This window comes from Streptomyces sp. NPDC006476, assembly GCF_040612015.1.
GTDB classification, from domain to species: Bacteria; Actinomycetota; Actinomycetes; order Streptomycetales; family Streptomycetaceae; genus Streptomyces; species Streptomyces griseorubiginosus_B.
Map to the genome: position 1 here is coordinate 57,401 of NZ_JBEXPK010000023.1, position 55,578 is coordinate 112,978.

The 55,578-nt window shown below is 71.3% G+C and carries 53 protein-coding genes, 1 tRNA gene, 1 pseudogene and 1 riboswitch (2 of these 56 only partly in view); of the genes and pseudogenes, 22 read left to right on the forward strand and 33 right to left on the reverse strand.

Annotation, left to right across the window (positions count from 1 at the left end; genetic code table 11):
* On the forward strand, nt 1-1,448 hold the 3' portion of the coding sequence (locus ABZZ74_RS25700) for an RICIN domain-containing protein (protein WP_356768697.1). It extends 79 nt beyond the left edge of the window; only the last 1,448 of its 1,527 coding nucleotides appear in the window; its start codon lies off the left edge, out of view; its stop codon occupies nt 1,446-1,448.
* Here the strand turns inward: ABZZ74_RS25700 and hutI are convergent, their stop codons facing one another.
* The 4 genes from hutI to hutU are packed head-to-tail and all read right to left on the reverse strand — an operon-like array spanning nt 1,449 to nt 6,893.
* The gene (hutI, locus tag ABZZ74_RS25705; protein WP_356768699.1) at nt 1,449-2,633 is read right to left on the reverse strand and encodes an imidazolonepropionase; all 1,185 of its coding nucleotides are present in this window, start codon (nt 2,631-2,633) and stop codon (nt 1,449-1,451) included.
* Nucleotides 2,634-2,653: 20 nt separating this feature from the next.
* Complete coding sequence (locus tag ABZZ74_RS25710; protein WP_356768701.1) at nt 2,654-3,988, reverse strand: formimidoylglutamate deiminase; 1,335 nt, start codon at nt 3,986-3,988, stop codon at nt 2,654-2,656.
* On the reverse strand, nt 3,985-5,187 hold the full coding sequence (locus ABZZ74_RS25715) for an allantoate amidohydrolase (protein ID WP_356768841.1): 1,203 nt from the start codon (nt 5,185-5,187) through the stop codon (nt 3,985-3,987). The genes ABZZ74_RS25710 and ABZZ74_RS25715 overlap by 4 nt, the downstream gene beginning before the upstream one ends.
* A 41-nt stretch (nt 5,188-5,228) precedes the next feature.
* The gene (hutU, locus tag ABZZ74_RS25720) at nt 5,229-6,893 is read right to left on the reverse strand and encodes a urocanate hydratase (protein WP_356768703.1); all 1,665 of its coding nucleotides are present in this window, start codon (nt 6,891-6,893) and stop codon (nt 5,229-5,231) included.
* Nucleotides 6,894-7,056: 163 nt separating this feature from the next.
* Between hutU and ABZZ74_RS25725 the strand changes: the two genes are divergently transcribed.
* The 5 genes from ABZZ74_RS25725 (at nt 7,057) to ABZZ74_RS25745 (ending at nt 10,924) form a co-directional block, all read left to right on the forward strand.
* A complete protein-coding gene (locus tag ABZZ74_RS25725; RefSeq protein ID WP_356768705.1) occupies nt 7,057-8,427 on the forward strand; it encodes a diaminopimelate decarboxylase in 1,371 nt (456 codons plus the stop codon).
* A 169-nt stretch (nt 8,428-8,596) separates the two neighbouring features.
* On the forward strand, nt 8,597-9,004 hold the full coding sequence (locus ABZZ74_RS25730) for a hypothetical protein (RefSeq protein WP_208781072.1): 408 nt from the start codon (nt 8,597-8,599) through the stop codon (nt 9,002-9,004).
* Nucleotides 9,001-9,981: a transcriptional regulator gene (locus tag ABZZ74_RS25735; protein ID WP_356768708.1), complete on the forward strand. Its 981-nt coding sequence runs from the start codon at nt 9,001-9,003 to the stop codon at nt 9,979-9,981. The genes ABZZ74_RS25730 and ABZZ74_RS25735 overlap by 4 nt, the downstream gene beginning before the upstream one ends.
* Nucleotides 9,982-9,994: 13 nt before the next feature.
* On the forward strand, nt 9,995-10,495 hold the full coding sequence (locus tag ABZZ74_RS25740; protein ID WP_356768710.1) for a roadblock/LC7 domain-containing protein: 501 nt from the start codon (nt 9,995-9,997) through the stop codon (nt 10,493-10,495).
* Between the two features lie 54 nt (nt 10,496-10,549).
* Nucleotides 10,550-10,924 (forward strand): hypothetical protein, encoded by a 375-nt coding sequence (locus tag ABZZ74_RS25745; RefSeq protein WP_133045956.1) that lies wholly within the window; start codon nt 10,550-10,552, stop codon nt 10,922-10,924.
* A gap of 18 nt (nt 10,925-10,942) precedes the next feature.
* Here ABZZ74_RS25745 and ABZZ74_RS25750 read toward each other — a convergent pair whose 3' ends face one another.
* From ABZZ74_RS25750 to ABZZ74_RS25760, 3 genes are all read right to left on the reverse strand, one after another.
* Nucleotides 10,943-11,527, reverse strand: a complete 585-nt coding sequence (locus tag ABZZ74_RS25750; protein WP_356768712.1) for a hypothetical protein — start codon at nt 11,525-11,527, stop codon at nt 10,943-10,945.
* A gap of 83 nt (nt 11,528-11,610) precedes the next feature.
* Nucleotides 11,611-12,471, reverse strand: coding sequence for a MurR/RpiR family transcriptional regulator (locus ABZZ74_RS25755; protein WP_356768714.1), 861 nt, complete (start codon nt 12,469-12,471; stop codon nt 11,611-11,613).
* Nucleotides 12,471-14,375 carry an aromatic amino acid ammonia-lyase gene (locus ABZZ74_RS25760; protein ID WP_356768716.1) on the reverse strand — a complete coding sequence of 635 codons (1,905 nt, stop codon included), beginning with the start codon at nt 14,373-14,375 and terminating at the stop codon, nt 12,471-12,473. Before ABZZ74_RS25760 ends, ABZZ74_RS25755 begins: the two co-directional genes overlap by 1 nt.
* A 141-nt stretch (nt 14,376-14,516) precedes the next feature.
* Between ABZZ74_RS25760 and ABZZ74_RS25765 the strand changes: the two genes are divergently transcribed.
* From ABZZ74_RS25765 to ABZZ74_RS25785, 5 genes are all read left to right on the forward strand, one after another.
* Nucleotides 14,517-15,551 carry an ABC transporter ATP-binding protein gene (locus ABZZ74_RS25765; RefSeq protein ID WP_356768718.1) on the forward strand — a complete coding sequence of 345 codons (1,035 nt, stop codon included), beginning with the start codon at nt 14,517-14,519 and terminating at the stop codon, nt 15,549-15,551.
* Entirely contained in the window at nt 15,548-16,189 is a 642-nt protein-coding gene (locus ABZZ74_RS25770) for an ABC transporter permease (protein ID WP_133045951.1), read from the forward strand. Before ABZZ74_RS25765 ends, ABZZ74_RS25770 begins: the two co-directional genes overlap by 4 nt.
* A gap of 1 nt (nt 16,190) precedes the next feature.
* Nucleotides 16,191-16,853 carry an ABC transporter permease gene (locus ABZZ74_RS25775; RefSeq protein ID WP_356768720.1) on the forward strand — a complete coding sequence of 221 codons (663 nt, stop codon included), beginning with the start codon at nt 16,191-16,193 and terminating at the stop codon, nt 16,851-16,853.
* 12 nt (nt 16,854-16,865) lie between these two features.
* Nucleotides 16,866-17,795 carry an ABC transporter substrate-binding protein gene (locus tag ABZZ74_RS25780; protein WP_356768722.1) on the forward strand — a complete coding sequence of 310 codons (930 nt, stop codon included), beginning with the start codon at nt 16,866-16,868 and terminating at the stop codon, nt 17,793-17,795.
* Between the two features lie 88 nt (nt 17,796-17,883).
* Entirely contained in the window at nt 17,884-18,312 is a 429-nt protein-coding gene (locus ABZZ74_RS25785; protein WP_356768843.1) for a hypothetical protein, read from the forward strand.
* A gap of 352 nt (nt 18,313-18,664) precedes the next feature.
* Here ABZZ74_RS25785 and ABZZ74_RS25790 read toward each other — a convergent pair whose 3' ends face one another.
* Complete coding sequence (locus tag ABZZ74_RS25790) at nt 18,665-20,053, reverse strand: cystathionine beta-synthase (protein ID WP_356768724.1); 1,389 nt, start codon at nt 20,051-20,053, stop codon at nt 18,665-18,667.
* 161 nt (nt 20,054-20,214) lie between these two features.
* Between ABZZ74_RS25790 and ABZZ74_RS25795 the strand changes: the two genes are divergently transcribed.
* The 3 genes from ABZZ74_RS25795 to ABZZ74_RS25805 all read left to right on the forward strand — a co-directional run bounded on the left by ABZZ74_RS25795 (nt 20,215) and on the right by ABZZ74_RS25805 (nt 23,657).
* On the forward strand, nt 20,215-21,255 hold the full coding sequence (locus ABZZ74_RS25795; RefSeq protein ID WP_356768726.1) for an SGNH/GDSL hydrolase family protein: 1,041 nt from the start codon (nt 20,215-20,217) through the stop codon (nt 21,253-21,255).
* A gap of 126 nt (nt 21,256-21,381) precedes the next feature.
* Complete coding sequence (locus tag ABZZ74_RS25800) at nt 21,382-22,599, forward strand: acetyl-CoA C-acetyltransferase (RefSeq protein ID WP_356768728.1); 1,218 nt, start codon at nt 21,382-21,384, stop codon at nt 22,597-22,599.
* Nucleotides 22,600-22,880: 281 nt separating this feature from the next.
* Entirely contained in the window at nt 22,881-23,657 is a 777-nt protein-coding gene (locus tag ABZZ74_RS25805; RefSeq protein ID WP_356768730.1) for a hypothetical protein, read from the forward strand.
* A 23-nt stretch (nt 23,658-23,680) separates the two neighbouring features.
* Here ABZZ74_RS25805 and ABZZ74_RS25810 read toward each other — a convergent pair whose 3' ends face one another.
* A complete protein-coding gene (locus ABZZ74_RS25810; protein ID WP_165954953.1) occupies nt 23,681-23,992 on the reverse strand; it encodes a hypothetical protein in 312 nt (103 codons plus the stop codon).
* Nucleotides 23,993-24,096: 104 nt separating this feature from the next.
* Between ABZZ74_RS25810 and ABZZ74_RS25815 the strand changes: the two genes are divergently transcribed.
* Nucleotides 24,097-24,327 (forward strand): DUF4287 domain-containing protein, encoded by a 231-nt coding sequence (locus ABZZ74_RS25815; protein ID WP_133045944.1) that lies wholly within the window; start codon nt 24,097-24,099, stop codon nt 24,325-24,327.
* A gap of 82 nt (nt 24,328-24,409) precedes the next feature.
* Here the strand turns inward: ABZZ74_RS25815 and ABZZ74_RS25820 are convergent, their stop codons facing one another.
* The 6 genes from ABZZ74_RS25820 to ABZZ74_RS25845 form a co-directional block, all read right to left on the reverse strand.
* Entirely contained in the window at nt 24,410-25,297 is an 888-nt protein-coding gene (locus ABZZ74_RS25820) for a Bax inhibitor-1/YccA family protein (protein WP_356768733.1), read from the reverse strand.
* Nucleotides 25,298-25,454: 157 nt separating this feature from the next.
* Entirely contained in the window at nt 25,455-26,630 is a 1,176-nt protein-coding gene (locus ABZZ74_RS25825; protein ID WP_356768735.1) for a 4-hydroxybenzoate 3-monooxygenase, read from the reverse strand.
* Between the two features lie 159 nt (nt 26,631-26,789).
* Entirely contained in the window at nt 26,790-27,467 is a 678-nt protein-coding gene (locus ABZZ74_RS25830; protein WP_356768737.1) for a hypothetical protein, read from the reverse strand.
* A 476-nt stretch (nt 27,468-27,943) separates the two neighbouring features.
* A complete protein-coding gene (locus tag ABZZ74_RS25835; RefSeq protein WP_356768739.1) occupies nt 27,944-29,863 on the reverse strand; it encodes a hypothetical protein in 1,920 nt (639 codons plus the stop codon).
* 186 nt (nt 29,864-30,049) lie between these two features.
* Entirely contained in the window at nt 30,050-30,268 is a 219-nt protein-coding gene (locus tag ABZZ74_RS25840) for a hypothetical protein (RefSeq protein ID WP_133045939.1), read from the reverse strand.
* A gap of 54 nt (nt 30,269-30,322) precedes the next feature.
* A complete protein-coding gene (locus ABZZ74_RS25845) occupies nt 30,323-30,538 on the reverse strand; it encodes a hypothetical protein (RefSeq protein WP_356768741.1) in 216 nt (71 codons plus the stop codon).
* A gap of 233 nt (nt 30,539-30,771) precedes the next feature.
* Here ABZZ74_RS25845 and ABZZ74_RS25850 point away from each other — a divergent pair, with 233 nt between their 5' ends.
* On the forward strand, nt 30,772-31,170 hold the full coding sequence (locus ABZZ74_RS25850; protein WP_356768743.1) for a helix-turn-helix transcriptional regulator: 399 nt from the start codon (nt 30,772-30,774) through the stop codon (nt 31,168-31,170).
* A gap of 155 nt (nt 31,171-31,325) precedes the next feature.
* Complete coding sequence (locus ABZZ74_RS25855; RefSeq protein WP_356768745.1) at nt 31,326-31,577, forward strand: hypothetical protein; 252 nt, start codon at nt 31,326-31,328, stop codon at nt 31,575-31,577.
* Between the two features lie 123 nt (nt 31,578-31,700).
* Here ABZZ74_RS25855 and ABZZ74_RS25860 read toward each other — a convergent pair.
* Nucleotides 31,701-31,784 (reverse strand) — tRNA-Leu (locus ABZZ74_RS25860).
* Between the two features lie 427 nt (nt 31,785-32,211).
* Between ABZZ74_RS25860 and ABZZ74_RS25865 the strand changes: the two genes are divergently transcribed.
* Together ABZZ74_RS25865 and ABZZ74_RS25870 are read left to right on the forward strand one after the other, a co-directional pair.
* The gene (locus ABZZ74_RS25865; protein ID WP_356768747.1) at nt 32,212-32,985 is read left to right on the forward strand and encodes an ABC transporter ATP-binding protein; all 774 of its coding nucleotides are present in this window, start codon (nt 32,212-32,214) and stop codon (nt 32,983-32,985) included.
* Nucleotides 32,985-35,513 carry an FtsX-like permease family protein gene (locus ABZZ74_RS25870; RefSeq protein WP_356768749.1) on the forward strand — a complete coding sequence of 843 codons (2,529 nt, stop codon included), beginning with the start codon at nt 32,985-32,987 and terminating at the stop codon, nt 35,511-35,513. The genes ABZZ74_RS25865 and ABZZ74_RS25870 overlap by 1 nt, the downstream gene beginning before the upstream one ends.
* A 208-nt stretch (nt 35,514-35,721) precedes the next feature.
* Here the strand turns inward: ABZZ74_RS25870 and ABZZ74_RS25875 are convergent, their stop codons facing one another.
* The 14 genes from ABZZ74_RS25875 to ABZZ74_RS25940 all read right to left on the reverse strand — a co-directional run bounded on the left by ABZZ74_RS25875 (nt 35,722) and on the right by ABZZ74_RS25940 (nt 50,422).
* Entirely contained in the window at nt 35,722-37,017 is a 1,296-nt protein-coding gene (locus tag ABZZ74_RS25875; protein WP_356768751.1) for a cyclopropane-fatty-acyl-phospholipid synthase family protein, read from the reverse strand.
* A 167-nt stretch (nt 37,018-37,184) separates the two neighbouring features.
* Nucleotides 37,185-38,561 (reverse strand): NAD(P)/FAD-dependent oxidoreductase, encoded by a 1,377-nt coding sequence (locus tag ABZZ74_RS25880; RefSeq protein WP_356768753.1) that lies wholly within the window; start codon nt 38,559-38,561, stop codon nt 37,185-37,187.
* A gap of 444 nt (nt 38,562-39,005) precedes the next feature.
* A complete protein-coding gene (locus ABZZ74_RS25885; RefSeq protein WP_356768755.1) occupies nt 39,006-39,947 on the reverse strand; it encodes a Ppx/GppA phosphatase family protein in 942 nt (313 codons plus the stop codon).
* Nucleotides 39,944-40,474, reverse strand: coding sequence for a DUF501 domain-containing protein (locus tag ABZZ74_RS25890; RefSeq protein ID WP_356768757.1), 531 nt, complete (start codon nt 40,472-40,474; stop codon nt 39,944-39,946). The genes ABZZ74_RS25885 and ABZZ74_RS25890 overlap by 4 nt, the downstream gene beginning before the upstream one ends.
* Nucleotides 40,475-40,498: 24 nt before the next feature.
* Nucleotides 40,499-40,975, reverse strand: coding sequence for a septum formation initiator family protein (locus ABZZ74_RS25895; RefSeq protein WP_356768759.1), 477 nt, complete (start codon nt 40,973-40,975; stop codon nt 40,499-40,501).
* 144 nt (nt 40,976-41,119) lie between these two features.
* Complete coding sequence (gene eno / locus ABZZ74_RS25900; protein WP_133045929.1) at nt 41,120-42,406, reverse strand: phosphopyruvate hydratase; 1,287 nt, start codon at nt 42,404-42,406, stop codon at nt 41,120-41,122.
* 311 nt (nt 42,407-42,717) lie between these two features.
* Nucleotides 42,718-43,395, reverse strand: a complete 678-nt coding sequence (locus tag ABZZ74_RS25905) for a transglycosylase family protein (protein ID WP_356768761.1) — start codon at nt 43,393-43,395, stop codon at nt 42,718-42,720.
* Nucleotides 43,396-43,398: 3 nt separating this feature from the next.
* Nucleotides 43,399-43,569: riboswitch (cyclic di-AMP (ydaO/yuaA leader) on the reverse strand.
* Between the two features lie 206 nt (nt 43,570-43,775).
* Nucleotides 43,776-44,729 carry a transglycosylase family protein gene (locus ABZZ74_RS25910; protein ID WP_356768763.1) on the reverse strand — a complete coding sequence of 318 codons (954 nt, stop codon included), beginning with the start codon at nt 44,727-44,729 and terminating at the stop codon, nt 43,776-43,778.
* A gap of 189 nt (nt 44,730-44,918) precedes the next feature.
* Entirely contained in the window at nt 44,919-46,190 is a 1,272-nt protein-coding gene (locus ABZZ74_RS25915; RefSeq protein WP_356768765.1) for a cytochrome P450, read from the reverse strand.
* A gap of 337 nt (nt 46,191-46,527) precedes the next feature.
* Nucleotides 46,528-47,517: a nucleoside triphosphate pyrophosphohydrolase gene (locus ABZZ74_RS25920; RefSeq protein ID WP_356768767.1), complete on the reverse strand. Its 990-nt coding sequence runs from the start codon at nt 47,515-47,517 to the stop codon at nt 46,528-46,530.
* A gap of 107 nt (nt 47,518-47,624) precedes the next feature.
* Nucleotides 47,625-48,266, reverse strand: a complete 642-nt coding sequence (locus ABZZ74_RS25925; protein WP_356768769.1) for a SurA N-terminal domain-containing protein — start codon at nt 48,264-48,266, stop codon at nt 47,625-47,627.
* 168 nt (nt 48,267-48,434) lie between these two features.
* Nucleotides 48,435-49,076 carry a hypothetical protein gene (locus ABZZ74_RS25930; protein WP_356768771.1) on the reverse strand — a complete coding sequence of 214 codons (642 nt, stop codon included), beginning with the start codon at nt 49,074-49,076 and terminating at the stop codon, nt 48,435-48,437.
* A 6-nt stretch (nt 49,077-49,082) separates the two neighbouring features.
* Nucleotides 49,083-49,547: a hypothetical protein gene (locus ABZZ74_RS25935; RefSeq protein ID WP_356768773.1), complete on the reverse strand. Its 465-nt coding sequence runs from the start codon at nt 49,545-49,547 to the stop codon at nt 49,083-49,085.
* Nucleotides 49,548-49,597: 50 nt separating this feature from the next.
* The gene (locus ABZZ74_RS25940; protein WP_356768775.1) at nt 49,598-50,422 is read right to left on the reverse strand and encodes a glycoside hydrolase domain-containing protein; all 825 of its coding nucleotides are present in this window, start codon (nt 50,420-50,422) and stop codon (nt 49,598-49,600) included.
* A gap of 354 nt (nt 50,423-50,776) precedes the next feature.
* On the opposite strand from ABZZ74_RS25940, the gene ABZZ74_RS25945 reads away from it, so the two are divergent.
* Complete coding sequence (locus tag ABZZ74_RS25945) at nt 50,777-51,499, forward strand: hypothetical protein (protein ID WP_356768777.1); 723 nt, start codon at nt 50,777-50,779, stop codon at nt 51,497-51,499.
* A gap of 111 nt (nt 51,500-51,610) precedes the next feature.
* Nucleotides 51,611-51,979 carry a hypothetical protein gene (locus ABZZ74_RS25950; protein WP_356768779.1) on the forward strand — a complete coding sequence of 123 codons (369 nt, stop codon included), beginning with the start codon at nt 51,611-51,613 and terminating at the stop codon, nt 51,977-51,979.
* Nucleotide 51,980: 1 nt separating this feature from the next.
* Here the strand turns inward: ABZZ74_RS25950 and ABZZ74_RS25955 are convergent, their stop codons facing one another.
* A complete protein-coding gene (locus tag ABZZ74_RS25955; RefSeq protein ID WP_356768781.1) occupies nt 51,981-53,726 on the reverse strand; it encodes an insulinase family protein in 1,746 nt (581 codons plus the stop codon).
* Nucleotides 53,727-53,778: 52 nt separating this feature from the next.
* Nucleotides 53,779-54,741, reverse strand: coding sequence for a hypothetical protein (locus ABZZ74_RS25960; RefSeq protein ID WP_356768783.1), 963 nt, complete (start codon nt 54,739-54,741; stop codon nt 53,779-53,781).
* 249 nt (nt 54,742-54,990) lie between these two features.
* On the opposite strand from ABZZ74_RS25960, the gene ABZZ74_RS25965 reads away from it, so the two are divergent.
* Nucleotides 54,991-55,434 carry a hypothetical protein gene (locus tag ABZZ74_RS25965; protein WP_356768784.1) on the forward strand — a complete coding sequence of 148 codons (444 nt, stop codon included), beginning with the start codon at nt 54,991-54,993 and terminating at the stop codon, nt 55,432-55,434.
* 49 nt (nt 55,435-55,483) lie between these two features.
* Here the strand turns inward: ABZZ74_RS25965 and ABZZ74_RS25970 are convergent.
* Nucleotides 55,484-55,578, reverse strand: a pseudogene (locus ABZZ74_RS25970) (ATP-binding protein); its annotated part runs 7 nt beyond the window's last position; the annotation flags it as partial.

Here is a 55,578-nt window from a genome sequence, read left to right on the forward strand (position 1 = left end):
AGCTGCTGCGTGCCGACACCGCGAGCGCCTTCCAGGCGCTGCAGGAGCTGCGCGCCCGGCACCGTCCGCGGGTGCTGCGCTACGCCCGGCTGTGCACCACGAGCGAGTCGGCGGCCCGTCAGCTGGCGGCGCAGGCGTTCACCCTGGCCGCCCGGGAGACGGCCCGCGGCATCGACCCGGGCGGGCCCTGGCGCCACCAACTGCTGCTGCTGACCTCCCGGCTGGCAGCGGCCTGGGCGATGGACGACCGGGCGGGCGGCCTGGACGCAGGGCTCCTGCTGGTTCTGAACACGGCGGGCCCCGGCGGACCCGTACCGCCGATGCTGGCCGCCTTCCAGAGCCTGCCGTCCCGCACGCAGGGCCTGGTCTGGTACCGCGTGGTGGAGGAGCAGCCGGCGGCCGCGACGGCGGAGTTCCTCGGCATCACCCCCGAGGACGTCGCCTACGGTACCGACCCGGCGCTCCAGCAACTGGCCCAGACCTGTCTGCGCGCCCGGCTGGCGGCCTCAGACGACCCCCAGTGCGCCGACTTCCGCCGGCTGATCGAGGAGTCGGTACGGCCGGACAGCCCCCGCGACAGCGCCGACCTGCACGCCCACATGGCCCACTGCGCCCACTGCACGGCCGCCCACGAGGAGCTGTCGGCGCTGCGCGACTCCCCGCGCACCGCGCTGGCGGAGGGGCTGCTGCCGTGGGCGGGCACGGCGTACGCGACCGACGAGGACGCGCCCCGCCGTCCGGGCTCGCGCGCCGCCTCGCCTGCCTGGCCCCGGTCCCGGCGCTACCTGCTGGCCTCGGTCGCCCTGGGCGTGGCCCTCGCGCCGCTGCTGGTGTTCCTGCTGACCCGCGGTTCGCCCTCGACGCCCGCCCGGCAGTCGGCGGGGGCGGTGGGCACCCCGACGACCGCGCCGCAGGTCACGGTGACGGCGACGGTCTCGACGACGCCGTCGGTTTCGGCCTCGCCGAGCGCCAAGTCCCCGTCCCCCACGAAGAGTTCCGCGCCGCCTCCGTCACCGAGGCCGACCTCCTCCCCCGCCCACGCCCCGAACGGCACCTACGCCCAGGTCGTGAACGTCTCCACGGGCCGCTGCCTGGACATCCGCGACGGCGATCTGTCCAAGGGCACCGATGTGGTGACGGCACCCTGCTCCGGGTCCACCACCCAGCGCTGGCGGGTCGACACCGCCCGCGGGGTGGTGCAGTCGTTCGCCGACTCCGACCTCTGCCTGGACAGCCGGGGCGACGTGGACAAGGGCGTGGGCATCTGGGAGTGCGACTCGGTCGACGGCGACCGCGGCGACAACCTCCGCTTCACCGTCGACTCCGACGGCGTGATCCGCCCGGCCATCGCCATCGAGACGGGCCTCACCCCGGCCGGCGGGGACGGGGTGTCCCTGGCACCGCTGAACGGGGGCGCGGGGCAGCGGTGGCGGGCGGGGGCGTCCTGATCAGTCGGGCCGGGAGTACCGCCGGACGCCCTCGCGCCACACCTCGCTGACCAGCGGCACGCCCGGGCGGTAGGCGAGGTGGACATGGCTCGGGGCGTCGAGGACGAGCAGGTCCGCCCGGGCGCCGGGGGCCAGACGGCCGATGTCGTCCCGGCGCAGGGCCGCCGCGCCGCCCGCCGTGGCCGACCAGACGGCCTCGTCGGGGGTCATGCCCATGTCCCGTACGGCGAGGGCGATGCAGAACGGCACGGACGAGGTGAAGGACGAGCCCGGATTGCAGTCGGTGGAGAGGGCGACCGTGACGCCCGCGTCCAGCAGACGCCGGGCGTCCGGCCACTCGGCGCGCGTGGAGAACTCGGCGCCTGGCAGCAGCGTGGCGACCGTGTCGCCGTTCGCCAGGGCGTCCACGTCCGCGTCGGTGAGGTGGGTGCAGTGGTCGGCGCTGGCCGCGTCCAGTTCGACGGCGAGCTGGACGCCGGGGCCGTGGGAGAGCTGGTTGGCGTGGATGCGCGGGGTCAGGCCCCTGGCCCTGCCCGCGGTGAGGATCGCGCGGGCCTGGTCGCCGTCGAAGGCGCCCTTCTCGCAGAAGACGTCGATCCAACGGGCGTACGGGGCGCAGGCGTCGAGCATCTCGCCGGTGACCAGGGCGACATAGGCGGCCGGGTCGTCGGCGAAGTCCGGGGAGACGATGTGCGCGCCGAGATAGGTGACCTCGTCGGTGTGCGCGGCGGCGATGCGCAGGGCACGGGCCTCGTCGGCGACGGTCAGGCCGTAGCCGGACTTGGTCTCGAAGGTGGTGGTGCCCTGACGGAGGGCCTCGGCGAGATAGCGGGTGAGGTTGGCCTCCAGCTCCTCGTCCGTGGCGGCCCGGGTGGCGGCGACGGTGGTCCGGATGCCGCCGGCGGTGTAGCTCCGGCCGGACATGCGGGCGTTGAACTCCTGGGTGCGGTCGCCCGCGAAGACCAGGTGGGAGTGCGAGTCAACGAAGCCCGGGATCACCGCCCGGCCGCCGGCGTCGACCCGATTGTCAGTGGCGGGTGCTTTGCTTGACTCACCGGTCCACACGACCCGGTCGCCCTCGATGACGACGGCCGCGTCCTGGACCAGACCGAGGGAGGAACCGTCGCCCAGGGAGGGGGAGTTGGTGACCAGCGTGGCGATGTTGGTGATGACAGTGCTGCTCATGGCGTCCTCGTGGGTGGTCGTCAGGCGCGGAGGGCTTCGACCGCCCGCGCGAGGGCGTGCGGCACATCCGGTACGAGGGTGTGCGCCCCGTCGCGTACGACATGCCGTCCGCCCACGATCGTGTGCCGTACGTCCGCTGCCGTCGCCGCGAATACGGCCGTCTCGGCGCCGAGCCTGGGCAGCGGGCCCGCTGTCCTGACCGAGTCCAGCGCGACCGTCGTGAGGTCGGCGAGCGCGCCCTCCTCGATCGTCCCGGCCTCGTCCCAGCCGAGGGCCGCGTGACCGTCGGCGGAGGCGGCGCGCAGCAGGGCCGCGGCCGTCCAGTGGCCGCGGGCGCGGGTGCGCAGGCGCTCGTTCAGCTCCATCGCGCGTGCCTCTTCGAGCAGGTCGACGACGGCGTGGCTGTCGGAGCCGAGGGAGAGCGGGGAGCCCTGCTTCTGCAGTGCCACGGCCGGGCCGATGCCGTCGGCGAGGTCCCGCTCGGTGGTCGGGCACATGCAGGTGCCGGTGCCGCTGCCGCCGATCAGGGCGATGTCCTCATCGGTGAGGTGCGTGTTGTGGACACCGGTGGTGCGCGGGCCGAGGACTCCGTGGTCGGCGAGCAGCCGGGTCGGTGTGCAGCCGTGGGCGGCCTGGCAGGCGTCGTTCTCGGCGGTCTGCTCGGACAGGTGCACATGGAGCGGTGCCCGCCGCTCCTCGGCCCAGCGCGCCACCGTCGCCAACTGCCCGGCGGGCACGGCCCGTACGGAGTGGACGGCGGCCCCGATCCGTGCGTGATCCCGTTCCTTGAGAAGTGAACAGCGTTCGGCCCAGGCCTCCGCATGGCCGTCGGAGAAACGCAGCTGGTGCGTGTTGGGCGCCTCGCCGAAGCCGGAGGAGAGGTAGGCGGTGTCGAGGAGGGTGATGCGGATACCGGCCTCGGCGGCGGCCGCGACGAGCGCCTCGCCCATCGCGTTGGGGTCGGCGTAGGGGGTGCCGCCGGGGGCGTGGTGGACGTAGTGGAACTCGCCGACGGTGGTGATGCCGGCGAGGGCCATCTCGGCGTACACGGCGCGCGCGAGGGCGTGGTAGGTCTCCGGGGTCAGCCGGTCGGCGACGGAGTACATGACCTCGCGCCAGGTCCAGAAGGTGCCGGAGCCGACCTGGACGGTGCCGCGCAGGGCCCGGTGGAAGGCGTGCGAGTGGGCGTTGGCGAGGCCCGGGAGGGTCAGTCCGCGCAGGATCTCGGCTCCGGGGGGCGGACTCGGGACGTCCGTGCGGACGGTGGTGATGCGGCCGCCGTCGATGCCGAGGGCTACGCCCGGCTCGACGTGGGTGTCGAGCCAGGCGTGCTCCAGCCAGTACGTCTGCGTCACGTGCAGGCCAGTCCTTCCAGTACGTCGGCGAGTGCGAGCACACCGGCCACGCAGTCGTCCTCGGCCGCGTACTCGGCCGGGGAGTGCGAGACGCCGGTGGGGTTGCGCACGAACAGCATGGCGGTCGGGATGCGTCCGGAGAGGATCCCGGCGTCGTGTCCGGCACCGGTACCCAGGACGGGCACCCTCAGGTCCGTGTTCTTGCCGAGGATCCGGGCGAGTTCGTCGCGCAGCGCGTGGTCGAACTCGACGACGGGCGTGAAGGACTCCCGGACGACGTCGAGGTCGATGCCGTGCGCCTCGGCGTAGGAGCGGGCGGCCTTCTCGATGCCGCCAACGACGGTGTCGAGGGTGGCCTGGTCCTCGGCCCGGGAGTCGAGCCAGCCGCGCACCAGGGAGGGGATGGCGTTGACGCCGTTCGGCTCGACCGCGATCTTGCCGAAGGTGGCGACGGCACCGGCGAGTTCGGCCTCGCGCCGGGCGGCGAGCACGGTCTCGGCGTACGACAGCATCGGGTCGCGCCGGTCCACCAGCCGGGTCGTGCCGGCGTGGTTGGCCTCGCCCCGGAAGTCGAACCGCCAGCGTCCGTGCGGCCAGATGGCGCTGGCGATGCCGACCCGGTCGCCGGACAGGTCCAGCGCGCGGCCCTGCTCGACGTGCAGCTCGACGAACGCGCCGATGCGGCCGAGCCGCTCGGGGTCGGCGCCGAGGCCCTCAGGGTCGTACCCGGCGGCCTCCATGGCCCGGGGAAGGCTGATGCCGTCCCCGTCGGTCAGCCGGTGCGCCTGTTCGACGGTGAGCTCCCCGGCGGTGAGCCGGGACCCGACACAGGCCAGCCCGAACCGGGCGCCCTCCTCGTCACCGAAGTTGACGACGGCGAGGGGCCTGGTGAACTCCACTCCCCTGCGCCGGAGTTCGTCCAGGGCGGCGAGGGAGGACACGACCCCGAGAGGCCCGTCGAAGGCGCCGCCGTCGGGCACGGAGTCCAGATGGGAACCGGTGACGACGGCGTCCCCCGCGGTGGGGTCACCGAGCCAGGCCCATTGGTTCCCGTTCCGGTCGACCTCGTACGTCAGCCCGCGCGCCTCGACCTGCGCCCTGAACCACTCCCGGCACTCGAGGTCCGCCCCGCTCCAGGCGAACCGCCGGTAGCCGCGGGACTCGGGGTGCCGCCCGATGGGAAGCAGCTCGCGCCACATCTCCTGGAAGGAGGGTGCGCTGCCACTGGCGGAGCTCTCCGTCACGCGTCGTCACCCTCGCGCATCGGCACCCGCACGCCCCGCTCGTCCGCCGCCGACTCGGCGATGTCGTAGCCGGCGTCGACGTGCCGGATGACGCCCATGCCGGGGTCGTTGGTCAGTACGCGGCGGATCTTCTCGCCGCCGAGCTTCGTGCCGTCGGCCACCGTCACCTGGCCGGCGTGGATGGAGCGGCCCATGCCGACGCCGCCGCCGTGGTGGATGGAGACCCAGGACGCACCCGAGGCCACGTTGACCATGGCGTTCAGCAGCGGCCAGTCGGCGATCGCGTCGGAGCCGTCGAGCATGGCCTCGGTCTCCCGGTAGGGGGAAGCGACGGAGCCGGCGTCGAGGTGGTCGCGCCCGATCGCCAGCGGAGCCGCCAGCTCTCCGGAGGCGACCATGTCGTTGAACCGCTCGCCCGCCTTGTCCCGCTCGCCGTAGCCGAGCCAGCAGATGCGCGCGGGCAGGCCCTGGAAGTGGACCCGCTCGCCGGCCATCTTGATCCAGCGGGCCAGGGACTCGTTCTCCGGGAAGAGGTCCAGGATCGCCTTGTCGGTCTTGGCGATGTCGGCCGGGTCGCCGGACAGCGCGGCCCAGCGGAAGGGGCCCTTGCCCTCGCAGAACAGCGGGCGGATGTAGGCGGGGACGAAGCCCGGGAAGGCGAACGCGCGCTCGTATCCGGCGAGTTGGGCCTCGCCCCGGATGGAGTTGCCGTAGTCGAAGACCTCGGCGCCGGCGTCCATGAAGCCGACCATGGCCTCGACGTGTCGGGCCATGGACTCGCGGGCCCGGGTCGTGAAGCCGGCCGGGTCCTTGGCCGCCGCGTCTGCCATGTCCTCGAAGTCGGTGCCCAGCGGCAGGTACGACAGCGGGTCGTGGGCCGAGGTCTGGTCGGTGACGATGTCGATGGGGGCGCCCATGGCGAGCAGCTGCGGGACGAGTTCGGCCGCGTTGCCGAGAACGCCGATGGAGAGCGGACGGCGGGCGTCGCGGGCCTCGGTGGCCAGCTGGAGGGCGTGGTCGAGGGAGTCGGCCCGGACGTCGAGGTAGCGGTGCTCGATGCGGCGGTCGATGGCGCGCGGGTCGCAGTCGATGCAGATGGCGACGCCGTCGTTCATGGTGACCGCGAGGGGCTGGGCGCCGCCCATGCCGCCGAGGCCGGCGGTGAGGGTGATGGTCCCGGCGAGGGTGCCGCCGAACTTCTTCGCGGCGACGGCGGCGAAGGTCTCATAGGTGCCCTGGAGGATGCCCTGGGTGCCGATGTAGATCCAGGAACCGGCGGTCATCTGGCCGTACATGGTCAGGCCGAGGGCCTCGAGGCGGCGGAACTCCTCCCAGTTGGCCCAGTCGCCGACCAGGTTGGAGTTGGCGATGAGGACGCGCGGGGCCCACTCGTGGGTCTGCATCACGCCGACCGGGCGGCCGGACTGGACCAGCATGGTCTCGTCCTGCTTGAGCGTCCGCAGCGTGCGGACCATGGCGTCGAAGGAGCGCCAGTCGCGGGCGGCCTTGCCGGTGCCGCCGTAGACGACGAGCTTGTCGGGGTGCTCGGCGACCTCGGGGTCGAGGTTGTTCTGCAGCATCCGCAGGGCGGCCTCCTGCTGCCATCCCAGGGCGCTCAGTTCCGTACCGCGCGGCGCTCGTACGGGGCGGGGTCCCGACATGGTCTGCCTCCTAGCGGATTGCTCCCAGTGAACTGTTACTGCGGTTATTCACATCCTGACGCCCTGAATAGAACTAGTCAATACATTCGTGGGCCAGCATCGGCCCACCGGAGGTGTTTGGCTGGGACCACACGGACGAGGACGGCGGAGAGCGGGGGACGGCGTGGAGGACAGGGACGGAGTCGGGGCCGGGCGTGCGGCGCGGCGGGACGAGGCGGTGCGGGCCGCCGTGGAGCAGGGGCTGCTCGGGCCGGACGTCCCCATCGTCGGCCTGCTGGACGTCGAGGGCATCCGGGAGTCGGCCGCGGAACTGCGGGCGGCGTTCGACGCGGTCGTGGCGCCCGGCACGCCCGTGCTGCACGCCTTCGCGGTGAAGGCGACCCCGCTGGTGCCGGTGCTGCGGCTGCTGTACGAGGAGGGCCTGGGCGCCGAGGTGGCGAGCCCGGGCGAACTGGCGCTGGCGCGGGCCGCGGGAGTGCCGCCGAACCATACGGTCCTGGACTCGCCCGCGAAGACACCGGCCGAGCTGCGCGAGGCGCTGGCGCTGGGGATCGCCGTCAACGCCGACAACCCGCAGGAGCTCGGCCGCATCGACGCCCTCATGCGGTCGGCCGACAGCCGTTCCCCGCTCGGCATCCGGGTGAACCCGCAGGTCGGTGGCGGGTCGATCGCGGCGACCTCGACCGCGACGGCCACCTCGAAGTTCGGCGTGGCACTGCGCGACGAGGGGGCGCGGGAGTGGGTGGTGCGGGCGTACGCCGAGCGGCCGTGGCTGACGCGGCTGCACGCGCACACCGGCTCCCAGGGCATCCCGCTGTCGCTGATGGCGCAGGGGGTGGGCGAGGCGTACGCGCTCGCGGAGGAGATCAACCGGCGGCTCGGCCGGCGGCAGATCGACACCCTCGACATCGGCGGCGGACTGCCGGTCGACTTCGGTTCGGACGCGACGACGCCGACGTACGCCCAGTACGCGCGACTGCTGGACGAGACGGTGCCGGGGCTGTTCGACGGACGGTACGGGCTGGTGACCGAGTTCGGGCGGTCGCTGCTGGCCAAGCACGGGACGGTGGTGGCCCGCGTCGAGTACGCCAAGAGCGCGGGCGGGCGGCCGGTCGCGGTGACGCACGCGGGCGTGCAGGTGGCGACGCGGACGGTGTACGTACCGGGGTCGTGGCCGCTGCGGATCGCCGCCTACGACGCCAAGGGGCGGCCGAAGGAGGGGCCGCACGTGGTGCAGGACATCGCCGGACCGGCGTGCTTCGCGGGCGACCTGCTGGCCGAGGGGCGGGCGCTGCCGCTGCTGGAGCAGGGGGACTACGCGGCGGCGCTGGACACGGGCGCGTACTACTTCGCGCACCACTACGCGTACAACTCCCTCGCCCGGCCCGCCATTCACGGCTTCGCTCCGGACGGGTCCGGGGGCATCGGTTTCGCGGTCGTGCGCGAGGCGCAGACGCCGGCCGAGATCGTCGCCGAGTCGGGAGGGGCGCACGCCCGCGCGCTCACCACCCTGCGCCCTCAGGGCCGCCGTTGACACCGTACGGCGGACATGCAGGTCAACCCGTGTGAAAACAGGGTCAGTCGACCTACCTTAGCCGCCCGCAGCATGTTCCACCGGAAAATGCCCGATCGCTCACCCGTCGCGCACACGTTGCGTAGTTTCGGCGTCACTCAGCCGAACCCCAGGCGGGAGGGGAACCGCGGTGCCCGGAATCGACGAGTGTCTGCTGGAAGCCATGCGACTGCCCGGTGCCCGAGGCGCCGCGCTGATCGACTGGACGAGCGGGCTGGCCCTGGGCACCGTGGGCGAGTCCCCGGGCGGTGACCAGGAGACGGCCGCGGCGGAGGCCGCCGAGATCGCCCGGCTGGCCGCCGAGCAGCACGCCTTCGCGCCGGACGACGATCCGGAGGCACCGGCGGCGGCCGACACGGAGCTGCCGGTGGAGGACCTCATCGTCAGCAACCGGGACAGCTATCACGTGCTCAGGTTCGTGGGCTCGTCCTTCGACGGCAGCGTCTTTCTGCACCTGTGGCTGGCGCGCGCGGAGGGCAATCTGGCGCTGGCCCGTATCCGGCTGGGCGAGATGGCGGAACGGCTGGTGCTGGCATGACGGTCGTCCGGACCACCGAACCCCCGCGGCTGCCCGTGCGGGACAAGGCGGCCGCCCGCGCGCGGGGCTGGGGCGGGGTCTCGCCGATGCTGACCCGGCTCGCCGCCGAGCGGGCCACCGGCGTCCTGGTCCGCGAGCACGGCACGCTGCACCTCGCCGAGGGCCTGGTCGTCCAGGCCGAGAGCCGGCACGCGCCCGGGCTCGGCGCCCTGCTCACCGCGCACGGCACGCTCGCCCCGGAGGCCTGGCACCAGGCGGTCAACGAGGCCGCCGACCACCACCGCGTCGGCCGCCATCTGGTCGACGCCGGGCATCTCCCGCTCGGCGCCCTGGAGTTGTGCCATCTGGCGTCGCTGTACGACGCGGCGTACTTCGTCCTGGCCCCGAGCAGCACTCCGCCCCGCTTCCGTTACGGGCCCGTCCACTGGCTCGGTTCCGTCCGCCCGGTGCCGGTGGAGGCGCTGGAGCGCGAGACGCTGCGCCGCCGTGACGTCCTGCACCGCATCTGGCCCCACCCCGGCATGGACGGCATCCCGCTGGCCCGGACACACCTGCCGGGCACGCCCGCGCTCACCCGCCGACAGCTCGCGGTCCTGGAGCTGGTCGACGGCGTCCGCACGGCCACGGACATAGCGCGCGCGCTGGGCCACCTGGCCTTCCACACCCTGGTGGACGTACGGCGGCTGACGGCGGCCGGGGTCGTGACCACCGCCGCCCCGGCCCGCGTCCAGCCACCGCCGGGCGGCACCCGCGACGCCTCGGGCCGCGGGCAGCCGCCGCCACCCCCCGACCAGCCCCCGACGGGCCACGCCCAACTGCCCGGCCGGGGCCGGCCACCGCAGGGCCTTGGGCAGCCGCACCGGCCGGACCCGGCCGGGGCGGACGGCTACGCACCGCCCGTCCCCGCCGAACCGCTGCCGCCCGATCCCCACATCACCTTGCTGAAGAGGCTCAGAGATGCGCTGGAGGCCCTTTGAGAGGAGTCACCGGATGGCCGCCGACCCCCACATCCTGGACGAGCTGCGCCGGCTGAGGGCCCGGGTCCCGCAGCTCACCGGCGCGCTCGCGACCGGCCCCGACGGAGCCGTCCTCGCCCAGGACACCCCGGGCGTCGACCCCAGGGCCACGGCCGCGCTCACCGTCCAGGCGCACGCGGCCGCCTCCGAGCTCGCGGACGCCACGGGCCAGGGAGAGTTCCGCGAGCTGCTGGTGCGCGGTGTGTACGGCTACGCGGCGACCTTCGCGGCGGGCGGCGCCCCCACGGCCGTACTGACCCTGCTCGCCCAGGACCGGGTGAACGTGGGCCGGCTGCTGCTGGAGGGGCGCCGGGCGGCGGCCCGGGTCGCCGAGCTCCTCGACAGCCGTACGGCGGCGGCGAACCGGGCCGCACCGGCCAAGCAGCCGGCCAAACCGGCCGCCAGGACGGCGGCCGCACGAACCAGAACCCCGCGCGCGGCACGCACGACGACCAACGCGCGCACCACCGAATAGTCGACCCGAGTGGTCGACACAGTCGAGAAGACAAGGGAACGAGGAATCACAACCATGGCCAACACCGAGACCACGCTGAAAGAGTGCCTCGCCTCCATCGAGGGCGCGACCGGCGTCGCGCTCGTCGACTACACCAGCGGAATGGCGCTCGGCACGCTGGGCGGCGGCAAGACCTTCGACCTGAACGTGGCCGCCGCCGGCAACACCGATGTCGTCCGCGCCAAGATGCGCACGATGGAGCACCTGGGTCTGAAGGGCCAGATCGAGGACATCCTGATCACGCTGTCCGACCAGTACCACCTGATCCGCCTGATCAGCGGCCGGGGCGGCAACGGTCTGTTCATCTACCTGGTCCTGGACGGCAAACGGGCCAACCTGGCGATGGCCCGCCACCAGCTGCGGAAGATCGAGGAGGAGCTGGAGGTCTGACCCTCCCCGCCGATCCCGCTAGACGAGCGCCGCGGTGCGGCGACGCGCCCCGCCCGGGGCCGCGTCGCCGGCCGCGATGCCCGTGCTGCGGTAGGCCTTGACCGCCTTGCCGGCCGGGCGGCCGCCGTTGTCGGCGAGCCAGTCGACACGGACCCACAGCAGCGCGTCCTCGGCCCGCTCGCGCCGCCCCAGCCAGGCCGCCTTCAGCCGCAGCCCGGTGCCGGCACCGGCGAGCAGCATGCCGCCCGCGGCCGGCACGACGAACGAGGCCGCCAGCGCCACCACGAACGCCAGCAGCAGCCACCAGCGGTGCCCGCGCCGCCAGGTGCCCACACTCACCGCCCGGTCCTGCAGCACGTCGTGCTTGCCGGCGCGGACCGCCGAGCGGGCGAGGGCCGCGTAGCGCCTGCGGCGGGTGTACGACACCACGGCCGCCGCGACGAGGAACAGCGCCGCCCCCGCCATCACCCCGATCCGCCGCCCTGTGACGCCCGGCACCAGCACCCCGACACCGGCCGCGAACACCCCGGCCCACCACAGCGGCGCGGCTCCGGCCCGTACGACGACAGCCACCCGAGCCAGTCCCAGACCTCCGCGTGCCACGTTCCGCCTCCTCGTCGTCCTGGCACAGTCCTGTGGGGCCGGAGGCTAGCGAGCGAATCTGAGACGACTCTGAAAACGCGCTCCTACTCCACGAACAGCCCCCGCGCCGCCGCCCGGGCGTCGAACTCCTCCAGGCGGGACTGGGCGTCGGGCAGGTCGTCGCACATGGCCTCCAGCAGGACCCGGCCGAGCAGCATGGGCGCGCAGGCGGTGTCGAAGGCGAGGCCGGTGCCGACGGCGGCGGGCAGCAGGAGGTCGGAGACCTTGGCGACCGGCGCGAACGCGGAGTCGGCCACGGTCACCACCGTCAGCCCGGCCTCCTTGGCGAAGGCGAGGCTGTCGACCACCTCGCGCGGATGCCGGGGCAGCGCGAAGCAGAGCAGGGCGCTCGCGCCGGCCAGCACGGCTGCCTCGATGCGGTCCTGGATCATCGTGCCGCCCTCGTTGAGCAGCCGGACGTCCGGGTGGACCTTGGCGGCGAAGTACGCGAAGCCGTAGGCCTGGGAGGCGGCGGCACGCAGACCCAGGACGGGGAGGGGGCGGGAGGCGGCCAGCAGCCGCCCGGCCCGCTGCACGGGCCGCGGGTCGGCGAGCAGTTCGGCGAGGTGCCTGAGGTTCTCGATCTCGGCCTCGACGGCCTGCTGGTACTCGTTGTAGGAACCGGGGCGGTCCGTCGGCTCGGCGGGCGCGACCTCGCGCAGGTGCTTGCGCAGGGCCGGGTAGCCGTCGAAGCCGAGGGCGACGGCGAAACGCGTCACGGACGGCTGGCTGACCCCGGCCAGCTCGGCCAGCTCAACGCTGGACAGGAACGGCACGTCGGCCGCCCGCCGCACCATGCTGTGCGCGATGCGCCGCTGGGTCGGCGTCAGACGGTGCCCCTCGAAGAGCGCCTGCAGCCGCCCCGCGGGACTGTCCGTCACACCCGTCTCCCTCTCCGCGCCCATCACTCGCTCCCCCTCCAGATCTCCGTGAACCGGTCGAGCAGTGCGGCCGCCGCCGTCACGTCGTCCGTGAGCGGCCGGTCGGCCTGGTCCTCCCGCAGTACGGACTCGGCGAGCCGGAACGCTCGGCCCACCGGAAGGTCCGGCTCGGGCCTGAGGTCGCGCTGGCGCAGCGCCCGTACGGCGGCGACGAGTTCGCAGCCGACGACGAGCCGGTACGCGCGGCAGGCGCGCCCGGTCTGACGTGCGGCGAGCGAGGCGAAGCTGGCCTGTTCCTCGACGCCCCGGGAGAGTACAGCGTGCCCGAGCGAGGCGGGAGCGGAGAACGCGCGCAGATCGCCGAGGGCGGCCCCGGCGGCGTACTCGAGGATCATCACACCGGAGGAGGCCGGCTCGTGGTCGGCGAGGAAGGGGCGCAGCCGGGTGTAGGCGGGCTCGTTGAGGGTGGACAGCCGGGACGTCGACAGACGGGCCACCTGGGTCAGGGCCAGCCGGAAGTGGTCCAGGGCGAGGGCGAGTTGGGCCTGGTAGAAGCCGCCGTGGTGGTAGGCGGCCATGTCCTCGGGCGAGATGAGGGGGTTCTCGGCGGCCGCGTTGATCTCTATCGCCAGCACCTCCTCCAGGGCGTCGGCGGCGTCGTGCGCCGGGCCGTGGATCTGCGGCAGGCAGCGGAAGCCGTAGGGATCCTGGATCCGGCCGAGCGGCGGGGTGGGCCGGTCGGCGGCGCCGATCAGCTCCCTCATCCGCGCGGCGACCCGGGCGCTCCCCCGGTGCGGGCGGGCGGCGTGCACGGGGGCGGCGTACGCCTCGTGCGAGCCGTCGACGGCGAGCAGCGACAGCGCGGCGACGACCTGCGTGGCCTCGATCAGCCCGCGCAGTTCGTACAGGGCGAGCGCCGACTGCCCGAGGGTGAGGGCGTTACTGCTGATGAACGCCAACGCGTCGTTGTTGTCGAGGGGTTGGGCCTCGGGAGCGCCACGCACACTGACCCCGGGAGCGCCGGTCGCACCGGCCCCCGGGGCACCGGTCGCGCCGGGTCCCGGAGTACCGACCGCACCGGCCCCCAGAACGCCCGCCACACCGGACCCCGGAGCACCACCCACACGGGACCCCGGACCGCCCGCCACACCGGACCCCGGAGCACCACCCACACCGGCCCTCAGAGCGCCTGACGAACCGGCCCCCGGAGCGCCGGCCGCACCCGACCCCAGAGCGACCGCCGCACCGGCCCCCGGATTGCCGGCCGCACCGACCCCGGGAAAGCCGACCGCCTGGGCCCCCGGAGCACCCGCCCCGCCGACCCCCCGAGCACCCGCCCCGCCGATCCCCGGAGCACCCGGCCCGCCGGACCCCGGAATGCCGGCCCCCGGGGCGCCCGGCTCCCGCCACGGATGCTCTCCCGCGAGCGCCAGTCCGACCTGTGCCAGGGCCGCGATGTCCCCGGTGCCGACCGAGCCGAACTCGTTGACGACCGGGTGGACCCCGTTCTCCAGCGCCTCGCACAGCGCCGTCACCACCGTCGGCCGCAGGCCCGCCCCGCCGGCGAGCAGCTGGTTGGCCCGTACGGCGAGCATGGCGCGCACCTGCCGGGAGGGCAGTTCGTCACCGATCGCGCCGGCGTGGCTGCGCAGCAGCCTCAAGCCGTGCTCGGCGGCCGCCTCGGTGGGCACGTCCTCGTTCCGGTTGGCGCCGACGCCGGTCGACCGGCCGTAGACGCGACCGGTCGCGGCGATCTGCCGGGCCGCGTCCCAGGACTCGGTCACCCGCTTCATCGCGTCGGTCCCGGGCACCGGCCGTGCGGTGCCGTCGGCGAGGCGCACGACGTCCGCGACGCCCAGCCCGATCCCGTCGAGGACCACGAGCCCCGTGTGCACGGCTTCCGGCGTGTCCACGATCCGAGACGACATCAAGCCCAAATCCTTCCCAATACGGACACCTGATCTTGCTGTGCGGTCATCCGTTACCTCGGATTAACACCAAACCGTTGACAAGCTATTCAGCTACCAAGAACTCTGCATGACGTTATACAGCCGGGCAAGGGACAACTCATGATCCAGTTCGACGCGGTGCACAAGCGCTTCCCCAACGGCACGACAGCAGTACACGACCTCTCCCTGGAGATGCCGGAAGGCGGCGTGACCGTCCTCGTCGGATCTTCCGGTTGCGGCAAGACGACCACCCTGCGGATGATCAACCGGATGATAGAGCCGACCTCGGGCACCATCCGGGTCGGCGGCAAGGACGTGACCCGGCAGGACGCCGCCGAGCTGCGGCGCTCCATCGGGTACGTCATCCAGCAGTCGGGCCTCTTCCCGCACCGCACGGTGCTGGACAACGTCGCCACCGTGCCGCTCCTGCTCGGCTGGAACCGGAAGAAGGCCCGCGCCCGCGCCGCCGAGCTGCTGGAGACCGTGGGTCTGGCCGCCGACGCCGGCAAGCGCTACCCGCACCAGCTCTCCGGCGGCCAGCAGCAGCGCGTCGGCGTCGCCCGCGCCCTGGCCGCCGACCCGCCGGTCCTGCTCATGGACGAGCCCTTCGGCGCCGTCGACCCGGTGGTGCGCACCCAGCTCCAGGACGAACTGCTGCGGCTGCAGAAGGAGTTGAACAAGACCATCGTCTTCGTCACCCACGACGTGGACGAGGCCGTACGCCTCGGCGACCAGATCGCGATCTTCCGCACCGGCGGCCACCTGGTCCAGTGCGCCACCCCCGCCGAGCTTCTCGCCCGCCCCGCCGACGACTTCGTGGCCGGCTTCCTCGGCGCCGAGCGCGGTCTGAAGCTGCTGTCGCTGAAGACCCTCGCCGACGTCCCGCAGGGCCCGGCGCCGGAGGGCGGCACCTGGACCCTCGTCCTCGACGAGCAGCGCAGGCCCCGGCACTGGGCGTCGAAGGAGGCCGAACTCCCCGTACGGCCGCTGCGCGACACCGACTCGCTGCTGTCCGCGCTCGACGAGTCGCTCGCCTCCCCCACCGGTCTGGTCGCGCGCGTCGACGCGGACGGCGTCCTGACCGGGGTCTCCTCCCGCGACGACATCCACGAGCGCGCGGGCCGGGCGCACACGGAAGCTCGGGTGGCCGCATGACCATCGACTGGTCGTGGATAGGCGACCACACCGACGACCTGACCTCCCTGACGCTCTCCCACCTCCAGGCCGCCATGACCGCCGTCTTCTTCGGCGTGCTCATCTCGCTGCCGCTCGCGGTGATCGCCCACCGGATCCGCCCGCTGCGCGGCTTCCTGCTCGGCGTCTCGAACGTCCTCTTCACGATCCCGTCGATCGCGATCTTCGTGCTGCTGCTGCCGGTCAGCGGACTGACCCGCACCACCACCGTCATCGGCCTGACCGTCTACACCCTGGTCGTGCTGCTGCGGAACACCGTCGAGGGCCTGGACTCGGTCCCCGCGAAGACCAAGGAGGCGGCCAAGGCCATGGGCACGCGCCCGCTGCGCACGCTCCTCACGGTCGAGTTCCCGCTCGCCCTCCCCGTGATCATGGCGGGCGTCCGCATCGCGACCGTCATGTCGATCTCGCTGGTCTCGGTCGCCACCTACATCGGCGACGGCGGCCTCGGCCAGCTCTTCACCGACGGCTTCCAGCGCGACTTCCCGACCCCGGTGATCGTGGGCGTGGTCCTCACCATCCTGCTCGCCGTGGTCGCGGACGCCCTGCTGGTGGCGCTCCAGTACGTGCTGACCCCCTGGCGCAGGAGGCGGGCCTGAGATGTACGAGCTCTTCAAGAACCTCGGCAAGTGGCTCACCAGTGGCGCGAGCTGGTCCGGGACCGACGGCATCGCCCACCGCCTCGCCGAGCACCTCCAGTACTCGCTCCTCGCGACCCTCATCGCCGCCGCGATCGGCCTGCCGCTCGGCCTGCTCATCGGCCACACCGGCAGGGGCGCCTTCGTCGCGATCAACCTCGCGTCCTTCGGCCGCGCGCTGCCGACCGTCGGCCTGGTCGTGCTGGTCTTCCTGGCGGGCGGGCTGTCGATGCTGCCGGTGTACGTCGCCCTGGTCGCCCTCGCGGTCCCGGCGATCGTGACCAACACCTACGCCGGGATGACCGCTGTGGACCCGGACGTGAAGGACGCGGCGCGCGGCCAGGGCATGCGGGGCCACCAGGTCCTGTTCCAGGTCGAGCTGCCCCTCGCGCTCCCCCTGATCATGACCGGTCTGCGGCTCGCCCTCATCCAGGTCGTCGCCACCGCCACCATCGCCGCGTACGTCTCCTTCGGCGGCCTCGGCCGCTACGTCTTCGACGGCCTCGCCCAGCGCGACCTCGTGCAGGTGCTGGGCGGCGCGGTGCTGGTCGCCGTGGTCGCCGTCGTCCTGGACCTGGCCCTGTCGGGCCTGCAGCGCTTCCTCTTCCGCCACCGCACCGCCTAGGGAACCCCGATCATGAACCGACGCACCCTCCTCGGCGGCCTGTTCGCGGCCGCGTCCGTCCCGGCCCTGTCCGCCTGTGCGAGCGGCATCACCTCGCTCGACAGCCAGGGCTCCACGTCCGGCGGCGGTGGCTCCAGCAAGAGCGGCATCACCATCGGCACCGCCAACTTCACCGAGAACCAGGTCCTCGGCTACCTCTACGCGGCCGTCCTGAAGGCCGCAGGCGTCAAGGTCAAGGTCCGCCCCAACCTCGGCACCCGGGAGATCGTGATCCCCGCGCTGAAGGCGGGCGACATCGACCTGCTGCCCGAGTACCAGGGCGCCCTCCTGAACTACCTCGCGCCGAAGGACAACTCCTCGGAGCCCGGCACCATGCAGAACGCGCTCACGCTCGCTCTCCCCGCCGGCCTCCAGGTGCTCCCCTACGGACAGGCGGCCGACTCGGACTGCTTCGTCGTCACCCGGGCCACCGCCCGCAAGTACGGCCTGACCACCCTCGCCGACCTGGCCAAGCAGAACGGCAAGCTGGTCATCGGCGCCGCGCCCGAGGTGAAGAAGCGCCGGGTGGGAGCGGTCGGTCTGAAGGACTTCTACGGCGTGGAGTTCAAGGAGTTCAAGTCGCTGGACTCCGACGGTCCGCTGGTCAAGGGCGCCCTGAAGAAGGGCGACGTCGACGTGGCGAACCTCTTCACCACCGACACCGACATCGCCGCCAACGGCTGGGTGGTGCTGGCGGACCCGAAGAACCTGATCCCCAGCCAGCACATCGTTCCGCTCATCGCCGACCGCAAGGCCGACGACACGGTCCGCAAGGCCCTGGCCAAGCTCGGCAACATCCTCACCACCGAGCAGCTCACCCGGCTCAACAGCCAGGTCGACAACGACAAGAAGGACCCCGAGGACGTGGCCGACGCCTACGCCAAGCAGCACGGGCTGGTCTGATCCCCAGCCCGAACAGGGGGGCTAACCCCAGTGCGGCGGGCGACGCGGCTCCTTACCGTGGATTGTCATGACGGGAATGGAGACGAGCATGGACGCGCGGGACGCCGAGCTCAAGAAGGAGCTCAACGCCACTCTGCAGGCCCGCAGGGAACTGGGTGAGGAGTACGAGTCCGCGCTGGTCGACTCGTTCCTGGAGAAGGTCGACCAGCGCATCGACGGGGCGGTGGAGCGCCGGGTGCGGCGGCAGATGGCCGAGCAGCAGATGGTGGTGGCCCGGGGGGCGAGGGCGCCGAAGCCCACCGACTCCTGGGGCGAGCGCTTCGGCTTCGGCATCGTCTCGCTGGTCCTGGCGATCCCGCTGTCCGCGATCGGCGGCGGCATCGCCCACCTGCCCGGTCTGCTGGTCGCCTGGGCGGGGATCGTCGGCGTCAACGCCTTCTCGGCGGCCCGCGTCAACCCGGGCCTGTTCGGCGGCCGCCGTAAGCGCCACAAGGACGAGGACCGCTGGGAGGAGTGACCTCCCGTTCCCGGACCCGGCGCAAAAAAGTAATGCGCGGGGACCGCCGCACCCCCGTTGCCGGGGGGCGGGACGACGGCGGTCCCCGCGAAGGACGCTGACCGGGTCAGGGCCGGGTCTCGCGTCCGGCGTCCATGGAGGTCCGGGAGCCGCTCCGGAGGTCCTTGGACGTTCGGCGCCGGCTGGGGCGGGGAGCCGCTCCCGCCCTGCCGACATCCACTAATGTGCCGGAGCCGTGTTAAGCGTGTGCTGCGTGCACGTGACACGCTCGTACCACTTCCGCGAAGTCCACCACTTCGGTAGGCAACCGCAAGTTCGCCGTGGTGGGGCTCCGTTCACCGGACGTTCGCCGTCACTTCCCGCCCTTGGCCAGGAAGTGCAGCAGGTCCTGCCGGCTGATCACCCCGGTCGGCTTTCCCTCGACCAGGACGATCGCCGCGTCCGCCGCACCGAGCACGGTCATCAGGTCGGCGACCGGCTCGCCGGAGCCCACCTGGGGCAGCGGGGCCGACATGTGTTTCTCCAGCGGGTCCTCCAGCGAGGCCCGCTTGGCGAACAGCGCGTCCAGCAGCTCCCGCTCCACGACCGAGCCGACGACCTCGGCGGCCATGACGTCCGGGTGACCGGCCCCCGGCTTCACGATCGGCATCTGCGAGACGCCGTACTCGCGCAGGACCTCGATGGCCTGGCCGACGGTCTCGTCCGGGTGCATGTGGACGAGCGAGGGGATGGCGCCGTGCTCCTTGTCGCTGAGCACGTCCGCGACGCGGGCGCTGGGGCCCTCGTCCTCGAGGAAGCCGTAGTCCGCCATCCACTCGTCGTTGAAGATCTTGCTGAGGTACCCGCGCCCGCTGTCCGGCAGCAGGACGACCACCACGTCGTCCTCCTCGAGCCGCCGCGCGACCTCCAGCGCCGCGACGACCGCCATCCCGCAGGAGCCGCCGACCAGCAGCCCCTCCTCCTTGGCGAGCCGGCGGGTCATCTGGAAGGAGTCCTTGTCGGAGACCGGGACGATCTCGTCGGCGACGGTCCGGTCGTAGGCGGTGGGCCAGAAGTCCTCACCGACGCCCTCGACCAGGTACGGGCGCCCGGAGCCGCCGGAGTACACCGAACCCTCGGGGTCGGCGCCGATCACCTTCACCCTGCCGTCGCTGACGTCCTTCAGATAGCGGCCGGTGCCGGAGATGGTCCCTCCGGTCCCCACGCCCGCCACGAAATGGGTGATCCTCCCCTCCGTCTGCTCCCACAGCTCGGGGCCGGTCGAGTGGTAGTGGGAGAGCGGGTTGTTGGGGTTGGAGTACTGGTCGGGCTTCCACGCGCCCGGCGTCTCGCGCACCAGCCGGTCGGAGACGTTGTAGTACGAGTCCGGGTGCTCCGGGTCGACGGCCGTGGGGCAGACCACGACCTCGGCCCCGTACGCCCGCAGCACGTTGATCTTGTCGGTGCTCACCTTGTCGGGGCACACGAAGATGCACTTGTACCCCTTCTGCTGCGCCACGATGGCGAGCCCCACCCCGGTGTTCCCGCTGGTCGGTTCCACGATCGTCCCGCCGGGCTTGAGCGCCCCGCTCTCCTCGGCCGCCTCGATCATGCGCAGGGCGATGCGGTCCTTCACGGAGCCGCCCGGGTTGAAGTACTCGACCTTGGCCAGGACGGTCGCCTTGATGCCCTTGGTCACGCTGTTGAGCCTCACCAGCGGGGTGTTGCCGACGAGGCTGATCATCGAGTCGTGGAAATGCACCGTTGTCTCCGGTTGCTTGCAAAAGAAGTGGTCCTAGTGGTTCCGCCAGCGTAGGCCCTGTCGTCCGCCCACGGCGGTCGTTCACTCCCCGTTGAGATTGGCGAACGGTCGGTACGGGGCAAGGAGTGGATGTACGGCAACGAAGGAGGTGGCGGCGAGGTATGACGAGCATGTCGAGGGCACGGGTGGCCCGGCGGATCGCGGCCGGTGCCGCGTACGGCGGCGGCGGGATCGGGCTGGCCGGTGCGGCCACCATGGGACTGCTGCTGGCGGAGGTCCAGCTGGCCAAACGCCACGTGGGCAACGGCAGCAGCGGCCGGGTGCCAGTGGCGGACGGCCTGTACGGCACCGCCTACACCGTGCCCGACGAACCTCCCCTGCGGCTGACGATGCTCGGCGACTCCACCGCCGCGGGGCAGGGCGTGCACCGGGCGGGCCAGACGCCGGGCGCGCTGCTGGCCTCGGGGCTGTCGGCGGTGGCCGAACGCCCGGTGGAGCTCCACAACGTGGCCCTTCCGGGGGCGACCTCCGACGACCTGGACCGCCAGGTGGCCCTGGTCCTCGCCAACCCCGCCCTGGTCCCGGACATCTGCGTGATCATGATCGGCGCGAACGACGTCACGCACCGCATGCCCCCGACCCGTTCCGTCCGCCATCTCTCGGCGGCGGTACGGCGGCTGCGCACGGCCGGCGCGGAGGTGGTGGTCGGCACCTGTCCGGACCTGGGCACGGTGGAGCGGGTGCAGCAGCCGCTGCGCTGGCTGGCCCGCCGCGCCTCCCGCCAGCTGGCGGCCGCCCAGACGATCGGAACGGTCGAGCAGGGCGGCCGCACCGTGTCCCTGGGCGACCTGCTGGGCCCCGAGTTCGAGGCCAACCCCCGCGAACTGTTCGGCCCGGACAACTACCACCCCTCCGCCGAGGGCTACGCGACGGCCGCGATGGCCGTCCTGCCGACGGTGTGCGCGGCGCTGGGTCTGTGGCCGGCCGAGGAGGAGCGTCCGGACGTGTCGCGGCGGGAGGGCTTCCTGCCCGTGGCGAGGGCGGCGGCGGAAGCGGCGTCCGAGCCGGGCACCGAGGTCACGGCGGCGATGCCGACGGGTCCGCGCGGGCCATGGGCGCTGCTCAAGCGCAGGCGCAGGCGGCGGGTGCACGAGCCGGCACCGCAGCAGAGTTCCGTCTCCTCGACGCAGCCGACCCCCTGAGCCACAAAGCAAGCGCTTAGAAAATTGCGGTCAGGGTCACACCGCGACAGACGTGACCCTGACCATACGTACGGGTAACTTCCCAAGCAGCCCTGACCGTCTCGTACGTACGCCAATGGAGCCGTCATGCCCGAAGCCGTCATCGTCTCGACCGCCCGCTCCCCGATCGGCCGTGCCGTCAAGGGCTCGCTCAAGGATCTGCGCCCGGACGACCTCACCGCCACGATCATCCAGGCCGCCCTGGCGAAGGTCCCCGAGCTGGACCCGAAGGACATCGACGACCTGATGCTCGGCTGTGGCCTGCCGGGCGGCGAGCAGGGCCACAACCTCGGCCGGATCGTCGCCGTGCAGATGGGCATGGACCACCTGCCGGGCTGCACCATCACCCGTTACTGTTCCTCCTCGCTGCAGACCAGCCGCATGGCCCTGCACGCCATCAAGGCCGGCGAGGGCGACGTCTTCATCTCGGCCGGTGTCGAGATGGTCTCCCGCTACGCCAACGGCAGTTCCGACATGCCGAGCGGACGCAACCCCCTCTTCGCCGAGGCCGAGGCCCGTACCGCCGCCACGGCCGCCTCCGAGGGCTCCACCTGGCACGACCCGCGCGAGGACGGCCTGCTCCCCGACCCGTACATCGCGATGGGCCAGACCGCCGAGAACCTGGCGCGCTGGAAGGGCGTGACCCGCCAGGACATGGACGAGTTCGGCGTCCGCTCGCAGAACCTCGCCGAGGAGGCCATCAAGAACGGCTTCTGGGAGCGCGAGATCACCCCGGTCACGCTGCCCGACGGCACGGTGGTCAGCAAGGACGACGGCCCGCGCCCGGGCGTGACCCTGGAGGGCGTCTCCGGCCTCAAGCCGGTCTTCCGCCCCGACGGCCTGGTCACCGCCGGCAACTGCTGCCCGCTGAACGACGGCGCCGCGGCCGTGGTCATCATGAGCGACACCAAGGCCCGTGAGCTGGGCCTGACCCCGCTCGCCCGCATCGTGTCGACCGGCGTCTCGGGCCTGTCCCCGGAGATCATGGGCCTCGGCCCGGTGGAGGCCTCGCAGCGAGCGCTGCGCCTGGCCGGCCTCACCATCGACGACATCGACCTGGTCGAGATCAACGAGGCGTTCGCCGCCCAGGTGATCCCCTCCTACCGCGACCTGGACATCCCGCTGGAGAAGCTGAACGTCAACGGCGGCGCGATCGCCGTCGGCCACCCCTTCGGCATGACCGGAGCCCGCATCACCGGCACCCTCATCAACTCCCTGCAGTTCCACGACAAGCAGTTCGGTCTGGAGACGATGTGCGTCGGCGGCGGCCAGGGCATGGCGATGGTCATCGAGCGCCTGAGCTGAACCCGCTGAGTAACCACTGAGGCACCAATGGTGAGCCTCTGGCCCGGAGTCCGGAACACCACCGGCCTCCGGGCCGTTTTGTGATCCAATCTCCCCCAGGATGTGACCTATCTCCCTTAGCGGGGGGATTCACGCAGCTCAGTGCGGGTACGTCAACCCTTCTGGGACCCAAAGTCCTGTCCGGTTCGTGACGTTACGCACTGACAGCTGGTCAGTCCGCCCTTCAAGCTGATGTAGGAAGTCGGGGGTCGACTTGAACCGGGAGTAAGTCAGTGAGCGCCATGCCGATCGCCTTGCTGCTCATCACGGCCGCCACGGGCGCCGTGGGCGTCGCCGTCCTGCGCACCCTCATGGTGCTGCGACGTGAGGTCGCCGCCCTGCACACCCAGCTCGCCGAGCAGCACGCCCCGCACGGTCTCGTGCCCGCCGCCCGTCTGTCCACGGAGGCCGACGAGATACGCGCCGCCGTCGCCGAGGCGCTCGCCGAGGAGCGCGAACGCGAACTGGCCGAGGCGCGCGCCTTCTGGGCCGCCCAGGAGTCCCGTGACGGCTCCGACGCGCCCTCGCTCCTCGGGCTGCCGGACAGCGAGCTGTACCTGCCCCGGCAGAGCGACTTCGTGGGGCTGGAGCCGCTGGAGTCGGTGACCGAGCAGGCCGCCGACGCCGACGAGTTCGCCGGGGACTCCCCCGAACTGGCCGCGGCCCGCCGCCGTCACCCCTCCCACCCGGACTTCGTACCCGTGCAGTCACCCGTGGCGAACGACCATGAACGCACGGTGGCCACCCTCGAGGAACTGGCCGCCACCCGCACCGAACTGACCGACGTCCGCCCCGGCCCGCTGGGCACGCTGGACGTCTACGTCTTCGCCGACGGCACGACCCTGTGCATGACCCCGGGCCACCGCGAGACGGCCGAACGTCTGGCGGCCGCCCTGCGCGCGGGCCGGACGCCGGTCCTGCTCGGCGGTTCGGGCGTCTCCGGCGCCTACACGCTGACGTTCGAGTGCGGCGAGGAGAACGTGTACATCCTGGCGGACCGGGTCATAGCGTCCCTGTAGGGATCAGCGTCCCCGCAGGGAGATCAGACGCCGGCGCGCTGTTGCGCCTGAGCCACCAGTTCCACCGCCTGTTCCAGCTGGCCCTCGTCCTTGAGCACGAGGGCCAAGTCGTGTGCGGCGACGGTGATTTGGTCGGCGGCGGCGAACATCCCGGCGTCCGGCATCAGCCGCGGCTCCGTGCCCGGGTCCTCCAGGACCTGCGCCCGGCAGGCCAACTCCCGGGCCAGCTGGAGGGCCTCGGCGGCGGCTCCCCGCTGCAGCCGGCTCTGCGGAGCCGCCCTCAACCGGTCGGCGAAGTGATCCACGGCTCGCGTCAAGGGCGTCGTATCAACCACGGAACGAGCGTACGCGGCACCGCCAGACTGTTGCCAACAGGCGAACGCTCAGGCACCGTGACCTGAAGGACCGGCTTACATCCCCTTTGCGTTCGGAGGCGCCGATGTCCCACGTCCTCTCCGAGGAGACCCACCGCAACATGCTCGCCCGCATCCCCCACTGCACCGGTCGTGAAGTGTCCGACTGGATCCGCACCGTCGAAGAAGGCCCCGCCCTCTTCCGCTTCGAGGAAAAGGTCAGCTGGCTCCGCCACGAGCACAACCTCGCGTACGGCCACGCGAAGGCGATCGTCCACGAATACGACCTGAGGAGGGCAGCGCGCAAACTGCTCTAGGCGCGCACCACGACATGACGAAGGGCCCCCGGTGAGAGCACCGGAGGCCCTTCGTAACTGCCGCGTGACAGCCGCGGGACGGCTAGTCGTTGCTGTTGAGGATGGCGATGATCCGCAGGAACTCCATGTAGATCCACACCAGCGTCAGCGTCAGCCCGAAGGCCGCCAGCCACGCCTCCTCCTTCGGCGCGCCGTAGGCGATGCCGTCCTCGACCTGCTTGAAGTCCAGGGCGAGGAAGCAGGCGCCGAGCAGCACACCGACGATGCCGAAGAAGACACCGAGCGGGCCGCTGCGGAAGCCGAGGCCGTCACCGCCGCCGAAGACCGCGAACAGCAGGTTCACGACCATCAGCAGCACGAAGCCGAGCGCCGCCGCCATCACGAAGCCGTAGAAACGGCGGTTGACGCGGATCCAGCCCGCCTTGTACGCCACCAGCACACCGGCGAACACCGCCATCGTGCCGATCACGGCCTGCATGGCCGCGCCGCTCGCGATGCGCTGGTCGACGATGCTGGAGACCACACCGAGGAAGACACCCTCGAACGCGGCGTACGACAGGATCAGCGCGGGCGTGGCCTTGCGCTTGAAGGACTGCACGAGCGCCAGCACCATGCCGACCAGCGCGGCGCCGATGCCGATCCCGTAGGAACGGCTGATGTTGGCGTCGTCGACCGGCAGCAGCGCCCAGGCGAGCGCGGCCGTGACGATCAGGGTGCCGAGGGTGGACGCGGTGCGCAGGACGACGTCGTCCATGGTCATCCGGCCGGTGGTGGCCGGGGCCTGGGGCGGGGCGCCGTACTGCAGGTCCTGCTGGGCGTACGGATTCTGCGCGTAGGGATTGCCGCCCGCGTAGGGGTTGGCCTGCGTTCCGACAGCGGGACCCCCGGCCTGCGGCGCGGTGTTGAAGCCCGCGTAGCCGTTGTCGCGGCTGAACCCCCGTCGCGAGAAGACCGGGTTTCTGCTCCTCATTTCACTCCTCCATGGCCGCACGTCGCGGCCTTGGCTCAAGAGTAATAGGTAGGCAAAGGATTGACCCTAGTGCTTGGGGAGGATCTTTCCCTCGTCGTGCAGCGCAACACGCTACGCGGGTCCGTGATTCCCCTCACCGCGGGGGTTCACACGGCCGTCAGTCCAGGGGGAAACCCGTATAGCCCTCGGCCAGGTCGGCCTCGGCGGCACGCGAGGCCGCGACCCGCTCCAGACGGGCGAGCTGCAGGCGGTGGTCGAAGGGGGTGGCGTCGGGGGACGGGTGCAGCATCGTCGTCATGTCGTACGAGAACCGCTCGGCCTGCCAGACGCGGCGCAGACAGGTCTGCGAGTAGGCGTCGAGCAGCTCGGCCGAGCCGGTCTCCTTCTCGTGCGACAGCGCCCGCGCGAAGGTCACCACGTCGCCGACGGCCAGGTTGAGGCCCTTGGCGCCGGTCGGCGGGACGATGTGCGCCGCGTCGCCGGCCAGGAAGAGGCTGCCGTACCGCATCGGCTCGTGGACGTAGGAGCGCATGGGGGTGACGGACTTCTGGGTGATCGGGCCGCGCTCCAGGCGCCAGTCGTCCGCGGTCTCGAAGCGGCGCTCCAGCTCGTCCCAGATCTCCTCGTCGCCCCAGCTCTCGGCGTCGGTGCCGGCGGGCACCTGGAGGTAGAGGCGGGAGACGGACGGGGAGCGCATGGACAGCAGGGCGAAGCCGCGGTCGTGGCGGGCGTAGACCAGCTCGTCGTGGGAGGGCGGGACGTCGGCGAGGATGCCGAGCCAGCCGAAGGGGTACGTCCGCTCGAACACGCGGGTGAGCTCGGCGGGGACCGCCTGCCGGGCCACCCCCCAGAACCCGTCGCATCCGACGACGTACCGGCACTCCAGCACGTCCTCCCGCCCCTCGTGCCGGAACCGCACGGACGGGCTGTCGGTGTCCGCGCCCTCCACGGCGAGGGCCTCCGCCTCGAACAGCAGCGGGCCGCCCTCCTTGAGCTGGAGGGCGATGAGGTCCTTGCATACCTCGGTCTGGGCGTACACCATCACGGACCGGCCGCCGGTGCGGGCGGGGAAGTCGACGCGGTGGCGCTTCTTGTCGTAGCGCAGTTCGATGCCGTCGTGCGGGAGGCCCTCCCGGTCCATGCGCTCGCCGGCGCCGGCCGCGCGCAGCACGTCCACCGTGCCCTGCTCCAGGATCCCGGCGCGCTGGCGGTGCTCTACGTAGGCCCGGTCGCGGCTCTCCAGCACGACGGAGTCGATCCCGGCGTTGTGCAGCAGCCGGGCGAGGAGAAGGCCGGCCGGGCCGGCGCCGATGATGCCGACGGTGGTACGCATCCCGCATCCCTTGGTCGTCTGGTTCGCCGTTTGTTCGCTGAGTGAAATTTACTTCACCAGCTTCTGGGATGTGAGTCTGCGCCCGCCTCCGGGGGATGTCAATGGCCGACCGCCGTGCCGTGGGAGACGGACACGGCGGTCGGCACGGGGCCGCCGGGATCAGTGCGCCGGGGGCCAGCCGTCGAGGTGACGGTGGAGGGTGACGTCGGGCTTCACGTCGCCCTTGGGGGCGTTCGCCACGGCGTCGCGCAGGACGGCGGTGACCTCGCCGGCCAGGCCGTCGACCCGGGTCTTGAGGTCGGCCGCGGGCAGCGAGGAGCGGGTCAGCTCGTCCAGCCGCTGGTGGATGTCGGCGAGCTTGTGCTGCGTGTCGGCGTTCAGGCTGAACGCGGTCGGCGTGGAGACGACGAACTGGTAGGCCCCGGCCAGTGTCTGGCAACCGGTGCACTTCTTGTTGGCCGCGTCGCTGAGGTTCACGGCGTTGAGGTGCGTGTGCTCGCCCGCCATCGTGACGATCTGGAACGACAGCGCGACGGAACGGCAGGCGTCGTCCGCCGAGCAGCCCGCCGAGACCGCGTTGGCCTGGTTACGGGCGGCGGCGGCGTTCACCGTGCCGAACTGGCGCACCGTGAACGAGTCCCGGACCTGGGTGTGGTGGGCCCGGTCGGCGTGCGTGAACACGTGGTCCGACGCGAACGCGGCGTGCGACACCCCGCCCGCGGCCTGCGCCGGCACGGCGGTCGCGGCCCCCGCGACACCGGCCGCGAACAGCCCTATGCCGAGGGCCCGGCGGGTGAGGGGGTTGCGGGTAGGTCGTGCTTTTCGATGGCTGCTCAACGGTTCTCCTCGGTGGATGAGTCGGTGGTGGGGGGTGGCGATGGTTGGGGGGCGGTGGTTGGGCGTGTGGCGGTGGTGCGGGGTGTGCCGGTGGCGGTGGTGCCGGGTGTACGAGTGCGGTGGTGCGGGGTGTGGCGGGGTGCCGGGTGTACCGGTGGCGGTGGTGCCGGGTGTGCCCAGGCGGCGGCCAGGTGGTGGTGCCGGATGGGCGGTGGTGCCGGATGGGCGGTGGCGGCGGTCGGGCCGTAGTGCCGGATGGGCGGTGGCGGCGGTCGGGCGGTGGTGCCGGATGGGCGGTGGTGGTGCCGGGAAGGCGGGGTGCGGGCCGGGCCCCGGGGCGGGTGCTCGGCCGTCGCCGGCCGTCGGTCGGGCACCCGCCCCCCGCGCAGGTCACCCCATGACCTGCGCGCGCCCCGCGCCGTGGGCGGCCCGCTCGGTCCGGCCCCGGGGACGTCCACCCCGGGACCGGCCGGGTCTCAGGTCGCCGCCGGTGACGCGCTGGGCGGCGGGGTCGTCGGCGGGTCGGTCGGCGAGGCAGGGGCGCTCTCCGACGGGGTCGGGGAGACCGGGGGCTCGGACGGACCGCCGCCGGGAGCGGAGGCGGAGGGGCCCGAGCCGGTCGGCGAGCCCCCGCCGGAGGCCGCCGGCTGACCCGTCGCACCCTTGGTCGGGCGGGCCGACGCCGGGGCGGACGCGGAGGCGGTGGCCGAGGCGGTCGTACTCGCCGACGGGCCCGGCGAGGCACCGTTCGGCGCGGCGGAGGCGCCGGGTGAGGCCGACGGGGACAGGGACGCGGCGCCGTGTCCCGCCGGAGCGCGCGAGGCTCCGCCGCCCGAGCCCGAGGCGTCCCGGGGGCTCGGGGCCTCGGTGGACACCCCGGGCTGCAGGATCGGGGCGATCGGCGGCTGCTTGGGCAGCGGCTTCGGAGTCATGCCGGAGACCCAGGCGTAGCTGAGGCCCGTCAGACCGGCCAGGGCGAGGGCGCACAGCGCGATCCTCAGGCGCGGGCGGCCCGCCGTGGAGCGTTTCGCGGCGCGGAAGATACGACCGCTCATCTTCACCGACAGATAGACGACCCCGGCCATCGGGCACAGCAGCATCACGCAGCCGATCACCCCGACCAACCCGTCGACGATCTTGCCGTCCGCCAACGCCGAACCCGTGCCGACGAGTTGCTCGGTCAGCGACCGCGTCATCGTGGCGAGGATCCGCGGCAGGTTCCACAGGGCGTAGCCCAGCTCCCCCACCAGCAGCGGCACCATGGTCAGCACCCAGGTGGCGACGATGGTCCGCGCCGACTTCTTCAGCCCCGCGACCTCCTTGCGGGCCGCCTTCCCCTTCGCCCCCGGCACCAGGCCGAGCAGGATCGGCTTGATCTTGCCGTAGAGGTCCGGCACGCCCGCGAGATCGCCCAGGATGTAGTAGCCGTCCAGCCGGACGGCCGGCATCAGCTGCTCCAGGATCTCGAAGTGCCCGAGGTAGACCGCGGCCAGGAAGAACTGCGCCCCGGTCGCGAAGTACGCCCCGGCCATGCCGAGCATGAAGACGACGTTGAAGTAGACCCCGCCCAGGTCGGTACGGATCCGCCCGGCCCGGCCGATCCGGTAGACGTCGGTGACGTCCGTGTACATGGAGGGCCAGATCAGGAAGAGCCCGCAGCCGATGCAGCCGGGCCGCGCGCCGCCGTACTTGCACGCGGAGGCGTGGCCGAACTCGTGGAAGACGAGCGAGGCCACGGTCAGCACGAACACGATCAGGATGAGGACCGGCTGGTCCAGGACCTCCAGGACCGGGTCGATCGCCCCGAAGAACCCGAACAGCCACACGTCCATGGCCGCGGCGGCCAGCAGCATCGCCACGACCACGGCCGGCCGGTGCAGCCAGGACAGCGCCCCAGCGATCCGTGCGGTGCGGCGCTCGTTGAAGATCACCCGGTGGCCCTTGAGGGCGAGCAGCAGGTCGGAGCGCGGGGCGTCGACCTCGTCGTCCTCCTGGCCCTCGGGGACCGTCACACCGAGCGGCTCGAGCTTGTTCTCCACCAGGTAGCGGATGTTCTCGCCGCTGACCTCGCGACCGAAGCGCGCGCTGACGCGGTACGCGATGGTCTCGACGTCACGGACGCCGTCGATGCTCGACGCCACGAGGTACAGCAGCCGGGACAGCTGCACGACCTGCCCGTCCCCCCGACGGGCGATGTACTTGGGGTCGGTGAAGCCCGACCCCTGGTACTCGCCGTGCAGCTTCAGCCCCGCGCTCAACCGCGGGACGGCCGGCGGCTGTTCGACGACCGGCAGGTTGCCCGTCGCCACCTGCTCGTAGGTCACCGGCCAGCCGCCGGGTCCGGGCACGGGCCCGGTGTCGTACAGCGCCGCGGTCCCGTCTCCGAGCACTGTCATATGTGGTCTCCCCCCACGTGTCCCCCGCGTCCGCGCTGTTTCCCCCCGGAAAGCGCGCCGCCTTCCCCCCGGAAAGCCCGGCGGGTTCCCCCCGGACAAGGCGCCGCGGGGGCGGGCCGCGCCGCACATGAGCGCGGTCCGCCCCCGTGGCCGTCGTAGCGGGTGAGTACCGCTACTACGGTGTCGCTACTGGGTGACGTTGATCGTCTGCGCGGCCGAGGACTCGGCGGCGGACCACGAGGAGTGGTCGTTCAGGGCGGCCGACTCGTTGTGCGCCGAGATGTTGGCGACGTGCTTGGTGACGTTGACCGTCTTGCCGAAGCTGAACTTCAGCCGGCCCAGGGCCTCGCGACCCGGCAGCAGCTCCGCGGACTCGGTCTCCAGCTCGTTCATGTCCATGCTCATGACGGATGTCCTTTCGGTGATGTTCTGGGTTCGTTCGGAGGTGGAGCGCGAGCGTTACTGCGTGACGTTGATGGCCTGGGCGGCGCCGGAGTCGGCCACCGACCACGAGGAGTGGTCGTTCAGGGCCGCGGACTCGTTGTGCGCCGAGATGTTGGCGACGTGCTTGGTGACGTTGACCGTCTTGCCGAAGCTGAACTTCAGGCGACCGAGGGCCTCGCGACCCGGCAGCAGCTCCGCGGACTCGGCCTCAAGCTCGTAGGCGTCCATCATGATCAGTTCCCCCTCAGGGATGGGCGTTTCCGATCGGACAGCGTCAGGATCCCCCCGGACTCTGTCCAATCTGGTCGGACGAGCTGTCCAACGAGATTGGACACTACGGCCTCGAAGGGCCGGTGCGCAAGCCGTTCTGGGAATCACCCTTTCGGCCCCCTGGGGACCCGACCGTAGAATCGGCCCCGACATGGACGGTCTTGCCGACACAGCCAGCAGGAAGTGACCCACCCGTGGCCAACGCACTGCAGCAGTTGATCCGTGAGCGCCTCGACCGCAAGGGCTGGTCCTACGGCGACGTGGCGCGCCGCGGCGGCATCCCGCGCTCCACCGTCCACCACCTGGCCACCGCCGACCGCGTCGTGCGCATGCCGCAGTCGGCCACCCTGGAGGGACTGTCCAAGGGCCTGGAACTCCCGTTGGACACCGTCCGCCGCGCCGCCGCGGAGGCCTGCGGCATCCACGTGTACGGCAGCCCCGAGGCCGGCGACACCCCCGCGAACCCCGCCGACCCCGAGGTCGACCTCCTCATCGCGAGCGTCCAGAAGCTCTCGTCGGACGACCGCCGCCATGTCGCGGCCCTGGTGGAGTCCCTGCTGGACCGGTCGTCGCCGCGTACACCCAAGGAGTGACGCCACCCGAACACGGATGCGTCGCATTCCGTCAAGTCGGAAAAAGAATGTCAACTACCCCCGAACACTCCAAGATCCCCCGCTAATCTCTCGTCCTGCCCGAGGAGCGAGACCCGCACGTCCACCCCGGGCTCCTTGGGGGGAATGTGTTGTTCGTGCATGGCGGACCGGCCACGGCCGTGGTCCGCGGGCCCGCGGGCCAGTCCGTCGTCCTGCTGTCCGGGGAACTGCCGGAGATACTCACCGAGGGGGCGGTCGCCGAGCTTGTCGACCTCGCCGCCGCGGTGCTGGACGCGGACGAACTGGAGCTGTTCCACAGCTGTCTGGACAGACTCCGCACCTACGGAATGCGCGCCGGTCGCCGGATCGAGGTCGAGGGCGCGGTCCTGACGGTCTACGAAGGCTGACGGGTCACGAAGGCCGACGGCCCTGAAGGCTGACGGTCCATGAGAGGCGGACGGTCCACGAAGGTCGACGCTCACAAAGGGTCACGCATGCCTACGGAACGCTCCGTTCCGTAGGCGCGGAAGTGCCCGGAGCCGGACTTGAACCGGCACGCCCGCGAAGGGGCAGCGAGGTTTAAGCTCGCCGTGTCTGCATTCCACCATCCGGGCAGGCCATGGGCTCCGCGTCGAGGTCCCGAGCCTATCGGGATGCTTCCCCCGAACAGCCCGGGCCGCAGCCCGATGTTGTCTTATTTTATTGATGTCTGAGGGTGCATCAGCACATGGAACACGCCATCCGCACTTGCCAGTAGCCTTACGCCCGACGCCTGCGCACGCATGCGGAATGACGGAATTTCACCGCCCGAACGAGGGTGCTCCACCGGTTCTCGACGGCCCCCGGCGCAAGCGCTTGCCATGTACTCGGCAAAGCGAGTTCTCAGGGGCCCCCGTCATCCCCAGGTATGACGCAGCGTCGCCGGGTCCGACCCGAGTCGCCCCCCGGAACCGGAACTGCGACTGACTACACGGACATCCCCGGCCCCCACGATGGAACACGTCCCCTTCCAAGACGTCGTCCCTCGAGGAGAGCCTTCCCGTGACCACCACACCCGTCGCCGGCCGGGCCACCGAAACCGTGGCCGCACGCGCCACGGACCTGTCGAAGATCTACGGACAGGGCGAGACCCAGGTGGTCGCCCTGGACCGGGTCTCCGTCGACTTCCGTCAGGCCGAGTTCACCGCGATCATGGGCCCCTCCGGCTCGGGCAAGTCCACGCTGATGCACTGCGTGGCCGGCCTCGACACCTTCTCCTCCGGCTCGGTGCGCATCGGCGAGACCGAGCTCGGCTCGCTGAAGGACAAGCAGCTCACCAAGCTGCGCCGGGACAAGATCGGCTTCATCTTCCAGGCCTTCAACCTGCTGCCGACCCTGACGGCCCTGGAGAACATCACCCTCCCGATGGACATCGCCGGGCGGAAACCGGACAAGCAGTGGCTCGACCGCGTCATCGAGATGGTCGGCCTGAGGGACCGTCTCGGCCACCGCCCCTCCCAGCTCTCCGGCGGCCAGCAGCAGCGGGTCGCCGTGGCCCGTGCCCTCGCCTCCCGGCCCGACATCATCTTCGGCGACGAGCCCACCGGAAACCTCGACTCCCGCTCCGGCGCCGAGGTGCTGGGCTTCCTGCGCAACTCCGTACGGGAGTTGGGACAGACCGTGGTCATGGTCACCCACGACCCGGTCGCCGCCGCCTACGCGGACCGCGTCGTCTTCCTCGCCGACGGCCGGATCGTCGACGAGATGTACCGGCCGTCGGCCGAGAACGTCCTGGACTTCCTGAAGCAGTTCGACGCGAAGGGCCGCACCAGCTGATGTTCCGCACCGCCCTGCGCAACGTACTCGCGCACAAGGCCAGGCTGCTGATGACCGTGCTCGCCGTGATGCTCGGCGTCGCGTTCGTCTCGGGCACGCTGGTCTTCACCAACACCATCTCCGACGCCTTCCAGAAGAGTTCGGCCAAGGGCTTCGACCAGGTCGACGTGGCCGTGCGGGCCAAGTACCAGGAGGACAAGGGCAACACGGTCGGCAAGACGCCCGAGTTGACCCAGGCGATGCTGGACGAAAGCGCCAGGGTGCCGGGGGCCGCCGACGCCATCGGAGTCGTGAGCGGCTTCACCGCCATCGCCGACAAGGACGGCAAGCTCATCGGCGGTGGCTTCCGCTCCGAGGGCGGCAACTACTGGGGCGGCAAGGACCCGCGTTACCCGCTGAAGGACGGCAGCGCGCCGCACGGCGCGAACCAGGTCGCCGTCGACGCGGACACCGCCAGGCGCGCCGGCTACAAGGTCGGCGACACCGTGCGGATCTCCGTCGACGGCCCGGTCCTCAAGCCCGTCATCAGCGGGATCTTCACCACCGACGACGGCAATGTCGCCGCCGGCGGCAGCCTCGCCCTCTTCGACACCGCCACCGCGCAGAAGCTGTTCGGCAAGGCGGGCACGTACGACGAGATCGACGTGAAGGCCGCCTCCGGTACCTCCCAGACCGCGCTGAAGACCTCCCTCGACGGCGCACTGGGCACCCGGCTCGTCGAGACCACCACCGGCAAGCAGCTCGCCGACGACCAGGCGCAGCAGATCTCCTCGTCGATGAGCGGGCTCAAGCAGGGTCTGCTGGTCTTCGCCGGCATCGCCCTCTTCGTCGGCACGTTCATCATCGCCAACACCTTCACCATGCTGGTCGCCCAGCGCACCAAGGAGCTGGCGCTGCTGCGCGCGGTCGGCGCCTCCCGTCGCCAGGTCACCCGGTCGGTGCTGATCGAGGCGTTCGTGGTGGGCGCGGTAGCGGGCGTCACCGGCCTCGTCGCGGGCATCGGCATCGGGGCGGCGCTGCGCTCCCTCATGAACACCCTCGGCGCGACGGTCCCGGACGGACCGCTGGTCATCACGCCGGGCACGGTCGCGAGCGCCCTCGCGGTCGGCGTCGTCATCACCATGCTGGCCGCGTGGCTGCCCGGACGCCGGGCCGCGAAGATCCCGCCGGTGGCCGCGATGAGCAGCCTGCACGCGAAGGCGACGACCAAGTCACTGGTGCTGCGCAACACGCTGGGCGCGCTGTTCAGCGCCGCGGGCGTGGCGACCGTGCTGGCCGCCACGTCGATGAACGGCAGCGACGGCCAGGCCCCGATGGGGCTCGGCGCGGTCCTGCTGATCATCGGCGTCTTCATCCTCACGCCGCTGCTGTCCCGGCCGCTGATCGCGGCCGCCGCACCGGTGCTGCGTGTCTTCGGCGTCTCCGGCAAGCTGGCCCGGCAGAACTCGGTGCGCAACCCGCGCCGTACGGCCGCCACCGCCTCCGCGCTGATGATCGGCCTCACCCTGATCACCGGCATGACGGTGATGGCGGGCAGTCTGCAGAAGTCCATCGACAAGATGGCGAGTTCGGCGATCCGCGCGGACTACGTGGTCTCCATGGCGAACGGCAACGAGCTCTCGCCCGACGTCGACCAGAAGGTGTCCGCCACCGAGGGCGTCACCGCCACCAGCCCGCTGCGCAACGTCTATTCGCGCATCGACGGCACGGGCGAGTCCCTGACCGGCGTCAACGGATCGGCCATCGGCCGGCTCACCGACCTGAAGCTCGACAGCGGTACCTTCGAGGTCGGCGGCGCTCAGGCCGTCGTCGACAAGGAGACCGCCAAGTCCCACGGCTGGAAGGCGGGTTCGTCCTTCACCGCGCACTACGAGGACGGCAGGTCCTCGCGTCTGACGGTCTCCGGCGTCTACGAGGGCAACGAGCTGATCCGGGGCATCCTGCTCGACAGCGCCGTCGTCACCCCGCACGTGAAGGACCCCGGCGACATGCAGGTCCTGGTGAAGACCGCCGACGGCGCGTCCGACGCGACCAAGGACCGGCTGGAGAAGGCGCTCGGCTCCAACCCGGCGATCAAGGTCCAGGACAAGAAGGACCTCTCCAACAGCATCGCGCAGACCTTCACACTGATCCTGAACATGGTCTACGGTCTGCTCGCCATGGCGGTGATCGTGGCGGTTCTCGGGGTCATCAACACCCTGGCCATGTCGGTCTTCGAGCGCTCCCAGGAGATCGGGATGCTCCGCGCGATCGGCCTGGACCGCAAGTCCGTCAAGCGGATGGTCCGTCTGGAGTCCCTGGTGATCTCCCTGTTCGGCGGGGTGCTCGGCATCGGCCTGGGCGTCTTCTTCGGCTGGGCGGCCGGCGAGCTGCTCGGCACGAAGATGCCGACGTACGAACTGGTCCTGCCCTGGGCCCGGATGGCGGTCTTCCTTCTGCTGGCCGCCACGGTCGGCGTCCTGGCCGCCCTCTGGCCGGCTCGCCGCGCGGCCCGCCTGAACATGCTGTCGGCCATCAAGTCCGAGTAGCGCTACGGCAGTCGGGGCCCCGTCCAATCACCGGACGGGGCCCCTTCGCACATACGCGGCTCAGCCGCCCCAACCCTCCGGGGTGCGCACCGCGAGCACCTGGTTGACACCGATGCGGCGGCACCCGAAGGAGAGGACGGAGGCGGCCCGGTACGGCAGTCCGGGCCCCGCCCGGCGACCGGACGGACCCCCCTCATACGCACGCGGCTCAGCCGCCCCAAGTCCGGGCCCGCAACGGCATCCCGGACGCACCGCCCTCCGGGGTGCGCACCACGAGCACCTGGTTGACACCGATGCGGTTGCGCTCGAAGGAGAGCGCGCAGGCGGCCATGTACAGCCGCCAGACGCGCGCCCGGCCCGCCCCGGCCAGCCGCACCGCGCGGGCCCAGTCGGCCTCCAGGTTGGCCACCCAGCGGCGCAGGGTGAGCCCGTAGTGCTCGCGGATCGCCTCGACGTCCCGCACCTCGAACCCGGCCCGCTCCAGCTGGGTGACGGTGGTCCCGACCGGGGCGAGCTCCCCGTCGGGGAACACGTACGCGTCGATGAACTCGTCGACGTTGTACGACGATTCGTCGCGCTGCGGACGACGGCCGATCTGGTGGTTGAGCAGCCGCCCGCCGGGCCGCAGCAGCCGGTACAGGTTCTCCGCGTACTCCAGGTACCGGTCGGCGCCCACGTGTTCGGCCATGCCGATGGAGGAGATGGCGTCGTAGGGCCCGTCGGCGACGTCCCGGTAGTCCTGCACCCTGATCTCCACCAGGTCGGTCAGCCCCTCGTCGGCGGCCCGTTTACGGGCGTACGCGGCCTGTTCCTGGGAGAGGGTGATGCCGACGACGCGCACGCCGTACTCGCGGGCCGCGTGGAGGGCCATCGAACCCCAGCCGCAGCCGACGTCCAGCAGCCGCTGACCCGCCGTCAGTCCCAGCTTGCGGCAGACGAGATCGAGCTTGTCGCGCTGGGCCTGTTCGAGCGTGGCGTCCGGGGCGGGCCAGTAGGCGCACGAGTAGACCATCGACGGGCCGAGGACGATCTCGTAGAAGTCGTTTCCGACGTCGTAGTGGTGGCTGATGGCGCGTCTGTCGGTGCGCTTGGTGTGCAGATGGGCGCGGGCCCTGCGGACCTCCTCGCGGGGCGGCGCGGGCGGCAGCGGCAGCCCGGCGATCTTCACGAGCCCCCGGGCGGCGGCCCGTACCTTCGGGTCCCGCAGCGCCTGCACCAGGGTCCTGGCGTCCTCCCCGCGCTCCCAGACGAGCTCCGCCATCAGGTCCAGGGCCTGGTACAGATCGCCCTCGATCTCCAGATCCCCGGCGACCCAGGCCCGGGCCAGCCCCAGCTCCCCCGGCTTCCACAGCAGCCGCCGCACCGCCCGGCGGTTGCGCACGACCAGCGCCGGTGCGTCCGGCGGCCCCGCCTGCGAACCGTCCCAGGCGCGGATCCGCACCGGCAACGGCACTCCCAGCAACTGCTCGACGAGGCTCTTCAGCCGCAGCGCGGCGTCAGCCATGGCGCACACCTCCGTGACGAGATCCCGGAATGTCCCATACCCACGAAAACACCGTTGAGGTGGCCGCGCAGTCCCCCACGGCTGTTACGGATCAGAAAAAACCCGAAGGGCCTCCCGCACCACGGATGGCGGGAGGCCCTTCGGTTCGTTCAGCGACCGGAAACCGGTCAGGAGGCCTTGGCCTCGGTCTTCTTCGGCTCGGCGGCCGGCACCGGACGGGCGGCCTCGTAGAACTCCTCGCGCGGGTGCTCCATCGCACCGAGGGAGACGACCTCGCGCTTGAGGAACATGCCGAGGGTCCAGTCGGCGAAGACGCGGACCTTGCGGTTCCAGGTCGGCATCGCGAGGCCGTGGTAGCCACGGTGCATGTACCAGGCGAGACGGCCCTTGAGCTTGATCTTCATCTTGCCCATGACGATCATCGCGACGCCCTTGTGGAGGCCGAGACCGGCCACCGCGCCCTTGTTGGCGTGGCTGTAGTCCTTCTGCGGGAAGCCCCGCATACCGGAGATCACGTTGTCGCCGAGGACCTTGGCCTGGCGCAGCGCGTGCTGGGCGTTCGGCGGGCACCATGCGTTCTCGTTGCCCGCCTTGCGGCCGACGAGGTCCGGGACCTGGGCGTTGTCGCCGGCGGCCCAGATGTAGTCGGTGCCCTTGACCTGGAGGGTCGGCTCGCAGTCGACGTGACCGCGGGGGCCGAGCGGCAGGCCGTAGCGGGCGAGGGCCGGGTTGGGCTTCACACCGGCGGTCCACACGATGGTGTTGGAGTCGACCTCGAGGCCGTTCTTCAGCACCACGTGGCCGTCCACGCAGGAGTCCATCGAGGTGGAGAGGTAGATCTCCACACCGCGGCTCTCCAGGTGCTCCTTGCCGTAGGCGCCCAGCTTGGGGCCGACCTCGGGCAGGATCTTGTCGGCGGCGTCGACGAGGATGAAGCGCATGTCCTCGCGGGAGACGTTCTTGTAGTACTTGGCCGCGTCGCGGGCCAGGTCCTCGACCTCACCGATGGTCTCGGCACCGGCGAAGCCGCCGCCGATGAAGACGAAGGTGAGCGCCTTGCGGCGGATCTCCTCGTCGGTGGTGGAGTCGGCCTTGTCGAGCTGCTCGAGGACGTGGTTGCGCAGGCCGATGGCCTCCTCGATGCCCTTCATGCCGATGCCCTGCTCGGCGAGGCCGGGGATCGGGAAGGTGCGGGAGACCGCGCCGAGCGCGATCACCAGGTAGTCGAAGGGCAGCTCGTACGCCCCGCCGACCAGCGGGGCGATCGTGGCGACCTTGCGGTCCTGGTCGATGGTGGTGACCCGGCCGGTGAGGACCTCCGCCTTGGGCAGCACGCGTCGCAGCGGGACGACGACGTGGCGCGGGGAGATGTTGCCGGCGGCGGTTTCGGGAAGGAAGGGCTGGTAGGTCATGTACGACCGGGGGTCGACGACCGTGACGGTCGCCTCTCCGTAGCGCATCTTCTTCTGGATGCGCCGAGCTGCGTACAGGCCTACGTACCCACCGCCTACTACGAGGATCCTGGGACGCTCCGTGGTGCTCATGGCATCGAGTATCCACCCGCCCCAGGGGGGTCGCTCGTGCGCCCCTTCACAAGCTCTTGCAGGGGGTGTGTTATCCTGCGCGACCCGCGTGACGTGGATCATGGTCGGGCGGGGAACCCCCCGCCCGGTACGACCCGTTGTCAATGCCGCGTGAGCAGCCTCTCCGGCCCGATGACGCTCTCGTGAGCGGCCCGAAACAACCCTCCGGAAGCCCCTTCCCCTGCCCCCTTACACGCTTCTATTGAACGTGTTCAAGGGCCTGCTGGCTCCCCGGAAGGGCCAAGCGGGGCCTTTTCGTGGTTCGACACGGTGGAATTCCTTGTGAAGAACTTCACGAACTTTCCCGGAGGCGTGTTGCCGAGGGGCCCGCGAGGGCCCCTCGATCATGCTCAGACGCTACCCGACCTGCTCGTCCGAGTGCTACCGATCGGTAACAAACGAGACCTACGCCACCGACCACGCGATGCCGTCGAGGATGTCGTGCTCGCTGACGACGACCTCCCCCGCACCGGTCCGCTCCATGATCGACAGCAGGACGAGGGCCCCGGCGGCGATGACGTCGACACGGCCCGGATGCATGGACGGTACGGCGGCCCGCTCGGCGTGGGTGGAGTGCAGCAGCCAGTCGGTGATCTCCCGGACACGTTCGAGGGAGACCCGGGAGTGGTGGATGCGGGCGGAGTCGTACTCGGGCAGCTCCTGGGCGATGGCCGAGACGGTCGTCACCGACCCCGCGAGCCCGACCAGGGTGCGCGCCTCACGCAGCGGGACCGTCTCCTCGGCGAGGTCCAGGGCCCGCTCGATGTCGGCTCGCATGGCGGCGATCTGCTCCTCGGTGGGCGGGTCGGTCACGGCGCCCTCCCGGACCAGGTGCCGCTCGGTCATCCGCACACAGCCGACGTCCACGGAACGGGCCGCCCGCACGTGCTCCTCACCGACCACGAACTCGGTGGACCCGCCGCCGATGTCCACGACGAGGTACGGCCTGTCGAGGTGATCGGCGCCGGCCAGCTCCCTGGTCGCCCCGGTGAAGGAGAACTCGGCCTCCTGGTCGCCGGAGATGACCTCGGGCTCCACGCCCAGGATGTCGAGGACCCCGCGCACGAACTCGTCCCGGTTCTTCGCGTCCCGCGAGGCGGAGGTGGCCACGAACCGCAGCCGCTCGGCGCCGTGCTCCTTGATCACGGCCGCGTACTCACGGCAGGCGGCGAAGGTCCGCTCCAGCGCCTCGGGCGCGAGCAGCCCGGTCCGGTCGACGCCCTGCCCGAGCCGCACGATGGTCATGCGCCGGTCCAGATCGACCAGCTCCCCGGTCCGGGGGTCCGCGTCGGCGACGAGCAGCCGGATGGAGTTCGTACCGCAGTCGACGGCGGCGACACGGGTCACTTCTCGTCCTCCTTCGCGGGAGTCACGCAGGTCCCCTTGGCCCACCACTGGGGCAGCAGGGCGATCGCCTCGTCGCCGAGCGGGTTCACACCCGGGCCGGCGGCCAGCGAGTGGGCCACCAGGACGTGCAGGCACTTCACCCGGTCCGGCATGCCGCCGGCGCTGGGGAAGTCGGTCAGCTCCTCGATCTCGTCCCGGCGGCGGACGTAGTCCTCGTGCGCGGCACGGTACGCGGCGGCCAGCTCGGGATCCGTCCCCAGCCGCTCCGTCATCTCCTTCATCACACCGTTCGCCTCCAACGTGCCGATGGCGGAGTTCGCCTTGGGGCACGTCAGGTAGTACAGGGTGGGGAAGGGGGTGCCGTCGGGAAGACGGGGCGCCGTCTCCACCACGTCCGGCTGCCCGCACGGGCACCGGTGGGCGATGGCGCGCAGGCCGCGCGGCGGACGCCCGAGCTGCTGCTTGAAGGCCTCGACGTCCGCGTCGGTGGGCTCGGTGCGCGGGGTGGTCGGCGGAGGCGTTTCCACTACGAACTTGTCTCTCTCGTCACGTCACTGGTCGGAGGCGTCGGACTTGTCGACCCCGTACCAGACATTGGCGTACCAGGGCCGGTCGGCGGCCCCGCGGTCGGCGCGGGACTGCTTGGCCGCGTCCGGGTCGATCACGACGTACCCCGTCTCGCCCGGCATCACATAGTGCAACCGCTGCCGGATCTGCTGCTGGGCGTACGCGTCGTCCTGCCAGCGCGCCTTGAGGTCGCGCAGCTGCTCGACCCGCTGTCGTTCCTGTTGCTGCTGCCGCTCCAGGTCGGAGATCTGGGCGCGCTGGGAGACGTACTGACGCATCGGGTAGGCCAGCGCCACGACCAGCGTGCACACCACGAGCGCGAGCAGGGCCGCACGGCCGGTGAGGCGGGAGCGGCGGGCCTGGCGCCGGGTCTGGGAACGGTAGACACGGGCCGCGGTCTGCTCGCCGAGCAGCCGCAGTCTGGTCGCGGTGGAGAACCGGTCCCGGTCCTTCACGGCCATGTTCCCCGCCTCCCGTCACACGTGCGTACGTCCCCGCACACGGTACGGGACCGGTACGGGGACGTACGTACGACTGGCTAAGGCTTGACCCCGTAAGGATCAGCCGTCGACGGTGCTCAGCCCTTGGCGCTCAGCCCTTGGTGCTCAGCCCTTGAAGCGCGGGAACGCGCTGCGGCCCGCGTACACCGCCGCGTCGTCGAGGATCTCCTCGATGCGCAGCAGCTGGTTGTACTTGGCGACGCGCTCGGAGCGGGCCGGGGCGCCGGTCTTGATCTGGCCGCAGTTGGTGGCGACGGCCAGGTCGGCGATGGTGACGTCCTCGGTCTCGCCGGAACGGTGCGACATCATGCACTTGAAGCCGTTGCGCTGGGCCAGCTCGACGGCGTCCAGGGTCTCGGTCAGCGATCCGATCTGGTTCACCTTCACGAGCAGGGCGTTCGCGGTGCCCTCCTCGATGCCGCGGGCGAGGCGCTCGGGGTTGGTGACGAACAGGTCGTCGCCGACGATCTGGACCTTGTCGCCGAGCTTGTCGGTGAGCACCTTCCAGCCGGCCCAGTCGTCCTCGAACAGCGGGTCCTCGATGGAGACCAGCGGGTAGGCGGCGACGAGCTCCTCGTAGTACTCGGTCATCTCGGCGGCCGAGCGGGACTTGCCCTCGAACTCGTACTTGCCGTCCTTGTAGAACTCGGACGCGGCGACGTCGAGCGCGAGCGCGATCTGCTCGCCCGGGACGTACCCGGCCTGCTTGATGGCCTCGAGGATGAGGTCGAGGGCGGCGCGGTTGGACTCGAGGTTCGGGGCGAAGCCGCCCTCGTCACCGAGGCCGGTGGCCAGGCCCTTGCCCTTCAGGACCTTCTTCAGGGTGTGGTAGACCTCGGCACCCCAGCGCAGCGCCTCGGAGAAGGACTCCGCGCCGATCGGGGCGATCATGAACTCCTGGATGTCCACGTTGGAGTCGGCGTGCGAGCCGCCGTTCAGGATGTTCATCATCGGCACCGGCAGCAGGTGCGCGTTCGGGCCGCCCAGGTAGCGGAAGAGCGGGAGGTCGCTGGCCTCGGAGGCGGCGTGGGCAACGGCGAGGGAGACGCCGAGGATGGCGTTGGCGCCGAGGGAGCCCTTGTTGTCGGTGGCGTCCAGGTCGAACATCGCCTGGTCGATCAGGCGCTGCTCGGTGGCGTCGTACCCGACCAGCTCCGGGCCGATCTGCTCGATGACGGCGAGGACGGCCTTCTCGACGCCCTTGCCCTGGTAGCGGTTGGGGTCACCGTCGCGGAGCTCGATGGCCTCGAAGGCGCCCGTGGAGGCGCCGGACGGGACGGCGGCACGACCCGTGCTGCCGTCGTCGAGGCCGACCTCGACCTCGACCGTGGGGTTGCCTCGGGAGTCCAGGATTTCCCGGGCTACGACGACGTCGATGGACGGCACGAGCATCTCCTTCTTCCATGTGACGCGGCTGTGCAGCGCCGCGGTGGCTCTGCGAGACGAGCCTAACCGCCCAAGGCCGATCGGCCACGCCGCCGACCACCCCTTGGGCAGAACCGAGAGTAAATTGTTTCTGAACGGAACAAAGAGGGTGGGGCGCTCCCGCGTGAAAACGGTGCGAGCACCCGCGCATGAAAAAGCCCCGCCCCGGTGCGTACGGGGGAACACGCACCGGAGCGGGGAGCCCGTGGGGACGGGGGAGGCCCTCACGCGTTCTCCACACTGGGGAACACGGCGGTCAGGGCCCTGTGGTTCAGCTCTTACTTCAGGTGCAGCTGCTGACCCGGGTAGATCAGGTTGGCGTCGGCGATGATGTCCTTGTTCAGCTCGAACAGCTTCTTCCAGCCGCCCTTGACGCCGTGCTTGGCGGCGATGGAGCTGAGGGTGTCACCCTTGACGACCTTGTACTCGCCGTCACCCTTCTTGACCTTCTTGCCGGTCGGGGTGGTGACGGTCTTCTGGCTCTTGTGGGTCTTGGCGGCCGGACGCTCGGAGGAGCGGGAGGCGGCCTGCGACTCGGTCGAGCGGTTGGTGGTGCCGCTGGAGGCGCTCGCGCCGTTGTAGGCGGCGCTGGACAGGCCCTTGCCGCAGACCGGCCAGGCGCCCTTGCCCTGGGAGGCGAGGACCTTCTCGGCGACGGCTATCTGCTGCGCCTTGCTGGCCTGGTTGGCCTGCGGGGCGTAGGCGGTGCCGCCGTACGCGGCCCAGGTGGAGGCGGAGAACTGCAGGCCGCCGTAGTAACCGTTGCCGGTGTTGATGGACCAGTTGCCGCCCGACTCGCACTGGGCGACCGCGTCCCACTCGGAGGCGGTGGCTGCGGAGGCGTTGCCGGCCGCCATCAGCGGAGCGGCAATGGCGACACCGGTGACACCGGCGAGCGCGGCGGCACGGGTGGCCTTGGACGGACGACGGTGCTTGCCCTTGCCGGAAAACAGCATGGTTGATCCCCTCACCGACGCCTGCGAGGTGAGCTGTCGGGTTCGGGCCGGTTGAGTTGCCCGGCCGCGTCCTCGCTTTCACGAGACGCGGCTCCACCCCAAGCCGCCACCGTCAACTGCCCGGTGGGGCACTTACCTTGGGTCCCCCGCTCCTGCCTACGGCGCTGTCAAGCGACGACTGTTCCCGTACGGCCACTGGCAGGATTCGGCGTTGCGGCCGCCGGGGCTCGGATTGCCGAGCGGTGAAGACCGTAGACACGGAATCGGCGGAATTTCAAAGACGATCAGGGCTTCTGAGACTCATCCCACACTTTCGCCAAACCGGACATTCAGCGCGAAGCATGACGTGAACTCCCGTCTTTTTCCGCCCCGTTCGCCCCTTATTCAACCGGAAGTTCGAGCGTCTGACCGGCGGAGACATGGTTCGGGTCGGCGCCGATGGCCTGCTTGTTCGCGCCGTAGAGCGCGCGCCATCCGCCGTCCAGGCCAAGGCTGTCGGCGATGGAGCCGAGGGTGTCGCCGGCGTGCACGGTGTACGTGCCGCCCTTGGCGCTCTCGGTGACGGCCTCCTCGGCGCTCGGGCCGCGGTGCCGTCCGGCGCCCGTGGCGGAGGCGACGGCGCCGGTGTCGACGAGGCTCCAAGAGCCCACCGCCTGCTGCTCATTGTCCGAGTCGTCGCTTTTCGACGGACCTGTCGACGGACTGTCGGCCGCCCGTGAATCCGAGGGAGACACGGAGGGCGAGGCCGAGTTGTCCGATTTGTTGGACTTGCCCGCCGAAGGGGAGGGAGAGCCGGTGGAGGCGGAGAGCGACGGCGAGCCGTCCGTCGAGGAGGAGTCACCCGCCGAGTCGCCCGAGGAGTTGGACAGACCGGTGGAACCGGACCCGCCCGAGGTGTCGGACGAACCGGATGAACCGGACGAACCGCCGGACACACCGGTGTCGATGTCCACCGAGGCCGAGTCCTCGGTCAGCCCGGAGGTCAGTCCACAGGTGTGGAAGGCGCCGACGCCCTCGGCGTCGAGGATCTTCTCGGCGACGGCTATCTGCTGGTTGCGGCTGGCGAGGTCGGGGCGCTCGGCGTAGTCGAGGCCGCCGTACTTGTCCCAGTCGTCCTGGGTCAGCTTCAGGCCGCCGTAGAAACCGCCGCTGTTCTCGCTCCAGGAGCCGCCGGTCTCGCAGTTCGCCACCTTGTCCCACGTGGTCCCGTCGGCCGCGTTCGCGCTCGCCGCACCGAGAAGCGGGATGGCGATGGCGGAGCCGGTCACGCCGGCCGCGACGAGCAGGGCCGGAGCCTGGCGGGGGCGACGGTGACGACCGTTCCCGGAGAGCATGTGGGGGCCTTTCGCGAGACAGTACTGACCACGGCGCGTGAAGCGTGGGCCAAACCCTGGCGCCGCTGTTGATCCGTGAACGTATCGTCAGACGATCACTTGTCACAAGTTAATGCCGCGTAGATCACGTGAAGATCACAGACTTGAGCGCGTGTCATGTTTGTCCGGCGTTTGTCCGGCGGTGTCTCCTCATCCGGCCGGGGTGAACTCCACCGGAAGCGTGCGCAGTCCGCGCATGATGAGCCCGCCCCGCCACCTCAACTCGGCCGGGTCGGCCCCGAGTTGCAGATCCGGCAGTCGAGTGAGCAGCGTGGCCAGCGCGGTCTGGCCCTCCAACCGGGCCAGCGGGGCGCCGAGACAGTAGTGGATGCCGTGGCCGTAGCCGAGGTGTTGGTTGTCACGCCGGGCGAGGTCGAGGGTGTCGGGGTCGGCGAACCGCTCCGGGTCCCGGTCCGCGGCGGCCAGGACGACGAGGACCGGGTCGCCGGCCGCGATGTGCTGTCCGCCGATGGTGAGGGGTTCGGTGGCGAACCGCCAGGTGGCCAGCTCCACCGGGCCGTCGTAGCGCAGGAGTTCCTCGACGGCGGTCGCGAGCAGGGCCTCTTCGCCGGCCGCGAGGGAGTTCTGGAGGGCTTGCCGCTGCTCGGGGTGGGTGAGCAGGGCGTAGGTGCCGTTGCCGATGAGGTTGACGGTGGTCTCGAACCCGGCGAACAGCAGGATGAACGCCATCGCCGCGGCCTCGTTCTCGGTGAGGTGCTCGCCGTGGTCGGAGGCGCGGATGAGTCCGGAGATGAGGTCCTCGCCGGGAGCGGGCTCGTCCGGGAGGGCCTGGCGCTTCTTGTGGATGAGCTCGGCGAGGTACCCCCGCATCTTCTTCACCGACCGCGCGACTCCGCCCCTCGGTCCGCCCCCGTGCCGGATCATCATGCCCGCCCAGTCCCGGAAGTCGTCCTGGTCCTCGCGCGGGACGCCGAGGAGGTCGCAGATCGCGTAGATGGGGAGCGGGAAGGCGAACTCGTGGATGAGGTCCGCTTCCCCCTTCCCCGCGAACCCGTCGATGAGACGGTCCGTCAACTCCTGCACCCGCGGGGCGAACTCGGCGACCCGGCGCGGGGTGAAGGCCTTGCTGACGAGCCGGCGCAGCCGGGTGTGGTCCGGCGGGTCGATGTTGAGCAGATGCGTCATCAGCTCCGCCTTCCGCTCCCCCGGGATCCCCGTCCTGCCCCTGGCGTGGGCGGGTTCGTCGTGGTGCGCGGGGTTCTTGGAGAGCCGGCTGTCGGCGAGCGTCTGCTTGGCGTCGGCGTACCGGGTGACCAGCCAGGCCTCGACTCCGCTGGGCAGCGTGGTCCGGTGAACGGGGGCGTGCTCACGCAGCCACGCGTAGGCGGGGTAGGGGTCGGTGGCGAACTCCCAGCTGAAGAGTTCCGGGACGGTGCTGTCGGGAGCGGGATGGCTGGTCACTCCTCGACGGTATCCGGCCTCCCGCACCCGTCCAGACCTCGGCGCCAGGACTATGGCGGGCGGGGTGTCGGGCGACGGCGGACCGCGGGGCCGGGAGGACAGGGGACCGCCGGGCCGGGACTACGGGGGGCCGGGGGGCCGGGACGACAGGGGGCCGCTGTGCCGGGACGACGGCGGATCCCTATGCCAGGACGACAGCGGACCTCCGAGCCGAGCGACAGCGGATCGCCGGGCCGGAACGACAGCGCACCGCCGGACCAGAACGACAGCGCACCGCCGGACCAGAACGACAGCAGACCGCCGGACCAGGACGACAGGCCCTCAGCGGACCGCAGTACTAGGAGGACAGCCCCTCAGTGGCGCGCACCGCGTCTCGGTACGCCCGCGCCGCGACCCGCAGCGCCGCTTCCGGGTCCACGCCCTGCGCCTCCGCCCGCGCCGCCAGCGCAAGGAGCTCGTAGCCGATGCCCTCACCCGCCGGCAGCGGCACGTCCAGTCCCGCCGTCCGCACGCGGGACGCCAGCTTCGACGCGAGGGCGAGGCCCGGCTGGCCCAGGGGTATCCCGTCCGTCACCGACTCCCGCCGCTTCTCGATCGCCTTGGTGCGCAGCCAGTGCTCCTTGACCTCCTCCGGGGTCGTCGCCGTCTCGTCGCCGAAGACGTGCGGGTGGCGGTGGATGAGCTTGGCGACGATGCCGCCGGCCACGTCGTCGATGGAGAAGGGTGTCTCCGGGTCCTCCTCGGCGATGCGGGAGTGGAAGACGACCTGCAGCAGAACGTCGCCCAGTTCCTCGCGCAGCTCGTCGCGGTCGCCGTCCTCGATCGCCTCGACGAGTTCGTACGCCTCCTCGATGCCGTACTTCGCCAGCCCCTTGTGGGTCTGCTGGGAGGACCAGGGGCATTCGAGACGGATCCGGTCCATGACCTGGACGAGGTCGAGAAGGCGGGCGCCGGGCAGGTCGTAGGAGGCGGGGAGGAGCTCCAGGTCGGGCATGCTCACGCGTCCCGAACCGGCGAGCCGCGCGAGGCCGTCCGTGAGGGCCGGCTCGCCCTCGCCCGTGGCGACGAGCACGACCGTGCGGCCACCGGAGCAGGCGGCCACCAGTTCCTCGGCCGTCGGGGCCCCCTCGTCGACGGCGATCCCGGCTTCCCGCAGATACGGCAGCTGCGGATGCGCACCGTCCGCGCACAGCACACGGTCGGCCGCGTGCAATGCCTGCCACGCGGGCCAGGACAGCAAGCCGGGTGCCACCCGGTGGCTGGTGGTGAGCAGGACGATGCGGCCGGGGTCGACGGCGGCGTCTTCGGGTCGGCTGGTTGCGTTCACGGTTCGAAGCTAACCCACGTCACCGACGGCACCACGAGTTGTCCACAGGGCGGGAGGCTGGTTGTCCACAGGTGGGCGGCGCCGCCGTACCGTTCCTCCGGCTTCGGCTACGCCGACTGCTGGGTCGCCGTGACCTCACGGACCCACGGGGTCTTCGCGTCCACGCGGCTGCTCTTCTGGACGTCCCAGGTGCCGTAGCGCGGGTTGAGGTCGACGTGGAGTTCCTTGGACGCCTTGGACAGGGCGTCCCAGAAGGCCGGCTTGCTGGTGTCGGTGCCGAGGCTCTGGGCGAGTTTCTGGGCCTCGAGCTGGAGGCGCAGGTTGTCGTCGAGGCGCTCGGGGGCCACCCCGTACTGCTGCAGCCAGGCCGTCTCGAGCGCCTTGGAGCCGCCGACCTGCTGTTCCAGGCCGGCCCGCATCTGCTGGACGTCCTTGGGGGTGACGCTCACGCCTGCGTCCTGGGCGGCGCGCCGCACCACCTGGTCGAGGACCATGCCGTGCAGGGTGTCGCGGGTGAGGCTGCCGGTCTGCGCGACGGCCTGCTTGTACTGCGCCTCGTTCGCCACGGCCGCGCGCTGCGCCTCGCGCACCTCGTTCACCCGGTTCTCGAGCTGCGACACGGTGATCCGCCGGCCGCCCACGACGGCCGCCGCGCCGGGATGCGCGTCGCTTCCACAGGCGGTGAGGAGAGGGGCCGCGGCGGCGATCGCGGCGGTGAGCAGGAGCGCGGTGCGACGGCGGCGGTGCAAGGAAGCCTCCCGAGGAGATTGTGCGACGGTGCACAAAGTCTTGCGGTGATCGATGGTAGGCAGTGGGACGGCTGGGGCCAACCCCTCGACCGACCCATTCGACCAACGATTCAGCCTGCGCTGGGGCACCGCCGCACCGGCGGAGTTTCGCGCCACGCACCCACGGGCTCAACCTCGCGCGTCGACCGCCCGCTTCACCGCGGCGGCGACACCGGCGCGCAGTCCGTCGTCGGCGGGCACCCAGGCCACGTTGTCCGAGCCGGCCCCGCCCTTGCTCCCGTTTCCGCTCCCACCGCCCACGAGCACGAACCCCAGTTTCGCGTACCGCTGGGTCACCTCCTGCGCCGCCTTCACCTCGGGGCCACCCACAGCGAGGACGACCTCGCAGGAGCCCTGAAGCAAGGCGTTGAGGAAGGGTCGGGCGTTCGCCGTGCTCTGTTCTCCCGTCACCGAGGAGTAGCTCACGCGCGCGTGCGTGGTGAGAGAGGCGTCCTGCATGCCCTGCCAGACGGCCGCGGCGGGTTTGGCGTTGATGCCGTGCCGGTCGGTGAGGAGGCAGGCGTCGGTCTCGGTGTAGTGGCGGGCACGGGTGGCGGGGATCGGCGGGCGGCTGGTGCCGTGGCTGTAGAGGAAGAACCCGGTCACGATCACCGCGAGGACGACAGCGACCGCCGTACCGATCATGGCGATGGTGCGTCCCCCGAGCGACCGCAGCCCGGCCACCGCGGCACGTCCCACAGCGGTGAGCCGCCCCGTGCCCTCCTCCCGGACCGGCCGTGCCCGCACGACCTGCCGGACCTGCTTGACCATGTGGTGCTACTCCTCCACGCGCTCGGGCAGCGGGCCGGCCGCCTGGCCGGTGCCCATGACTTCCGCCCGCTCAGCCGCTTGTTCGACCGCCGGTCCACCGGAACCCCCGCCGAGCCACGCGGGCTCGCGCCGGCCTGCCCGCCGGGGCCACGCCGTCCACGCGTGCGCCGAGGCGCCCGCCATCGACAGCGTGATCAGGAGCAGGTCCGCCCCGAACAACGCGCCGTGGGTGTCGTCCGGGGTGAGAGCGAGTTCGGTGACCCAGGCCACGAGGACCGCGCTGAACCCGGCGAAGGCCAGCCAGTCGGCGCGGGTCCGGCGCCGCAGGGCGAGCACGAGGGACGGCAGCGGACAGAGCAGACCCAGGCTGACCACGGGCAGCGCGGCGAAGCCCGCACGCACGGCGGGCAGCCGCAGCACCGGCGCGGCCGGCACCTTCAGCACCCTCGAGATCAGCCTCGGCATCCTCATCGCCCTCACCCTCACCCTCACCCTTCGGCCGTCGGCCTTCGGCTTCGTCCTCAGCCGGTGATGGCGACCGGCCCGTCCCACGCGTCGCGGTCCACGGTGATCGTGTAACCGCCGCGGGACTCCTTGCTGTTGACCAGGTATTGGTGGCCACGGCTGTGGCCGGTGTACTGGGTGGTGCCCCACGGCCAGTCCGAGGTGGTCGTGTTGGTCTTGTCCCACAGCGCGTACCAGAGGTTGCCCGGCAGATCCGTCTTGTTGGTGGCGGTGGCGATCGCCTTGGCGCTGGAGCTGGTGAAGCCGTAGTAGCCGGTGCGGTACGTCTTGGCGTGCAGCTCCTTGTCGAACGCGCGGACGTACGTCAGCACGGCGTTGTTGCAGGAGGTGTTCGTGACGTCGTACGGCTCCATGTCGAGGAAGATCGGGCTGCCGGCCTTCATACCGAGCGCCGAGGCCTTGGCGACCGCGTCGTCCGCCTCGCTCTTGCCGACGGCGGCGGCGGTGGAGGCGCTGATCTTGACCGAGCCGCCGGAGCCGCAGGACGGCTGGGAGCCGACGTACAGCGGGATGAGCTTCCAGCCGACCGTGCTGACGGACTTGACCCAGGACGCGGTGAGGTTGGGCTGGTTGCAGCCGCGGTTCTTGCCGCCGATGTAGACGGCCGCGGCGCCGTAGAAACCGGTGTGCCAGGCCTTCATCGCGGCGAGGGAGGGGGCGGCACAGGCGTCGAAGGCGCGGCCCGTGAAGGTCTTCTGCGCGGGCCAGGTCGTGGCCGCCATCGAGGTCGTCGCGGCGATCCCGCCGCCCGCCACGACGACGACGCCCGCCACGCCCCACGCTATGTACCTGCGCTTCTTCGACTGCCGATGGTCGGCCATCCCCACCCCTGTTCATGACAAGCGGGCGTGTACGGCGACGCGTACACGCCCGACGAAAGACTGTGCAAGGTGCCCTGCAGCGGCGCGAGTCCGGCACGGTGAGGCCGCGCGCACGGAAGACGGACACATGAGCGGATCGCAACCTAACCGATGGCGTCCTTGCACTCGGGAAACGTAGTCCCCTGATCATCACAAGATTCCCTCATGGCACGGCAAAAACTTCCGAACCAGGGAACGTGAGCCGGACGGATTCCGTACCCGGCCGCCGACTTGACGAACCCTTGACCGCCCGCATAGCTGTTCACGACCTGCGCCTGACCTGTGCCATTCCCGGCGGACCTAGTGTCCGACCCCATGTTCACCACCCCGCGGGCCGCCAAGGTGCTCGCTCTCACCGCTCTCCCCCTGGCCCTCGCCCTGACGGCCTGCTCGTCCTCTTCCGACTCGTCCGGCTCCTCCGACGGCAAGGCGAGCGCGAAGCCGGCCGCGACGAAGGACCCGAACGCCGGTCTGTCGACGGGGACCCAGCTCAAGAAGGCCCTGGCCCCGGCGACGTTCTTCGCCAAGGGCTTCGCCGTGGACCCGAGCGGTGCCCGCGACTCCGGCTCCACCTATGCCGAGCCCTCGACGGCGCCCGCGGCCACGAAACCGGACTGCGCCAAGCTGGACGGCACCAGCTGGATCGCCGTCACCGGGGTGACGGGGGTGTCGTTCGCGCAGAACGACTACGTCAACCGCGACACCTCGCAGGACATAGCCCAGGAGATCGACGCATACCGTACGACGACGACGGCGACCGTCCTCACGGACGTGGAGCGGATCGCCGCCTCCTGCGCGTCCTTCACCGACGACCAGACCCACACCAAGGTGAAGGTCACGGGCGCGGCCGCCTCCGGCCTCGGAGACGGCGCGTACACCATCACGCTCACCGACAGCTCCTGGGAGAACGGCACCACTCTGATCGCCGCCCGGGTCGGCACGAACGTCGTCAGCGTGCTGTCGACGGACGGGCACGACAACGGGGCGGCGACGGCGAGGAAGCTGACGGAACGGATCATCGCCGCGCTGAAGAAGTAGCCAAAGAAGCAGCGGAGAAGCAGCGGCCCGGAGGCAGCGGCCTTCCCTCACTCACCCCCCGGTCGACCGGCATTGCCCTAACCTTGCCTCGACCTTGGGGGGTTGTTCGTCATGGAAAGACGTCCGAAACGACTGGAAGCCGGCTGGGGGCAGCGCATCGCGTGGGTGGCCCTCGCCTGGTTGTCCTGCGGCCTGCTGATCTGGGTGCCCTTCCTGTACGTGGCGATCCGCCGCGGACTGGGTTCGGACTGGGGCGCCTTCGCCGCCTTCGCGCTCTACGAGTGCCTGACCCTGCCGTGGGCGGCGGTGCGCGGCGACGGACAGGGCGACCCCTTCCTCGGCCTGGTCATCGTCCTGACCATGCTCATGGCCGCCGGCCTGCTGCTGTTCGCCGTGTTCGACCGCCCGACCCCGAAGCAACAGGGTTACGGCGCCATGCCGCTCCCCCCACCACCGCACGGGAATCCGTACCTGCGGTAGTTCAGGTCCTCCGGGTGCGCCGCAGGATCCGTACCGCGGGCCAGGCCAGCAACCCGGTGACGGCCCAGAGGAAGCCCGCCAGGCCGAGCCATTCACCGGTGCTGGTCTCGGGATCACCACCTTCGAAGACGGTGACCGCGAGCGCCAGGAAGGCGAACAGGCCGGCGAGGAGTCCGAGCACGACGAGCGCCGCGGTCTGCCCTCCAGTGCGCCGGGCCGGCTGCTCGGGGGCCGATGCGCCGCGGACCTCCGCCGCTTCGGGTGCCTCCGCCCGCGGCACCCGCTGCCGCGGCGGCAACTGCACGCGCGCGTGCGGCGGTACGGCCGCCTCGAGCGCCGCCATCGTGTGCGCGTCGACGCCGTACGCACCGGGCTCCACGTCGACCGTGATGCCGTCCGTACCGATGAGCCGACGGCCACCGTCGGGCCAGCCGAGTACGGCGGCGCAGGAGCGGTAGAGCACGGTCGCCGCCTCCTGCGTGCCGTCCTTCGCCCCTGCCGTCAGGCTGACGCCGTCGTCGCCGATGACGAGAGCTCGGGCGTTTCCGCCGCCGTGCCCAGCCTCGAACCTCCGTCCGGTCACGGCGTACGACGAACTCGTCGGGGCCGCCGTGTACCCGGCCCAGTCCGCGGTGTGCCCCGCGGGGACCTGCATCAGGGCCGTCCCCGCCGCCTCCAGCGCCACGGCGTGCACATGCCCCGGCGTCACCGTCCACAGCTCGGAGCGCAGTTCGTCGACGGTGCGCGGCGGCCGCCCGGCGAGCAGGTCCTCCGCCGCGCCCGGCAGCCGTCGTACGGCCGAGTCGGGTCCGGTCAAGGTCCCGTCGGTGCGCGTGCGTACGGCCTCCAGGTCGGCCTGCGCGATCCGGCCCACCTGGAGCCCCGCGAGGACGTCGACGAATCCGCCGAGCACCGCGTCCTGTTTGGCGGGCAGGGAGTCCGCGAAGGCGGTCAGGACGGCGTAGCCGTCACGGCGGGCGGTGTAGTCGGTGGCGGCGGTGTAGGAGTAGCCGCCCTCCTGGCGCAGGGCGCGGGAGAGCTCGCGTTCCAGGACACCCGCGTACAGCCGGGCGGCCGCGGAGTCGCTGACGACGGCGTCGAGCAGGACCCCGCCTCGTCCGTCCGAGAAGTACGCGGGAGTCGTGGGCAGCGCCGAGGTGACAGCGGGCATCGGATGACGCGGGCCGCCCTCGGGCAGCTTGAGCGACAGCCCGGCCGGCATGCGGTCGCCGGCGATCCGCAGCACGGCGTTGCCGTGGGTGAAGCGCGTGTGCGCCCAGTGCCGTACGTCGTCCGGCCGCAGGGCCCGTACGCCCCACTCCGGGTAGCTGACCAACCCATAGCCCTGTGCCCCGTAACGCCACAGCGGGAGTTGTGGGTCCTCGCGCCGGGACTCCTCGGTGCGCAGGATCTCCTTCTCGGTCTCCAGCCGGTCCATGGGCAGGTCCACGAGCGAGGCGCAGACACCCTGGAGATACGCGACGACCTCGTGCTCCGCGCCCTCCACGTGGAAGTGGGTGAAGGCGGCCTTGGTCGCGCCGTTGAAGTGGTAGTCGGCCAGGCCCTGGCGGTACAGGGCGAGATGCTCGACGAGGTGGGTGACACCGGCGCGGGCCAGGGTCTCGTCGGCGACACCGGCACGGAAGACGAGGCCCGCGCGCATCGGTCCGCTCGCGTATGCGAAGAGGGTGGGTATGCCGTCGACCTCGGTGAGGTAGAGGTCGGCCGGCGGGGCCTCGGGGTTCATCTTCGCCCTCTGTTCGGTCTGTTCGTTTTGTTCGGTCTCTGCATGAGGGTGGTCATCCCCTGGCGAGCGCGGCGTCTCGGTGGCGTACGAACGTCTCGGCCGGCTTGCCCAAGTAGTTCCAGGGGTGTTCGGAGGCGAGGTTGCCGAGCGCACGGAAACAGGCGGCGGCGCGCGGCAGGTCGCCCATGAGGGAGAACACCGCGGCGAAACTGCTCTGGGCACCGACCCAGCCGTATCCGCGGTGGAAGTGCGGGTGGAGGGCGGACCGCTCGGCGGCCTCGACGACCTCGGCGCGCACGTGCTCCTGCCGCAGATACGCCTCGCGCTCCTGTCCCTTCAGCGCGAGCCAGTGCTCCAGGTGCACTTCGGCCACCAGGCAGCCGTTCATCGCTCCTTCGGGCGCGCTCAGCGCGCACTCACGGGCGAAGCCGTGGGCCGCCTCCCAGCTGCCGCTCCACTTGGGGCACAGCTGCTGCAACAGCCGTCGCTGCGCGGGGAGGTGGTGCGGATGGTGCCTGGCCAGCCGGTCGTAGCGGCGCCGCGCCTCGTTCTGCCCGAGCTGGAGTCCCATGGCGGTGGTGATCCGCTCGGTCCAGGCGGCGTCGTGCGACGGGTCGAGCGCGGTGGCCCTGATCAGCAGTTGCTCGGCCTGACGCAGGTGCGCGTGCAGCCCTGCGAACTGAGCCTTGCTGACGTGCTGCGCACGCGCCGTGGTGCGGATCTCCCAGCCGATGTCCACCTCCCGCGAGCCGAGGACGGTGAGGGCGAGTACGTCGTCCGGAGCGGCGGCGACGAGGGGGCGCAGCCACTCCTCGATCCCGCCCACTTCCGCGAGCACCACGACGGCGAAGCTACGGTCCGTCCCATACGGCAGCCCGTCCATGTACTGCCGGATCGCCGCCCAGTCCTTCGCCGCGGCGGCGCTGCGCAGCCAGGTGACTTCGGGGAAGGCAGAGGCGGGTTCGAAGTCGGGGGGCGGGAGGGAGGACGAGGAGGTGGCGGCGGCCTGCGACATGCGGCGGATACTAGGCGAGGGCTGTGACAGTGGGGGCGGTGGGGAATGCGCAGGTCGGGGTGGGTGAGGGAGTTGGCAAGGAGGGGGTAATGGGCGGCCAAGGGGCGAGCAAAGGGAGGGTATGGATTGGGGGTTGCCGTGGCTCTTGGCGGACCTCTGTCGAGCGGATGTGCGTACTCTTTCCGCCTTCCGCCCGCCTGTGACCGGACCTCTCGGCGCGGCCCAACCCCTTCGCACCCTGGAGCCCTCATGGCCCTCAACTCCCGCCGCACACGCCAACTGATGGAGACTGCGGCCCCGTTGCTGCTCCAAGGCGAGCAGGTGGAGTTCCTCTCCCTGGCCGGCGTCGGCACGGTCTCGGCCCGCAAGCAGGCGCTCACCGCGGTGGCGGTCGGTGTGCTCAGCGCAGGGACGGTCATGGCCACGGTCACACCCCGCCCGCTCTACATAGCCATGACCGACCAACGCCTCCTCTTCTTCGACGGCAACCGGGGTGGCAGACCGGGCAAGCTGCTACTGAACCTGCCGCGGCCGTATGTGTCGGCGGGGGGCTCGAAGAAGGCCTTCCTGGGCTTGCAGTACGTCACTCACCTGTCGGTGGAGGGGCAGGAGGGGGCTCTGAAGGTGACGTTTCCCGTGCAGCATCGGGGGGATGGACCGCGGTTCGTGGCGGGGTTGAGGGTGACGCGTTGAGGCATTGAGGCTGTGAGGCTGTGAGTGGCTGGTGGCGTACAGCTCCGCTTCAGGCGGCGGCGAACTCGCACCACACGTACTTGCCCCGACGGCCGTTCCTGGCCAGCGGCTGCCAGCCCCACTGATCGGAGCAGGCTCGCACGA

Coding starts and splice junctions, on each gene's coding strand:
- hutI (WP_356768699.1), bottom strand. CDS start 2,633: ATGAGCAGCACTGTCATCACCAACATCGCCACGCTGGTCACCAACTCC.
- ABZZ74_RS25715 (WP_356768841.1), bottom strand. CDS start 5,187: ATGTGGCGCGAGCTGCTTCCCATCGGGCGGCACCCCGAGTCCCGCGGC.
- hutU (WP_356768703.1), bottom strand. CDS start 6,893: ATGTCGGGACCCCGCCCCGTACGAGCGCCGCGCGGTACGGAACTGAGC.
- ABZZ74_RS25735 (WP_356768708.1), top strand. CDS start 9,001: ATGACGGTCGTCCGGACCACCGAACCCCCGCGGCTGCCCGTGCGGGAC.
- ABZZ74_RS25740 (WP_356768710.1), top strand. CDS start 9,995: ATGGCCGCCGACCCCCACATCCTGGACGAGCTGCGCCGGCTGAGGGCC.
- ABZZ74_RS25745 (WP_133045956.1), top strand. CDS start 10,550: ATGGCCAACACCGAGACCACGCTGAAAGAGTGCCTCGCCTCCATCGAG.
- ABZZ74_RS25755 (WP_356768714.1), bottom strand. CDS start 12,471: ATGGGCGCGGAGAGGGAGACGGGTGTGACGGACAGTCCCGCGGGGCGG.
- ABZZ74_RS25760 (WP_356768716.1), bottom strand. CDS start 14,375: ATGTCGTCTCGGATCGTGGACACGCCGGAAGCCGTGCACACGGGGCTC.
- ABZZ74_RS25765 (WP_356768718.1), top strand. CDS start 14,517: ATGATCCAGTTCGACGCGGTGCACAAGCGCTTCCCCAACGGCACGACA.
- ABZZ74_RS25770 (WP_133045951.1), top strand. CDS start 15,548: ATGACCATCGACTGGTCGTGGATAGGCGACCACACCGACGACCTGACC.
- ABZZ74_RS25775 (WP_356768720.1), top strand. CDS start 16,191: ATGTACGAGCTCTTCAAGAACCTCGGCAAGTGGCTCACCAGTGGCGCG.
- ABZZ74_RS25780 (WP_356768722.1), top strand. CDS start 16,866: ATGAACCGACGCACCCTCCTCGGCGGCCTGTTCGCGGCCGCGTCCGTC.
- ABZZ74_RS25785 (WP_356768843.1), top strand. CDS start 17,884: ATGGACGCGCGGGACGCCGAGCTCAAGAAGGAGCTCAACGCCACTCTG.
- ABZZ74_RS25795 (WP_356768726.1), top strand. CDS start 20,215: ATGACGAGCATGTCGAGGGCACGGGTGGCCCGGCGGATCGCGGCCGGT.
- ABZZ74_RS25800 (WP_356768728.1), top strand. CDS start 21,382: ATGCCCGAAGCCGTCATCGTCTCGACCGCCCGCTCCCCGATCGGCCGT.
- ABZZ74_RS25805 (WP_356768730.1), top strand. CDS start 22,881: ATGCCGATCGCCTTGCTGCTCATCACGGCCGCCACGGGCGCCGTGGGC.
- ABZZ74_RS25815 (WP_133045944.1), top strand. CDS start 24,097: ATGTCCCACGTCCTCTCCGAGGAGACCCACCGCAACATGCTCGCCCGC.
- ABZZ74_RS25820 (WP_356768733.1), bottom strand. CDS start 25,297: ATGAGGAGCAGAAACCCGGTCTTCTCGCGACGGGGGTTCAGCCGCGAC.
- ABZZ74_RS25825 (WP_356768735.1), bottom strand. CDS start 26,630: ATGCGTACCACCGTCGGCATCATCGGCGCCGGCCCGGCCGGCCTTCTC.
- ABZZ74_RS25835 (WP_356768739.1), bottom strand. CDS start 29,863: ATGACAGTGCTCGGAGACGGGACCGCGGCGCTGTACGACACCGGGCCC.
- ABZZ74_RS25840 (WP_133045939.1), bottom strand. CDS start 30,268: ATGAGCATGGACATGAACGAGCTGGAGACCGAGTCCGCGGAGCTGCTG.
- ABZZ74_RS25845 (WP_356768741.1), bottom strand. CDS start 30,538: ATGATGGACGCCTACGAGCTTGAGGCCGAGTCCGCGGAGCTGCTGCCG.
- ABZZ74_RS25870 (WP_356768749.1), top strand. CDS start 32,985: ATGTTCCGCACCGCCCTGCGCAACGTACTCGCGCACAAGGCCAGGCTG.
- ABZZ74_RS25875 (WP_356768751.1), bottom strand. CDS start 37,017: ATGGCTGACGCCGCGCTGCGGCTGAAGAGCCTCGTCGAGCAGTTGCTG.
- ABZZ74_RS25880 (WP_356768753.1), bottom strand. CDS start 38,561: ATGAGCACCACGGAGCGTCCCAGGATCCTCGTAGTAGGCGGTGGGTAC.
- ABZZ74_RS25895 (WP_356768759.1), bottom strand. CDS start 40,975: ATGGCCGTGAAGGACCGGGACCGGTTCTCCACCGCGACCAGACTGCGG.
- eno (WP_133045929.1), bottom strand. CDS start 42,406: ATGCTCGTGCCGTCCATCGACGTCGTCGTAGCCCGGGAAATCCTGGAC.
- ABZZ74_RS25905 (WP_356768761.1), bottom strand. CDS start 43,395: ATGCTGTTTTCCGGCAAGGGCAAGCACCGTCGTCCGTCCAAGGCCACC.
- ABZZ74_RS25910 (WP_356768763.1), bottom strand. CDS start 44,729: ATGCTCTCCGGGAACGGTCGTCACCGTCGCCCCCGCCAGGCTCCGGCC.
- ABZZ74_RS25930 (WP_356768771.1), bottom strand. CDS start 49,076: ATGGTCAAGCAGGTCCGGCAGGTCGTGCGGGCACGGCCGGTCCGGGAG.
- ABZZ74_RS25935 (WP_356768773.1), bottom strand. CDS start 49,547: ATGAGGATGCCGAGGCTGATCTCGAGGGTGCTGAAGGTGCCGGCCGCG.
- ABZZ74_RS25940 (WP_356768775.1), bottom strand. CDS start 50,422: ATGGCCGACCATCGGCAGTCGAAGAAGCGCAGGTACATAGCGTGGGGC.
- ABZZ74_RS25945 (WP_356768777.1), top strand. CDS start 50,777: ATGTTCACCACCCCGCGGGCCGCCAAGGTGCTCGCTCTCACCGCTCTC.
- ABZZ74_RS25950 (WP_356768779.1), top strand. CDS start 51,611: ATGGAAAGACGTCCGAAACGACTGGAAGCCGGCTGGGGGCAGCGCATC.
- ABZZ74_RS25955 (WP_356768781.1), bottom strand. CDS start 53,726: ATGAACCCCGAGGCCCCGCCGGCCGACCTCTACCTCACCGAGGTCGAC.
- ABZZ74_RS25960 (WP_356768783.1), bottom strand. CDS start 54,741: ATGTCGCAGGCCGCCGCCACCTCCTCGTCCTCCCTCCCGCCCCCCGAC.
- ABZZ74_RS25965 (WP_356768784.1), top strand. CDS start 54,991: ATGGCCCTCAACTCCCGCCGCACACGCCAACTGATGGAGACTGCGGCC.